Source organism: Rhodovulum sp. ES.010, from assembly GCF_900142935.1.
Lineage (GTDB): Bacteria > Pseudomonadota > Alphaproteobacteria > Rhodobacterales > Rhodobacteraceae > Rhodovulum.
Map to the genome: position 1 here is coordinate 1,002,882 of NZ_FSRS01000001.1, position 56,436 is coordinate 1,059,317.

51 protein-coding genes, 1 tRNA gene, 2 pseudogenes and 1 riboswitch (2 of these 55 running past the window's edge) are annotated in these 56,436 nt (G+C 65.9%); of the genes and pseudogenes, 28 read left to right on the forward strand and 26 right to left on the reverse strand.

All coding sequences use genetic code 11. The features are described from left to right. On the forward strand, positions 1-628 hold the 3' end of the coding sequence (glnA, locus tag BUR28_RS05020) for a type I glutamate--ammonia ligase (RefSeq protein ID WP_074219131.1). 779 nt of this gene lie to the left of the window's left edge; only the last 628 of its 1,407 coding nucleotides appear in the window; its start codon lies beyond the left edge, outside the window; the stop codon is at positions 626-628. Positions 629-694: 66 nt separating this feature from the next. On the opposite strand, the gene BUR28_RS18920 is transcribed toward glnA, so the two are convergent. After that, on the reverse strand, positions 695-1,204 hold the full coding sequence (locus BUR28_RS18920; protein ID WP_074219132.1) for a heme-dependent oxidative N-demethylase family protein: 510 nt from the start codon (positions 1,202-1,204) through the stop codon (positions 695-697). Positions 1,205-1,328: 124 nt separating this feature from the next. After that, a pseudogene (locus BUR28_RS20770) lies at positions 1,329-1,643 on the reverse strand (hypothetical protein); the annotation flags it as partial. Between BUR28_RS20770 and BUR28_RS05035 the strand changes: the two are divergent. Continuing rightward, positions 1,630-2,826, forward strand: a complete 1,197-nt coding sequence (locus BUR28_RS05035; protein ID WP_074219133.1) for a bifunctional alpha/beta hydrolase/OsmC family protein — start codon at positions 1,630-1,632, stop codon at positions 2,824-2,826. The pseudogene BUR28_RS20770 and the gene BUR28_RS05035 overlap by 14 nt on opposite strands. A 136-nt stretch (positions 2,827-2,962) precedes the next feature. Here the strand turns inward: BUR28_RS05035 and BUR28_RS05040 are convergent, their stop codons facing one another. Both BUR28_RS05040 and BUR28_RS05045 read right to left on the reverse strand, forming a co-directional pair. Further along, positions 2,963-3,562 carry a biotin transporter BioY gene (locus BUR28_RS05040; protein WP_074221516.1) on the reverse strand — a complete coding sequence of 200 codons (600 nt, stop codon included), beginning with the start codon at positions 3,560-3,562 and terminating at the stop codon, positions 2,963-2,965. A 15-nt stretch (positions 3,563-3,577) separates the two neighbouring features. Then, on the reverse strand, positions 3,578-4,036 hold the full coding sequence (locus BUR28_RS05045; protein WP_074219134.1) for a DUF6314 family protein: 459 nt from the start codon (positions 4,034-4,036) through the stop codon (positions 3,578-3,580). A 76-nt stretch (positions 4,037-4,112) separates the two neighbouring features. Here BUR28_RS05045 and purB point away from each other — a divergent pair, with 76 nt between their 5' ends. The 6 genes from purB (at position 4,113) to BUR28_RS05070 (ending at position 10,529) form a co-directional block, all read left to right on the forward strand. Next, positions 4,113-5,423, forward strand: a complete 1,311-nt coding sequence (gene purB / locus BUR28_RS05050) for an adenylosuccinate lyase (RefSeq protein WP_074219135.1) — start codon at positions 4,113-4,115, stop codon at positions 5,421-5,423. 82 nt (positions 5,424-5,505) lie between these two features. Continuing rightward, positions 5,506-5,664 carry a hypothetical protein gene (locus BUR28_RS19915; protein WP_175566901.1) on the forward strand — a complete coding sequence of 53 codons (159 nt, stop codon included), beginning with the start codon at positions 5,506-5,508 and terminating at the stop codon, positions 5,662-5,664. A gap of 145 nt (positions 5,665-5,809) precedes the next feature. Further along, the gene (locus BUR28_RS05055) at positions 5,810-6,850 is read left to right on the forward strand and encodes a flagellar motor switch protein FliG (RefSeq protein ID WP_074219136.1); all 1,041 of its coding nucleotides are present in this window, start codon (positions 5,810-5,812) and stop codon (positions 6,848-6,850) included. 88 nt (positions 6,851-6,938) lie between these two features. Further along, entirely contained in the window at positions 6,939-7,841 is a 903-nt protein-coding gene (locus tag BUR28_RS05060; RefSeq protein WP_074219137.1) for a lysophospholipid acyltransferase family protein, read from the forward strand. A 62-nt stretch (positions 7,842-7,903) separates the two neighbouring features. After that, positions 7,904-9,301 carry a radical SAM/SPASM domain-containing protein gene (locus BUR28_RS05065; RefSeq protein ID WP_074219138.1) on the forward strand — a complete coding sequence of 466 codons (1,398 nt, stop codon included), beginning with the start codon at positions 7,904-7,906 and terminating at the stop codon, positions 9,299-9,301. Positions 9,302-9,485: 184 nt separating this feature from the next. Beyond that, the gene (locus BUR28_RS05070) at positions 9,486-10,529 is read left to right on the forward strand and encodes a cytochrome-c peroxidase (RefSeq protein ID WP_074219139.1); all 1,044 of its coding nucleotides are present in this window, start codon (positions 9,486-9,488) and stop codon (positions 10,527-10,529) included. A gap of 75 nt (positions 10,530-10,604) precedes the next feature. Here BUR28_RS05070 and gdhA read toward each other — a convergent pair whose 3' ends face one another. The 3 genes from gdhA to BUR28_RS05085 all read right to left on the reverse strand — a co-directional run bounded on the left by gdhA (position 10,605) and on the right by BUR28_RS05085 (position 15,110). Then, positions 10,605-11,951, reverse strand: coding sequence for an NADP-specific glutamate dehydrogenase (gene gdhA / locus BUR28_RS05075; RefSeq protein WP_074219140.1), 1,347 nt, complete (start codon positions 11,949-11,951; stop codon positions 10,605-10,607). A 91-nt stretch (positions 11,952-12,042) separates the two neighbouring features. After that, the gene (locus tag BUR28_RS05080) at positions 12,043-13,344 is read right to left on the reverse strand and encodes an HlyD family type I secretion periplasmic adaptor subunit (protein ID WP_074219141.1); all 1,302 of its coding nucleotides are present in this window, start codon (positions 13,342-13,344) and stop codon (positions 12,043-12,045) included. Then, complete coding sequence (locus tag BUR28_RS05085; RefSeq protein WP_074219142.1) at positions 13,341-15,110, reverse strand: type I secretion system permease/ATPase; 1,770 nt, start codon at positions 15,108-15,110, stop codon at positions 13,341-13,343. Before BUR28_RS05085 ends, BUR28_RS05080 begins: the two co-directional genes overlap by 4 nt. A gap of 283 nt (positions 15,111-15,393) precedes the next feature. Between BUR28_RS05085 and BUR28_RS05090 the strand changes: the two genes are divergently transcribed. The 6 genes from BUR28_RS05090 (at position 15,394) to BUR28_RS05115 (ending at position 22,249) form a co-directional block, all read left to right on the forward strand. Beyond that, positions 15,394-16,278 (forward strand): LysR family transcriptional regulator, encoded by an 885-nt coding sequence (locus BUR28_RS05090; protein ID WP_074221517.1) that lies wholly within the window; start codon positions 15,394-15,396, stop codon positions 16,276-16,278. A 66-nt stretch (positions 16,279-16,344) separates the two neighbouring features. After that, positions 16,345-16,842 carry a formate dehydrogenase subunit gamma gene (locus BUR28_RS05095; protein WP_254813688.1) on the forward strand — a complete coding sequence of 166 codons (498 nt, stop codon included), beginning with the start codon at positions 16,345-16,347 and terminating at the stop codon, positions 16,840-16,842. 2 nt (positions 16,843-16,844) lie between these two features. Continuing rightward, positions 16,845-18,353: an NADH-ubiquinone oxidoreductase-F iron-sulfur binding region domain-containing protein gene (locus tag BUR28_RS05100; RefSeq protein WP_074221518.1), complete on the forward strand. Its 1,509-nt coding sequence runs from the start codon at positions 16,845-16,847 to the stop codon at positions 18,351-18,353. Next, positions 18,350-21,220 (forward strand): formate dehydrogenase subunit alpha, encoded by a 2,871-nt coding sequence (gene fdhF / locus BUR28_RS05105; RefSeq protein WP_074219144.1) that lies wholly within the window; start codon positions 18,350-18,352, stop codon positions 21,218-21,220. The genes BUR28_RS05100 and fdhF overlap by 4 nt, the downstream gene beginning before the upstream one ends. Further along, positions 21,217-22,038, forward strand: coding sequence for a formate dehydrogenase accessory sulfurtransferase FdhD (fdhD, locus tag BUR28_RS05110; RefSeq protein ID WP_074219145.1), 822 nt, complete (start codon positions 21,217-21,219; stop codon positions 22,036-22,038). Before fdhF ends, fdhD begins: the two co-directional genes overlap by 4 nt. Then, positions 22,028-22,249 carry a formate dehydrogenase subunit delta gene (locus BUR28_RS05115; RefSeq protein WP_074219146.1) on the forward strand — a complete coding sequence of 74 codons (222 nt, stop codon included), beginning with the start codon at positions 22,028-22,030 and terminating at the stop codon, positions 22,247-22,249. Before fdhD ends, BUR28_RS05115 begins: the two co-directional genes overlap by 11 nt. A 13-nt stretch (positions 22,250-22,262) precedes the next feature. Here BUR28_RS05115 and BUR28_RS05120 read toward each other — a convergent pair whose 3' ends face one another. The 7 genes from BUR28_RS05120 to BUR28_RS05150 are packed head-to-tail and all read right to left on the reverse strand — an operon-like array spanning position 22,263 to position 27,093. Continuing rightward, positions 22,263-23,180, reverse strand: a complete 918-nt coding sequence (locus BUR28_RS05120; RefSeq protein WP_074219147.1) for an energy transducer TonB family protein — start codon at positions 23,178-23,180, stop codon at positions 22,263-22,265. After that, positions 23,177-23,557, reverse strand: coding sequence for an ExbD/TolR family protein (locus BUR28_RS05125; RefSeq protein WP_074219148.1), 381 nt, complete (start codon positions 23,555-23,557; stop codon positions 23,177-23,179). The genes BUR28_RS05120 and BUR28_RS05125 overlap by 4 nt, the downstream gene beginning before the upstream one ends. Positions 23,558-23,560: 3 nt before the next feature. Further along, positions 23,561-23,941, reverse strand: a complete 381-nt coding sequence (locus tag BUR28_RS05130; RefSeq protein WP_074219149.1) for an ExbD/TolR family protein — start codon at positions 23,939-23,941, stop codon at positions 23,561-23,563. Continuing rightward, the gene (locus BUR28_RS05135; protein WP_074219150.1) at positions 23,941-24,561 is read right to left on the reverse strand and encodes a MotA/TolQ/ExbB proton channel family protein; all 621 of its coding nucleotides are present in this window, start codon (positions 24,559-24,561) and stop codon (positions 23,941-23,943) included. The genes BUR28_RS05130 and BUR28_RS05135 overlap by 1 nt, the downstream gene beginning before the upstream one ends. After that, positions 24,561-25,349 (reverse strand): cobalamin-binding protein, encoded by a 789-nt coding sequence (locus BUR28_RS05140; RefSeq protein ID WP_074219151.1) that lies wholly within the window; start codon positions 25,347-25,349, stop codon positions 24,561-24,563. Before BUR28_RS05140 ends, BUR28_RS05135 begins: the two co-directional genes overlap by 1 nt. Beyond that, positions 25,346-26,104 (reverse strand): ABC transporter ATP-binding protein, encoded by a 759-nt coding sequence (locus tag BUR28_RS05145; RefSeq protein ID WP_074219152.1) that lies wholly within the window; start codon positions 26,102-26,104, stop codon positions 25,346-25,348. Before BUR28_RS05145 ends, BUR28_RS05140 begins: the two co-directional genes overlap by 4 nt. Then, complete coding sequence (locus tag BUR28_RS05150; protein WP_074219153.1) at positions 26,101-27,093, reverse strand: FecCD family ABC transporter permease; 993 nt, start codon at positions 27,091-27,093, stop codon at positions 26,101-26,103. Before BUR28_RS05150 ends, BUR28_RS05145 begins: the two co-directional genes overlap by 4 nt. Positions 27,094-27,261: 168 nt before the next feature. After that, a riboswitch (cobalamin riboswitch) is annotated at positions 27,262-27,469 on the reverse strand. Positions 27,470-27,687: 218 nt separating this feature from the next. Here BUR28_RS05150 and ggt point away from each other — a divergent pair. The 8 genes from ggt (at position 27,688) to BUR28_RS05190 (ending at position 38,152) form a co-directional block, all read left to right on the forward strand. Further along, positions 27,688-29,481, forward strand: a complete 1,794-nt coding sequence (gene ggt, locus BUR28_RS05155; protein ID WP_074219154.1) for a gamma-glutamyltransferase — start codon at positions 27,688-27,690, stop codon at positions 29,479-29,481. A gap of 109 nt (positions 29,482-29,590) precedes the next feature. Next, the gene (locus BUR28_RS05160; protein WP_254813689.1) at positions 29,591-30,712 is read left to right on the forward strand and encodes a DUF8173 domain-containing protein; all 1,122 of its coding nucleotides are present in this window, start codon (positions 29,591-29,593) and stop codon (positions 30,710-30,712) included. An 88-nt stretch (positions 30,713-30,800) separates the two neighbouring features. Next, positions 30,801-31,595: a DUF1194 domain-containing protein gene (locus BUR28_RS05165; protein ID WP_074219155.1), complete on the forward strand. Its 795-nt coding sequence runs from the start codon at positions 30,801-30,803 to the stop codon at positions 31,593-31,595. Between the two features lie 199 nt (positions 31,596-31,794). After that, positions 31,795-33,786 (forward strand): FAD-dependent oxidoreductase, encoded by a 1,992-nt coding sequence (locus BUR28_RS05170; protein WP_074221520.1) that lies wholly within the window; start codon positions 31,795-31,797, stop codon positions 33,784-33,786. Positions 33,787-33,789: 3 nt separating this feature from the next. After that, complete coding sequence (locus BUR28_RS05175) at positions 33,790-35,640, forward strand: [FeFe] hydrogenase, group A (protein WP_074219156.1); 1,851 nt, start codon at positions 33,790-33,792, stop codon at positions 35,638-35,640. Between the two features lie 34 nt (positions 35,641-35,674). Then, positions 35,675-36,682, forward strand: a complete 1,008-nt coding sequence (locus tag BUR28_RS05180) for an ABC transporter substrate-binding protein (protein WP_074219157.1) — start codon at positions 35,675-35,677, stop codon at positions 36,680-36,682. Positions 36,683-36,740: 58 nt separating this feature from the next. Continuing rightward, on the forward strand, positions 36,741-37,466 hold the full coding sequence (locus BUR28_RS05185; RefSeq protein ID WP_217693506.1) for an ABC transporter permease: 726 nt from the start codon (positions 36,741-36,743) through the stop codon (positions 37,464-37,466). After that, on the forward strand, positions 37,463-38,152 hold the full coding sequence (locus BUR28_RS05190) for an ABC transporter ATP-binding protein (RefSeq protein ID WP_074219159.1): 690 nt from the start codon (positions 37,463-37,465) through the stop codon (positions 38,150-38,152). Before BUR28_RS05185 ends, BUR28_RS05190 begins: the two co-directional genes overlap by 4 nt. Positions 38,153-38,241: 89 nt before the next feature. Here the strand turns inward: BUR28_RS05190 and BUR28_RS05195 are convergent. Beyond that, positions 38,242-39,431 (reverse strand): IS3 family transposase gene (locus tag BUR28_RS05195; protein WP_139307446.1). Its coding sequence is split into 2 segments (ribosomal slippage): positions 38,242-39,179 and positions 39,179-39,431, totalling 1,191 coding nucleotides; the frame shifts between segments, so codons are not numbered across the junction. Between the two features lie 383 nt (positions 39,432-39,814). Between BUR28_RS05195 and BUR28_RS19265 the strand changes: the two genes are divergently transcribed. Together BUR28_RS19265 and alr are read left to right on the forward strand one after the other, a co-directional pair. Further along, positions 39,815-39,988: a transposase gene (locus BUR28_RS19265; RefSeq protein ID WP_139307488.1), complete on the forward strand. Its 174-nt coding sequence runs from the start codon at positions 39,815-39,817 to the stop codon at positions 39,986-39,988. 159 nt (positions 39,989-40,147) lie between these two features. After that, a complete protein-coding gene (alr, locus tag BUR28_RS05215) occupies positions 40,148-41,206 on the forward strand; it encodes an alanine racemase (RefSeq protein ID WP_074219161.1) in 1,059 nt (352 codons plus the stop codon). Positions 41,207-41,220: 14 nt separating this feature from the next. Here the strand turns inward: alr and BUR28_RS19270 are convergent, their stop codons facing one another. The 4 genes from BUR28_RS19270 to BUR28_RS05235 all read right to left on the reverse strand — a co-directional run bounded on the left by BUR28_RS19270 (position 41,221) and on the right by BUR28_RS05235 (position 45,133). Beyond that, positions 41,221-41,553 (reverse strand): hypothetical protein, encoded by a 333-nt coding sequence (locus BUR28_RS19270; protein WP_139307489.1) that lies wholly within the window; start codon positions 41,551-41,553, stop codon positions 41,221-41,223. Positions 41,554-41,602: 49 nt separating this feature from the next. Further along, positions 41,603-42,792 (reverse strand): IS3 family transposase gene (locus BUR28_RS05225; RefSeq protein WP_139307446.1). Its coding sequence is split into 2 segments (ribosomal slippage): positions 41,603-42,540 and positions 42,540-42,792, totalling 1,191 coding nucleotides; the frame shifts between segments, so codons are not numbered across the junction. A gap of 60 nt (positions 42,793-42,852) precedes the next feature. Then, complete coding sequence (locus BUR28_RS19275) at positions 42,853-43,941, reverse strand: hypothetical protein (RefSeq protein WP_139307490.1); 1,089 nt, start codon at positions 43,939-43,941, stop codon at positions 42,853-42,855. A 40-nt stretch (positions 43,942-43,981) separates the two neighbouring features. Continuing rightward, positions 43,982-45,133: a D-alanine--D-alanine ligase gene (locus BUR28_RS05235; RefSeq protein WP_074219163.1), complete on the reverse strand. Its 1,152-nt coding sequence runs from the start codon at positions 45,131-45,133 to the stop codon at positions 43,982-43,984. A 104-nt stretch (positions 45,134-45,237) separates the two neighbouring features. On the opposite strand from BUR28_RS05235, the gene BUR28_RS05240 reads away from it, so the two are divergent. Both BUR28_RS05240 and BUR28_RS05245 read left to right on the forward strand, forming a co-directional pair. Continuing rightward, complete coding sequence (locus BUR28_RS05240) at positions 45,238-45,996, forward strand: alpha/beta fold hydrolase (RefSeq protein WP_074219164.1); 759 nt, start codon at positions 45,238-45,240, stop codon at positions 45,994-45,996. A 229-nt stretch (positions 45,997-46,225) separates the two neighbouring features. Beyond that, entirely contained in the window at positions 46,226-47,593 is a 1,368-nt protein-coding gene (locus BUR28_RS05245) for a Mur ligase family protein (RefSeq protein ID WP_175566902.1), read from the forward strand. Positions 47,594-47,620: 27 nt separating this feature from the next. On the opposite strand, the pseudogene BUR28_RS19920 reads toward BUR28_RS05245, so the two are convergent. Then, positions 47,621-47,734 (reverse strand): annotated as a pseudogene (locus BUR28_RS19920) (glycoside hydrolase TIM-barrel-like domain-containing protein); the annotation flags it as partial. A 61-nt stretch (positions 47,735-47,795) separates the two neighbouring features. On the opposite strand from BUR28_RS19920, the gene BUR28_RS05260 reads away from it, so the two are divergent. Together BUR28_RS05260 and BUR28_RS05265 are read left to right on the forward strand one after the other, a co-directional pair. Beyond that, a protein-coding gene (locus BUR28_RS05260; RefSeq protein WP_139307446.1) for an IS3 family transposase occupies positions 47,796-48,985 on the forward strand; the annotation gives its coding sequence in 2 pieces (ribosomal slippage) (positions 47,796-48,048 and positions 48,048-48,985; 1,191 coding nt in all). A gap of 232 nt (positions 48,986-49,217) precedes the next feature. Next, positions 49,218-49,946, forward strand: a complete 729-nt coding sequence (locus BUR28_RS05265) for a hypothetical protein (RefSeq protein WP_139307491.1) — start codon at positions 49,218-49,220, stop codon at positions 49,944-49,946. A 28-nt stretch (positions 49,947-49,974) separates the two neighbouring features. Here BUR28_RS05265 and BUR28_RS05270 read toward each other — a convergent pair whose 3' ends face one another. The 6 genes from BUR28_RS05270 to BUR28_RS05295 form a co-directional block, all read right to left on the reverse strand. Continuing rightward, positions 49,975-51,546, reverse strand: a complete 1,572-nt coding sequence (locus BUR28_RS05270; protein ID WP_074219167.1) for a site-specific integrase — start codon at positions 51,544-51,546, stop codon at positions 49,975-49,977. A 67-nt stretch (positions 51,547-51,613) separates the two neighbouring features. After that, a tRNA-Ser gene (locus tag BUR28_RS05275) sits at positions 51,614-51,703 on the reverse strand. Positions 51,704-51,767: 64 nt separating this feature from the next. Continuing rightward, a complete protein-coding gene (locus BUR28_RS05280; protein WP_074219168.1) occupies positions 51,768-52,487 on the reverse strand; it encodes an alanyl-tRNA editing protein in 720 nt (239 codons plus the stop codon). Continuing rightward, the gene (locus BUR28_RS05285) at positions 52,484-54,961 is read right to left on the reverse strand and encodes a DUF3772 domain-containing protein (protein WP_074219169.1); all 2,478 of its coding nucleotides are present in this window, start codon (positions 54,959-54,961) and stop codon (positions 52,484-52,486) included. Before BUR28_RS05285 ends, BUR28_RS05280 begins: the two co-directional genes overlap by 4 nt. After that, on the reverse strand, positions 54,958-55,986 hold the full coding sequence (locus BUR28_RS05290) for a cysteine synthase A (protein ID WP_074219170.1): 1,029 nt from the start codon (positions 55,984-55,986) through the stop codon (positions 54,958-54,960). Before BUR28_RS05290 ends, BUR28_RS05285 begins: the two co-directional genes overlap by 4 nt. 50 nt (positions 55,987-56,036) lie before the next feature. Beyond that, a protein-coding gene (locus BUR28_RS05295) for an NUDIX domain-containing protein (protein ID WP_139307492.1) crosses the window boundary here: on the reverse strand, positions 56,037-56,436 show its 3' portion. The gene runs 731 nt beyond the window's last position; the window shows 400 of its 1,131 coding nt (coding positions 732-1,131); its start codon lies off the right edge, out of view; its stop codon occupies positions 56,037-56,039.

Here is a 56,436-nt window from a genome sequence, read left to right on the forward strand (position 1 = left end):
CGCCGGCGACAACGGCACCGGCATGCATGTCAACATGTCGATCTGGAAGGACGGCAAGCCGCTGTTCGCTGGCGACAAATACGCCGATCTCAGCCAGGAAGCGCTCTACTACATCGGCGGCATCCTCAAGCACGCCAAGACGCTGAACGCCTTCACCAACCCAGCGACGAACTCCTACAAGCGCCTGATCCCGGGCTTCGAGGCGCCGGTGCTGCGCGCCTATTCGGCGCGGAACCGCTCGGGCTGCGTGCGGATCCCGTGGACCGAAAGCCCGAAGGCCAAGCGCGTCGAGGCCCGCTTCCCCGACCCCTCGGCCAACCCCTACCTGTGCTTCGCGGCGCTGCTGATGGCCGGTATCGACGGGATCAAGAACAAGATCGATCCCGGCGAGGCGATGGACAAGAACCTCTACGATCTGCCGCCCGAGGAACTGGAAGGCATCCCCACGGTCTGCGCGTCGCTGCGCGAAGCTCTGGAAAGCCTCGAGAAGGATCACGAGTTTCTTCTGGCCGGCGACGTGTTCACCAAGGACCAGATCGAAGGCTACATGGAGCTCAAGTGGGAGGAGGTCTACGCCTTCGAACACACGCCGCACCCGGTGGAGTTCAAGCTGTACTACAGCTGCTGACGCGAGGCGGACGGTAGGACCTGAAGGGGCGCCATTTGGCGCCCCTTTTTCGTTTCGCTGCAGCGCTCAGTCGGAAGCCGCCGGGCGCGCCGGGTCGAACCCGATGGGATGGGCCGCGAGCGCGGCCCGCTGCGCGGCGTCCAAGCTTTCTCGCGCGACCACGTAGGTGTGGATCGAGAACACCACCGCTTGCGTGCGCGGCAGGCGCGCCAGAACCTGTCGCTCGCTGCGCAGCCACGGCGCGGGTCCCTGCACCTTGGCGCGCGGCGCGGACTCCGGACGGGGCTGGAACAACGCCGGATCCGCGTAGAAATGCGCGTTCGCCCGCCACAGCAGGCGCCCCGGCCGCAGGCCCGCGAAAAGCCGGTTCACCCGCGCGGCGAGCGCCGCATCGTAGTGCGGCACCGGCCCATGGATCGCGTCGAGCAGCCGGCCCATCTTTTCGGCAAGCATCCAGCTTGCGGGAAAGCACAGGATCGCCCCGGTCAGCACATGGGCGCCGCCCCGCCTCTCCATCAGGCAGAAATCCTCCTGCACGAGGCGCCCCAACGTCAGCAGCGGCGCGTCCCCGGTCAAGGGTCACCCGGACCCCGTCCGGGCGCGTTACGGCGCTGTCGGACAGCTCGAACCCGCCGAGTCCCGGCAACAGGGCCAGCACCGCCTCCAGCACTTCTGCCGCGGCGTCTGTCGCGCACGGCTCCAGCGCGTGCACGCGACCGCAGGCCGTCTCGATCAGCCGGTCACGCTCGGCCATCTGGGCGGCATAGGCGTCATCCACGACCAGCCAGTCGGCCATGTCGAGCGGCTGGATGCCCGGAAGCCGCCGCATCTGCGGCACAGCCCAGGGCGTGTAGGGCAAACGTCGTTGCAGGATCGGGCGCGGTGCGGCCATGCCCAAGATCAAGGCCGATCCCGACCGTCCACGCAAGACCCGAGATGCACGCCCCTTGCCGCGCGGACCCGGCGGCCCCAAGGTGACGCCACATCCGAAAGGAGGCTCCATGGAGAAAATCATCTTCGCAGGGCATGACGGCCACTCCCTCGCCGCCCGCCTCGACCGGCCCGCGGGCGCGGTGCGGGCGGCCGCGCTCTTTGCCCACTGCTTCACCTGCGGCAAGGACATCCACGCCGCGCGCCGCATCGCCGGGCGGCTGAACGCGCTGGGATTCGCGGTGCTGCGGTTCGACTTCACCGGGCTCGGCCAATCCGACGGCGCGTTCGAGGACACGACCTTCACCTCGAACGTTACCGATATCGTGGCCGCCGCGCGCCACATGGACAGCATGGGGCTCGCGCCGGGCCTGCTGATCGGGCATTCGCTGGGCGGCGCGGCGGTGCTGAAGGCGGCGCGACAGATCGACTCGGTGCGGGCAGTGGCGACACTCGGCGCGCCGGCCCATCCCGAACACGTCACGAAGCACCTGCAAAGCGCGGAAGCGGGTCCGGACGGCGTGCGCGAGATCACGCTGGGCGGGCGGCGACTGCGGGTCGGGCCGGACTTCCTCGACGACGTCGCGACAGAAAGCCTGGAGGGCGCGATTCGCGATCTCAAGCGCGCGATCCTGGTGATGCACGCGCCGCGCGACGAGATCGTCGGAATCGACAACGCAACCGAGATATTCACCCGCGCGAAACATCCCAAGAGCTTCGTCACGCTGGACAGCTCCGACCACCTGATTTCAAGCGCCGAAGACGCCGAGTACGCGGCGGGCGTCATCGCCGCCTGGGCACAGCGCTATCTCGACCTGCCCGCACCCGCCGCGCCGGCGGACGCCCCCGAAGGCGTGGTCCGCGTCACGGAGGCAGACCCGGAGGGCTTTCAGCAGGATGTGGTGTCTGGCCGCCACCACCTGACCGCAGACGAGCCCGCCGCCTTCGGCGGCACCGACCGCGGCCTTTCGCCCTATGGGCTTCTAGCCGCCGCGCTCGGGGCCTGCACCGCGATGACGGTTCGGATGTATGCCCGGCGCAAGCGCTGGCCACTAACCGATATCCGCGTGGACGTCGCCCATGACAAGCTGCATGCGCGGGACGCGGAGGCTGGCGCCGGGCAGAAGGTGGACCGGTTCCACAGGGCGGTCTGCCTGGCGGGGGAGCTCGATCAGGACCAGCGCGCGCGGTTGATGCAGGTCGCAGATCGCTGCCCGGTGCACCAGACGCTGGAACGGGCCTCCGAGATCGTGACCGAACGCGCCTGAGCGGCACTCTCGGCCCGCGGCGCGGGCCGGGCGTCCGGCGGGGATATTTCGGGCCAGAAGAAGGCCCCGCTTCGCGACACAAACGATACGGGCGCGCCCGTTGCGGGCGCGCCCGGAGGCCGCATTCGGAGCCGGATCAGCCGCGGGCCCGGCCGACGAGTTTCCAGAGCGCGGGGATCAGCAGGGCGGCGAGGCCGAGCTTGAGCGCGTCGCCGATCAGGAACGGCGTCAGGCCCCAGGCCAGGATCGGCTGGTCCCAGCCGTAGAGCTGGCCGAGCCACAGCAGGCCGGGCACGTAGATCAGTACGTTGCCTGCCAGCATCGCCAGCGCCATCCGCCCGGTCGAGCGGTCCCATCCGGCGCGGGCGGCGAGGCCGAGCGCGGCGACCGCCAGCACGTAGCCAAACAGGTAGCCGCCGGTGGATCCCATCATGTAGGTCAGCCCCGACGCCTCGGCGCTCGTGCCCACGAAGACGTCGTAGCCGAGCGCGCCGATCCCGAGATAACCGAGAATCGTCGCCAGCCCGAGCCGCGGCCCGTAGGCAGCGCCGATGGCGAGCACGGCGAAGGTGCCCATCGTGATCGGCACAGGCCACATCGGCACGCGAATCTTCGCCGCCACGGCGAGCACCGTGATACCCGCGACAACGAGGAGCGCCTGCTTTACACGCAGGGCCGCGCCGGAGCCGGGCAGCAGGGTTTCGGCAAGAACCTTGTCGGTCAGGGCCAGGGCCATCTCCATCTCTCCCGTTCAATCCAGTGACGCAACTTGTGCCCCAGGACCCGCCCCTTCGCAAGCCCCGTCCGGCGCGTAGCGCGAGACCATCACGTAATCCTTGCGCGGGCCGGTCACGCGCCAGCGGCTCGACCAAAGGGGCCAATGGGCGAAGTCGTAAGCGACGGCGTAGCGGTCCGGGGGGCAGTCGTGGCTGGCTTTGGGGGCGGTGCCGGGCCGGATCGCGTGGAAGAAGCGGCCGTCCTCGAAGAAGATGTCGATTCCGGCGGCGCCCGCGCGCCACAGGTAGCGCCGCGTGGCGGTGAACGCGGGCTGGCCCGGCAGGCGCAGCGCGCCGGTTTCGGCGTAGACCAGCCCGCCCGCGCCCTCGGACAGGCGCGCCTGGCCCTCGAACCGCGCCAAGTGGCCAGCCCGCGCATCCTCGATGATCCGCGAGAGCCGCCACAGCCCGATGAAGTCCGCCAGTTCCGGCATCCGCCGCCCGCCTTGCCGCGCCCTGCCCCAAGGGGTATCAGGCCGCCAAACCCCAGTCCAAGCCGAAGGCCCGCCAATGATCCCGCGCTATGCCCGCCCCGAGATGACCGAAATCTGGGAGCCTGCCACCAAGTTTCGCATCTGGTATGAGATCGAGGCCCATGCCTGCGACGCCCAGGCCGCGCTTGGGGTGATCCCGAAGGAAAACGCCGAAGCCGTGTGGAAGGCAAAGGACGTCGAGTTCGACGTCGGCCGCATCGACGAGATCGAGGCGGTGACGAAGCATGACGTGATTGCCTTTCTCACCCATCTGGCCGAGCATGTCGGGTCGGACCAGGCGCGGTTCGTGCACCAGGGGATGACGTCCTCGGACGTGCTCGACACCTGCCTGAACGTGCAGCTGGCGCGCGCCGCCGACATCCTGCTGGCCGATCTCGACAAGGTGCTGGCCGCGCTGAAAAAACGTGCCTACGAACAAAAGGACACGGTGCGGATCGGCCGCAGCCACGGCATCCACGCCGAGCCAACCACGATGGGCCTGACCTTTGCGCGGTTCTACGCAGAGATGGACCGCAACAAGGCACGCCTGCAGGCGGCGCGGGCTGAAATTGCCACGGGCGCGATCTCGGGCGCCGTCGGCACCTTCGCCAATATCGACCCGCACGTGGAAGAGCATGTCTGCGCGCAGATGGGGCTGACGCCCGAGCCGATCTCGACCCAGGTGATTCCCCGCGATCGTCACGCGATGTTCTTCGCGACCCTCGGCGTTATCGCCAGCAGCATCGAGAATGTCGCGATCGAGATTCGCCACATGCAGCGGACCGAGGTGCTGGAGGGCGAGGAATTCTTCTCGGCCGGACAGAAGGGGTCGAGCGCAATGCCGCACAAGCGCAACCCTGTGCTGACCGAGAACCTGACCGGGCTCGCCCGCCTCGTGCGTGCCTGCGTCATCCCGGCGCTGGAGAACGTGGCGCTCTGGCACGAGCGCGACATAAGCCATTCGTCGGTCGAACGCGGCATCGCGCCGGACGCCACGGTGACCCTCGACTTCGCGCTCAACCGGCTGGCGGGCGTGATCGACAAGATGGTGATCTACCCCGAGACCATGCTGAAGAACATGCACAAGTTCAAAGGCTTGGTCATGTCGCAGCGGGTTCTTCTGGCGCTTACCCAGGCCGGCGTGTCCCGGGAGGACGCCTATCGCCTGGTGCAGCGTAACGCGATGAAGGTCTGGGAAGAGCGCAAGGACTTCAAGGAAGAACTGCTGGCCGACCCGGAAGTGACCGCGGCGCTCAGCCCGGCGGAGATCGAGGAGAAGTTCGACCTCGGCTATCACACCAAACATGTCGACACGATCTTTGCCCGGGTTTTCGGCGAAACCGGCTGAGTCGTGTTCTGACATCGCCGTGAGTTTGGAAAATACGCGGAGTGTGCTACTTTCTGTCTCACCTCATTAGGGAGATGCACCCATGACCAAGACCATCCTCTCGGCGGCCGTGCTTGCACTCGCCCCCACGCTGGCGGCCGCCGAGTGCGGCTGGAGCAAGAAGATGAACGCCAATCAGTGCGCCGACGGCCAGATCTTCGACGCGGCGTCGGGCACCTGCGTGGACCAGGCGACCAGCTGAGGCACTTAACGCCGGACACGAAAATTTACGGCGCGGGCCCTGCCCGCGCCGTTTTTCTCGCACGATTGCGGGATATTGCGCCGACGCTAACCTCGCCTTAAGGGGCCGGCGGCCATTCTCGCGCGGTTACAGTCGGAGTACCCGCTTGAACAGCCTCGCCCCCACCGCCCCGCAGGGCTACATCCGCGCGCCCGCGACTCTCAGCCAACGCCGCAAGGCGGCGATCATCGTGCGCCTAATGCTGAGCGAGGGGGTGACCCTGCCGCTGTCGGACCTGCCGCCCGCGCTTCAGGCCAACCTCGCCGACGAGCTTGCCAATCTCCGCTATATCGACGCGCCCACCCTCCAGGCGGTCGTGACGGAGTTTCTGGCCGAGCTCGAACAGGCGGGGCTGGCTTTCCCGGGCGGCGTGGACGGAGCGTTGGAGCTTTTGGGCGAACACCTCAGCCCCGAGGCGACCGCCGCCATCCAGGCCAAGACCACGGGCGACGTGCTGCCCGAGTCGTGGGTACTGCTGGCCGACCAGGAGCCCGGCAAGCTTGCGGGCCTTCTGCAGGCGGAGGCCCCCGAGGTCGCCGCCGTGGTTCTGGCCAAGCTGCCAAGCTTGGTCGCCGCCCAGACGCTTGGCAAGATGGCCGGGCCGCAGGCCCGCCGCATCGCCTTCGCGATCACGCGGACGTCGCAGGTGCCGCCGGCGGCCGTCAACCGAATCGGCGACGCACTGGCCCGCCGTATCCTCGACACGCCCGCACCGGCCTTCGAGGCACCCCCGGAAAAGCGCGTGGGCGCGATCCTCGACGCAGCCCCGGCCACCACGCGCGACGACGTTCTCGAAGGGCTGGCGGAAACCGATGCCGAACTCGCCGAACGGGTGCGCCGCGCAGTGTTCACCTTCGCCGACATCCCAGAGCGGCTGGAACCGCTCGATATCCAGGCGCTGACCCGCACGATCGAGCAGGATGTTCTGGTCACCGCGCTGGCCGGGGCGGACGACAAGAACCAGGCCGCGGCGGACTTCATCCTGTCGAACATGTCGCAACGGCTCGCCGGGCAGTTGCGCGACGAAATCTCCGAGCGCGAGACGCCCGAGCCCGAGGCCGTGGAAACCGCGATGGCCGAGATCACCGCAGCGCTGCGCGGGCTGGAAGCGGCGGGCGAGATCAAGCTCAAGGCCGGCAAGAAATAGGCGCTGTGGCGGCGGCCTGGGCATGCTTGTGATCCGGCCGGACGCGGCGTATTCCTGCGCGCCGAGAGCGGCAAGAGGCGACCGGCCGATGGGCAAGCGACAGTCACGCGGAAGCGGGCCGGCCGACTGGCTGACCGACCGGGCAGTCCGGGGCCTAATTGCGCTCGCGCTTGCCCTGCCCTACGAAACGCGTGTGCGCTTTGCCGGCTGGGTCACGCGGCGCCTGGTGGCGCGGCCCGCGGGCTACCTTGCCCGCGCCGAGGCCAATCTCGCGCAGGTCTGGCCTGCCATGGACCGCAAGACATGCCGCCGCATTGCCCGAGCAGTGGCCGACAATGCCGGGCGCACCCTGATCGAAAACTACTCGACCGGCGATTTCCTGCCACGGATGGCCGGAATCGAACCTCGGGGTCCCGGCCTCGCCGCACTGGAAGAGGCCCGGACCGCGGGTCGATCGGCGATCCTCGTGACCGGGCATTTCGGCAATTACGAGGCCGCGCGCGCGTGCCTGGTTGCCCGCGGCTTCGAGATCGGCGGGCTCTACCGGCCGATGGCCAACCGGTTCTTCAACGCGCATTACGTCCGCACGATGGAAGCTTTCGGCGGCCCGGTCTTCCCACAGGGCCGGCGCGGCACCGCCGGATTCGTACGTCACCTGAAATCGGGCGGATTGCTGGTGCTTCTGATTGATCAGCACAATCGCCACGGCCCGGCGCTGGATTTCATGGGCCTTCCCGCGCGCACTGCCCTGTCTGCCGCAGAGCTTGCGCTGCGCTATGACGCGGCCCTGATCCCGTTCTACGCCACGCGGCAGCCCGATGGGCTGAGTTTCAAGGTGGACATCGAGGCGCCGGTTCCCCGGGACACGCCCGAGGCGATGACCCAGGCGCTGAACGACAGCCTCGCCGCGCGCGTGCGAACCCATCCCGAGCAGTGGTTCTGGGTCCATCGACGCTGGAAGACCGGCAAGGTCCCGCACGCCGCGAATTGAAGCGCGCCGCAGGGGTTGTTACCCTTGCGGAACGCACCCGGCCCTGCGCGAGGATCCCGCAATTGACCGCCTCCCCGGATCTGCTTGACCGGCTCAACGCCCTCGACCGCGCGTTCGACGCCGCCAATCGCCAGGCCGACGAGCCTGACGCGGCGGTTCGTCTGCTGGAGCGAGCGGCGGAGAACGTTCTGGGCAACCGGGTCGGGGCCGAGGACCATGAGGCGCTCGAACGGGCCTGCACCGACCGGCGTGCCGGCCCCGTGGCGCTGGCCCTCGCCGCGCGCGCTGCGCTCGCGGCGGGCGCGCGCGAGACCGCCGTCGCGTTGCTGCGCCGTGCCCAGGCGCGGGCGGCCAATCACCTGACGCTCCAGCGCATGCTGGCCGAGGCCGAGGAGCGGCCCGAGCGCGACGACGCCTTCGCCGACCGGTTCTGCGCCGCGCCCTTCGAGAACATCGAAACCCAGCCCGGAGGCGACGTGCATTTCTGTTGCCCGGCCTGGCTGCCCGTGCCGATCGGCAATCTCGGTGCGCAAAGCGCGGGGGAAATCTGGAACTCCCCCGCCGCCCAGACGATCCGCGCCTCGATCCATGACGGCTCCTATCGGTTCTGCAGCCGCACCCATTGCCCCAAGCTCTCGGGCGATACGCTGCCCCGTAACGAGGAATTGACCAAGGCCAGCCAGCGCCGTGTCGCGCAGGCGCGCGCGACCGCGATGGAGGACGGACCGCGCAAGATCGTGCTCTCGCATGACCGGTCCTGCAACCTGTCCTGCCCGTCCTGCCGGAAGGACCTGATCCTCGCCCGCCGGCCCGAGCAGGCGGCGATGAACAAGATGGCCGACGAGGTACTGTTTCCGCTGATGCGGGGCGCGGACCGGCTGCGCGTCACGGCAAGCGGCGACCCGTTCGGAAGCGCGCATTTCCAGTATGTGCTGCGCCATCTCGACCGGGCACACGCGCCGCACTTGAAGCTCGACCTGCAGACCAACGGCGTGCTGCTGACGCCCGCGCTCTGGGAGCGGCTAAAGCTGGAGGGCAAGGTCGGGATGCTACTGGTCTCGGCCGATGCCGCGCGCGCCGAAACCTATGCGGTGCTGCGCCGGGGTGGTCGCTGGGACGACCTGCGGCGCAATCTCGATTTCTTCGCCGAGTTGCGTGGTGCGGGCCGGATCGATCTCTTCCGGCTCGATTTCGTGGTCCAGTCCGCGAATTTCCGCGAGATGCCCGACTTCGTGCAACTCGCCCGCGCGGTGGGCTGCGACGGGGTCAAGTTCCAGATGATCCGGAGTTGGGGCACCTATTCGCCCGAGGAGTTTGCAACGGTCGACATTTCCAACCCGGCCCACCCTGACCATGACGCGTTCCTCGGCGTTCTGCGCGACCCCGTCCTGCGCCCGCCCTTCGCCGAGTTTTGGGGCATGCAGCGGGCGCTGGCCGATGCGCGGTGCAACGCCGCATGAACGGTCGGCCCGCCGGCCCTTCGCGGCGCCCCCCTGTTTTCGAACATGCGTTTCTACGCGAAACAATAACTCGTATCTTCGTCGCTGGATTTAGCATCGAAGCTTGATCCAGATCATGTGACGACCTTGGACCTATTCTAATGTGAGCCCGACGCGTGAACCCCAGCGATGAAACGGTGCACCCATGAAAGATCTTCTCACCACCGGCCTGCTGACAACGGCGATGAGTCTTCCTGCCGCGGCCCAGGATCTTCGGCAGATCGCGCTCGACTATTTCGAGCCGCTGCCCTCGACCATTCCGCAGATGGAAGACAACCGGGTGACGCCTGAAAAGATCGAGCTCGGCAAGGCACTGTTCTTCGACCCGCGCCTGTCGGCGTCGGGCGTCTTTTCCTGCTATTCCTGCCACAACCTGACCACCGGCGGCGATGACAACCTGGAAACATCCATCGGCCATGGCTGGCAAAAAGGGCCGCGCAACGCGCCCACGGTGCTGAACGCCGTTCTCAACATCGCGCAGTTCTGGGACGGCCGCGCCGAGGACCTGAAGGCCCAGGCCAAGGGGCCGGTGCAGGCCGGCGTCGAGATGGCCAACACGCCCGAGAACGTCGTCGCGACGCTGAATTCGATGCAGCAATACAGGGACTGGTTCGCCGAGGCCTTCCCGGGCGAGGCCGACGCCGTCACTTTCGACAACATGGCCCGCGCGATCGAGGCGTTCGAGGCCACGCTGATCACCCCCGCCCCGTTTGACGCCTTCCTGAACGGCGACGACATGGCGCTGGACGACACCCAGAAGGAGGGGCTTCAGCTCTTCGTCGACAAGGGCTGCGTGAGCTGCCACAGCGGGGTCAACCTCGGCGGCAACGGCTACTACCCGTTCGGTCTGGTCGAGAAGCCCGGCGCCGACATCCTGCCCGAGGGTGACAAGGGCCGCTATGCGGTGACCGAGACGGCGATCGACGAGTACGTTTTCCGCGCCGCGCCACTGCGCAACATCGCGGTGACGGCACCCTATTTCCACTCTGGCCAGGTCTGGGATCTGAAGACAGCAGTGCAGGTGATGGGCGTCGCGCAGTTGGGCCAGGAGGTCAGCGACGAGGAGGCCGACAAGATCGTGGCCTTCATGCACAGCCTGACCGGCGAGATGCCCGAGATCACCACGCCGGTCTTGCCGGCAGAAACGGCCTCGACGCCGCGGCCGACCGCCGAGCTGTTGCCGCAATAGCGGACCGTCGCGCCTCACGGTCGCAGGCTGTGCGGGCCGGCCGTCGTGGCCGGCCCTCTTGCGTTGGTCCTGTGCTCAGAGCACGCCGTAGGCCGCGATCGCCGTTGCCACCTTACGATAGGCCGCGACGTTGGCGCCGCGGCGATAGTCGATCCGGTTGCCGTCGCGCCCCTCTTCGGCCGCGCGGTTGTGGATCTCGCCCATGATGCGGCGAAGCGCGCGATCGACGTCTTCGGGGTCGAGCGGCCGGATGCTCGAATTCTGGCTCATCTCCAGCCCCGAGATGGCGACGCCGCCCGCATTGGTGGCCTTTCCGGGAGCGTAGCCCACGCCCGCCTCGCGCAGCGCCTCCATCGCATCGCGGGTGAGCGGCATGTTCGCCCCCTCGGCCAGCACCCGGAGCCCCGCGTCCATCGCCGACTTGGCCGCTTTCGCGTCGATCTCGTTCTGGGTCGCGCAGGGAAGGCCGATCTCGGCTTCGACCAGCCCCCATGGTGCGACGCCCTCACGAAAGGCGAGTCCAAGACCGCGGGGCGGGTCGGCAACATCCTGGCCTGCCTGCTTCCGCTCGCGTACCCAGTCGAGCGCATCCTGGCCCATGCCGTCCTCAGCCACCAGCGTGCCAGACCGGTCCGACAGCGTGACGACCTTTGCGCCCTCGCAGATCGCCTTTTCCGCGGCATGGGCCGCCACATTGCCCTTGCCGGAGATCGCCACGCGGCGCCTGGCCAGTTCGCGCCCTTCTTCGGCCAGCATCGCCTCGACGAAATAGACGAGCCCGTAGCCCGTGGCTTCGACCCTCAGCGCGCTGCCGCCGAACGCCTCGCCCTTGCCGGTAAGTGCACCGTGAAACTGGCCCCTGAGGCGTTTGTAGGCGCCGAACAGATAGCCGATCTCGCGCGGGCCCACGTTTATGTCGCCCGCGGGAACATCCTCGTCGGGGCCGATATAGCGGGCGAGTTCGGTCATGAAGGCCTGGCAGAAGCGCATGATCTCGGCCTCGCTGCGGCCGCGCGGGTCGAAATCCGCCCCGCCCTTGCCACCGCCGAGCGGCAGGCCTGTCAGCGCGTTCTTGAACACCTGCTCGAAGCCCAGAAACTTCAGTACCGATGGGCAGACCCCCGGTGAGAACCGAAGCCCGCCTTTGTAAGGCCCAATCGCGTTCGAGGTCTGAACGCGCCAGCCGGAATTGATCTCGACCTCGCCATCGTCGTTCTCCCAGACCACGCGAAAGCCGATGATCCGGTCCGGCTCGGTCAGCCGTTCCAGCACGCGCGCACGCGCCCAGGCGGCGTGGGCCTTCTCGACGGTCAGAACGTCAAAGGCCACCTCCCCGACGGCTTGCAGGAATTCGTCCTGACCTGCATTGCGGGCGGCCACGCGGCCCATGAAAGATTGCAGTAGCTTCGCGCGATCGGTCATATCGCCTCCTGCATAGTGGATTAGGGCCGACGCCGGCCGCGCACAGCACTGTCACGCGGGCGTGTCGCATGCAGTTCGCGCGGTGCCCGGCCTACTCCTCGCGGAAGGCGCGTTCGAAATATACCGCGATGGGGCGAAGGAGGTAAGAGAGCGGGGTGCGGTCGCGGGTGCGCAGGAACGCCTCCGCCGGCATGCCGGGCAACAGTTCAACTCCGGGCATGTCCTCCAGCACCGAGGTGTCGGGCAGGATCACGGCCTCGTAATAGGTCTGCTTGGTCGCCTCGTCGGTGAGCGCGTCGGCCGAGATGCGCAGCACCTCGCCCGGCACTTCCGGGGTCGTGCGCGCGTCGAACGTTGTCAGCCGCAGGAAGACCGGCTGCCCCGGGAAGACCTGGTCGATATCGGTCGTCTCAATGCGCGCCGAGACCAGCAGCGCCTGCCCGCCGGGGACCACGTACATCATCGGCTCGGCCGGTTGGACCACCGCGCGCACCGCGAAAATCGACGAGCCGAACACCACGCCATCGCTAGGGCTGCGCACGTCCAGCCGCGACAGCTGCTCGATCAGGCTGAGGCGGCGCTCCTCCAATTCGATCTCGCTGTATTGAAGGTCGCGCAGCTGGGTGATCGCCTCTTCGCGCCGGCTTTCCGCCAGGCGCAGCGCCTGCACGGACAGTTCCGAAATGCGCGCCCGGCTCTCGGCCACCTGCGAGGTCAGCCGCCCGATATCGCCCTCGAGCCCCGCCTCGTCGCGCTGCAGCGCGAGAACCTGGCCCACGGGTACGAGGTTCTGGGCGAAGAGCGTCTCCTTGTCGGTCAGTTCGCGTTCGACAAGGCCGAGCTGTTTTTCCAGCGCCGCGATCTGGGCCTTGGACCCCTCGATCTGGTTCTCGATCTGGGTCTTCTGCTCGTCGATTTGCTCCAGTTCCTGGGCAAGCGCGGCGCGGCGCGCGACGAACAGGCTTTTCTGCCCCTCGATCTGGCCGCGTATCCAGTCCGGGTCGAGATTGTCGAAGCCCGACACCTCGCCGATATCCAGCGTCTCGACCCCGTCGCGCTCGGCCATCAGCCGCGCCTTGCGCACCTCAATCTCGAAAAGCTGTCTCTCGACGATGGCCAATTCCGAGCGCAGGAAGGTACCGTCGAGGCGCAGCAGCACGTCGCCCGCCTTCACCTCGTCGCCATCCTTGGCCAGGATCTCGCCCACCACGCCGCCGTCGGGATGCTGCACCACCTGACGCTCGCTCTCGACCTTGACAGTCCCGGTTGCGACGACGGCGCCGGCGATGTTGGTCGCGATGCTCCAGACGCCGAGCCCGCCGACCAGCAGCAGGATCGCGACCGCGCCGACAACGAGCGGCAGGCGCGCTGAAGGAAGCGTCGGACGGCTCATTCGCCAACCTCCTGTCGCGCTGCGGCCGGAGCCGCGGCCCCAGCCCCCCGAGCGCCGTCCATCGCGCGCTGCACGTTGCCGGCGTTCTTCATCAGCGAGCGCACGATCTCGTCGCGCGGGCCAAGGGCCTTCTGCATGCCGCCATCGATCACGAGCAGCCGGTCGCAGACCGCGATGGCCGAGGGCCGATGTGTCATGATGAGCACCGATTTCCCGGCCTTCTTCATGTCGCTGACCACGGCATTGAGGGCCTCGGAGCCTTCGGCGTCGAGGGCCGAGTTCGGCTCGTCCAGCACCAGAAGCACGGGGTCGTGATAGAGCGCACGCGCAAGGGCCAGGCGCTGGCGTTGGCCGCCCGACAACAGCACACTGCCCTCCACAACGGGCGTATCGTACCCATTGGGAAGGCGCAGCACGATCTCGTGCACTCGGGCCAGCTTGGCGGCTTCGACAACGCGCCCGGCATCGGGCTCCAGCGCCATGTGGGCGATGTTCTCGGCGACCGTGCCATCGAAAAAGCGCACGTCCTGCGGCAGGCAGCCGATGTGACGGCCCAGCCGCTCGGGCCCGTACTGGTCGAGCGTGGCGCCCGCGAGCCGGACCTCGCCCGCGGTGGGCGTTACCAGCCCCTGTATAACGCGCGCAAGACTGGTCTTGCCCGCCCCGCTCTTGCCGATCACGCCAAGCGCCTCGCCCGGCTCGAGTTCGAAACTGATGCCGTAGAGGATCGGCGGCGTGCTGGCGGAGCTTCTCAGCGCCACATTGCTCAGCGACAGGCGCGCCTCCGGCGGGGGCAGCTCGGTCGGGGCGCGGCGCGCGGGAATGCCCTTAAGGAAGTCCGCGAGGCTGGTCCAGCCGCTGCGCGCCCGCTGGATCGCCGGCCACTGGCCGAGCACCTGATCGACTGGCGCCAGCGCGCGCCCCAGGAGGATCGAGGCCGCGATCATCGCACCCGGCGTCAACTGCTGCTCCAGCACGAGCCACGCGCCAAGCGCCAGCATTGCCGACTGCAGGAAGAAGCGGAAGGCGCGCGAAAAGGACGAGAACGTGCCGGTGAGGTCGTTGGCACCCAGCCCCTTGGTACCGGCCTCGTCCAGCAGCCGCGCCCAGCGTTCCGCCATCACCGGCGCCATTCCCTGCGACCAGATCAGCGCGCCGCCCTCTTCCGACTGGCGGGCGATCCGCTGTGCCTGGTGGGATATGCCCTGCGACTTCTCAAGCGCCTTGCGGGTGACCAGGCGGTTGATCAGCGTCACGGCGATCAGTAACCCCCCGCCGGCAATGGCGAGCCAGCCGAGCAACGGATGAAAGATGAAGATCGCGGCCAAGAAGATCGGCGTCCAAGGCAGGTCGAACAGCGCCATAAGCACGGGCGAGCCAAAGATGTTACGCACCGCGTCGAGGTCGTAAAGGGCTGTCGCGCCTGGCCCCTGCCCGCCGCGGATCGCCGCCCGCTCGATCACCGCCGCGAACACGCGCCGCCCGAATACCGCCTGAAGCCGCGCACCGATCCGCGCCATCACCCGGCCGCGCGCGAAATCGAGCAGCCAGTAAAAGAAGTAGAGCGCCGCGACCAGGATGAAGAGCGCGACCAGCGTCTCCTCGGACCGCGATCCCAGAACCCGATCGTAGACTTGCAGCATGAAAAGCGGGCCGGTCAGCATCAGCAGGTTGGTGAACACGCTGAACACCAGCACCGCAAGGAAAAGGCCGCGGCTTCGGGCGCGGGCCAGACTGAACGCATCGCCGTCCTCGGGCCGGCTCATGAACGCGGGCTCCGGGCGGGGTGCGGCGCGCGGGCGACGGCCGATCGCGGCAGCGGGAAACGGGTGCTGGGCCTCATCGGTCTTCCTTGTGTCCGGACACGGGACGAGCGCAGGATGCCGGCGCGCACGGGCCTCGCGAGTCACGAAGCGACACAAAGCGCGTTCGGCGCGAAATTTCAAGCACGGGCTTGGTCAAGACCGCGAGAACGTCGGCGATCGGCAAGAAACGGCGTTGCCCGCCTCCGGCGCCGGTGCGATCCTCCGCCGCGAGGGAGACCGGGCCATGATCGACAAGCTGGAGATGTTCATCGCGCTGGCGCGCGAGCAGCATTTCGGCCGCGCGGCCGAGGCCTGCGGGGTGACCCAGCCGACCCTTTCGGCCGCGATCAAGCAGCTCGAAGAGCAGCTCGGCGTGATGCTGGTCTGGCGCGGCTCGCGCTATGGCGGGCTAACGCCCGAGGGCGCGCGGGTTCTGGAACGTGCGCGCACCATCGTCGCCGATACCCGCGCGCTGCGCGAGGAGATGCGGGCGGTCAAGAAGGGGCTTTCGGGCGATCTCAGGATCGCGGCGATTCCCACCGCGCTCGCCGCGGTCAGCGCGCTGACCGACCCGCTCACCGCGCGCCATCCCAACATCCGCATCACGGTGCTGTCGCGCACGTCCATGGAGATTCTCAAGATGCTGGACGATCTGCAGATCGATGCCGGGATCACCTATCTCGACAACGAGCCGCTCGGCCGGGTCACCACGCTGCCGCTGTATGCCGAGCACTACAATCTGGTGGTCTCCGGCAGCAGCCCTCTGGCCGAGCGTGCCTCGATGACCTGGGCCGAGGCGGCGGAGTCGCCGCTCTGCCTGCTGACGCCAGACATGCAGAACCGCCGCATCGTCGACCGCCACATGGCCGAGGGTGGCGCGTCGGCGCAGCCGCGGCTCGAATCGAACTCGGTGATCACGCTGATCGCCCATGTGCAGTCGGGCGGCTGGGCGACGATCCTGCCCCGGCGCAGCGCGGCGCCCTTCCTCGATGGCGGCACGCTGGTCGCGATCCCGCTGACCGACCCCGAGGCCGAACACGAGGTGGGCCTCGTCGCGCCCCATCGCGAGCCCCACACGCCGGTGCTGGCTGCGCTAATCGACGCGGCGCGGCGAGCCGCCAGTCGATAGAGAACTTCTATCGACCCACGAATCGCCGGCATTGATCGGGTCGGGCGCGTTTTGGCACACTGTGGCATGCAAAGCAGGGAGCGCGCGATGACCGAGGCCGGCAGGTCGACACTCGAATTGCGGGTGCGAGAGATCGCGGCCGCGCATACTCGGATCGACGGACCGCTCCTGCCCGTCCTGCACGAGGTGCAGCACGCGCTGGGATACATCCCGCGCGAGGCGTTCGCCCCGATCGCCGAGGAACTCGACCTCAGCCTGGCCGAGATCCACGGCGTGGTCTCCTTCTACCCCGATTTCCGCACCGAACCGGCCGGGCGCCGCACGGTCAGGGTCTGCCGCGCCGAGGCCTGCCAGGCGGTGGGCGCAGCGCGACTGGGCGCCGATCTGCGCGCGCGGCTCGGCGTCGACTGGCACGAAACCACCGCCGACGGCGCGGTGACGCTGGAGCCCGTCTATTGCCTCGGTCTCTGCGCCTGCGGCCCCGCGGCGCTGGTGGACGACACGCCGGTGGCGCGCGCGACAGCCGAGGACCTGGAACGCCGCGCCCGCGAGGTGGTGGGATGAGCCTGACTCTCTATCTGCCGAAGGATGCCGCCGCCCTGGCGCTCGGCGCGGACGACGTGGCCGCGGCGCTGAAGGACGAGGCCGCGGCGCGCGGGATCGATCTGACGCTGGTGCGCTCGGGCTCGCGCGGGATGGTCTGGCTGGAACCGCTGCTGGAGATCGAACGCGACCGTGTCCGCTACGGCTTCGGGCCGCTGGAAGTTTCCGACGTAACCTCTATTTTCGACAGCGATTTCTCCGATCACGCCAAGGCGCTTGGCCCGGTCGAGGAGATCCCGTTCTTCGCTCGCCAGACGCGGCTGACCTTCGCCCGCTGCGGCGTGATCGACCCGCTGGATCTCGACGCCTACCGCGCCAATGGCGGGCTGAAGGGGCTCGACCGCGCGCGCGAAATGGCGCCAGACCAGATCGTGGCCGAGGTGACCGCCTCGGGCCTGCGCGGCCGGGGCGGCGCTGGCTTCCCGACCGGCATCAAATGGAAGACCGTGCTCGAGGCCGAGGGCACGCAGAAATACATCGTCTGCAATGCCGATGAGGGCGACAGCGGCACCTTCGCCGACCGGATGCTGATGGAGGGCGATCCGTTCTGCCTGATCGAGGGCATGGCGATTGCCGGGCGCGCAGTGGGCGCGAGTCGCGGCTATGTCTACCTTCGCTCGGAATATCCCCACGCGATCAAGACCTTCGGCGCCGCTCTGGATGTAGCACGCCGGGCCGACCTGCTGGGTGCCGTATTCGATATCGAGCTGCGCATCGGCGCGGGGTCCTATGTGTGCGGCGAAGAAACCGCGCTGCTGAACTCGATGGAGGGCAAGCGCGGCGTGGTGCGCGCCAAGCCGCCGCTGCCGGCGCACAAGGGCTTCATGGCGCGGCCGACGGTCGTCAACAACGTGATCAGCCTCGCCTCGGTGCCGGTGATACTGGCCGAGGGGGCGGAGAACTACAAATCCTACGGCCTCGGCCGCTCGCTCGGCACCGTGCCGTTGCAGGTGGCGGGCAACGTGCGCCGCGGCGGGCTGTTCGAGGCCGCCTTCGGCATGACGATTCGCGAGCTGGTCGAGGAGGTCTGCGGCGGCACCGCTTCCGGTCGCCCGGTCAAGGCAGTGCAGATCGGCGGCCCGCTCGGCGCCTATTTCCCGGCGCATCTGTTCGACACGCCGCTCGGCTACGAGGAATGCGACGCCGCCGGCGGGCTGATCGGCCATGCCGGGATCGTGGTCTTCGACGATACCGCCGACATGGGAAAGATGGCGCGCTTCGCGATGGAGTTCTGCGCCGTCGAAAGCTGCGGCACCTGCACGCCCTGCCGGATCGGCGCGGTCCGCGGCATGGAGACCATCGACCGCATCCTCGCCGGCGACCCCGAGGCGCCCGCGATCCTTGCGGACCTGTGCGAGACGATGCGCGACGGCTCGCTCTGCGCGCTGGGGGGCTTTACCCCCTACCCCGTCGAGAGCGCGCTGAAATACTTCCCCGAGGACTTCACGCGCCACAAGGAGGCCGCGGAATGAAAGACTTCATCCTCCCCGACCCCGATTTCGGCACGCCTGCCCATGCGTCCGACACCATCGTGACGCTGACCATCGACGGGTTCGAGGTGACGGTGCCCGAGGGCACGTCGGTTATGCGCGCCGCCGCCGAGCTCGGCATCGAGATCCCCAAGCTCTGCGCCACCGACAGCGTGGAGCCCATCGGCTCCTGCCGGCTGTGCCTCGTGGAAATCGAGGGCCGCCGGGGGACGCCCGCTTCCTGCACCACGCCGGTGGCGGACGGCATGCAGGTCCACACCCAGACGCCCAAGGTCGCCAAGCTGCGCCGGGGCGTGATGGAGCTTTACATATCGGATCACCCGCTCGACTGCCTGACCTGTGCCGCCAACGGCGATTGCCAGTTGCAGGACATGGCCGGCGCCGTGGGCCTGCGCGACGTGCGCTACGAATCCGGCGCCAACCATTTCGAGACCCGCCAGAACGGTGAGGCGAACCCGCGTTACGAGGCCAAGGACACATCCAACCCCTATTTCGACTACGACCCGTCGAAATGCATCGCCTGCTATCGCTGCGTGCGGGCCTGCGAAGAGGTGCAGGGGACCTTTGCGCTGACCGCTGAGGGCCGCGGCTTCGAGGCGCGGATCTCCACCGGCCATGACGACTTCCTGGGCTCCGACTGCGTGAGCTGCGGCGCCTGCGTGCAGGCCTGCCCGACCGCCACGCTGCAGGAGAAATCCGTGGTCGAGATGGGCACGCCCGACCGCGCCGTGGTCACCACCTGTGCCTATTGCGGCGTGGGCTGCTCCTTCCGCGCCGAGATGAAGGGCGACCAGCTCGTGCGCATGGTCCCCTCCAAGGACGGCAAGGCGAACCGAGGGCATAGCTGCGTCAAGGGCCGCTTCGCCTATGGCTATGCGACCCATCCCGACCGCATCCTGAACCCTATGATCCGCGACTCGATCGATGAGCCGTGGCGCGAGGTGACGTGGGACGAGGCGTTCGAATTCACCGCGAAGAAGTTCCGCGGCATCCAGGAAAAGCACGGGGTCGCCGCCATCGGCGGCATCACCTCGTCGCGCTGCACCAACGAGGAAACCTTCCTGGTGCAGAAGCTGATCCGCCAGGTCTTCGGCAACAACAACGTCGATACCTGTGCGCGGGTCTGCCATTCGCCCACCGGCTACGGCCTGAAAACCACCTTCGGCACCTCGGCTGGCACCCAGGATTTCGATAGTGTCGAACATGCCGATGTGGTGCTGATCATCGGCGCCAACCCCACCGACGGGCACCCGGTGTTCGCTAGCCGCCTGAAGAAGCGGCTCCGGCAGGGTGCCAAGCTGATCGTCGCCGACCCGCGCCGGATCGACCTGGTGCGCGGCCCCCATGTGCGCGCCGCCCATCACCTGCCGCTGCGCCCCGGCACGAATGTCGCGCTCCTCACCGCCATGGCGCATGTGATCGTCACCGAGGGGCTGGTGGACGAAGCCTATGTGCAAGAGCGTTGCGAGGTCGAGGCCTTCCGCGACTGGGCTGCATTCGTGTCGGAGGAGCGCCACAGTCCTGAGGCCACCGAGCCGCTCACCGGCGTGCCTGCAGACGACTTGCGCGCCGCCGCCCGGCTCTATGCCACCGGCGGTAACGCGGCGATCTACTACGGACTCGGCGTGACCGAGCATTCCCAGGGCTCGACCACCGTCATGGCGATCGCCAACCTCGCCATGGCGACCGGCAACGTCGGCCGTCCTGGCGTGGGCGTGAACCCGCTGCGCGGCCAGAACAACGTGCAGGGCGCCTGCGACATGGGCAGCTTCCCGCACGAGTTGCCGGGCTATCGCCACGTCCATGACGACACCACGCGCAAGACCTTCGAAAAGCTCTGGAACGTCGCGATCTCGGACGAGCCGGGGCTGCGCATCCCGAACATGCTGGATGCTGCCGTCCACGGCACATTCAAGGGCATCTACATCCAGGGCGAGGACATCCTGCAATCGGACCCCGACACGAAACACGTGGCGGCCGGCCTCGCGGCGATGGACTGCGTCGTGGTCCATGACCTGTTCCTGAACGAAACCGCGAACTACGCGCACGTCTTCCTGCCGGGTTCGACCTTCCTGGAAAAGGACGGGACGTTCACCAATGCCGAACGCCGGATAAACCGCGTCCGCCGCGTGATGACGCCGCTGAATGGGCTGGCCGACTGGGAGGTAACGCATCGCCTGGCGAACGCCATGGGCGCCGGCTGGACCTATGCCCACCCCTCCGAAATCATGGCCGAGATCGCCGCAACAACGCCCAGCTTTGCCGGCGTCAGCTACGATCTGTTGGAGCGCGAGGGGTCCGTCCAGTGGCCCTGCAACGAGAGCGCACCGAAGGGCACCCCGGTCATGCACATGGAGGGCTTTGTCCGAGGCCGGGGCCTGTTCTTGATTACCGACTACGTGCCCACCGACGAACGCACCGGCCCGCGCTTCCCGCTCTTGCTGACCACGGGGCGCATTCTGTCGCAATACAACGTCGGCGCCCAAACGCGGCGGACCGGCAACGCGGTCTGGCACGAAGAGGATGTGCTGGAAATCCATCCCCACGATGCGGAAACCCGCGGCATCGCCGAGGGCGACTGGGTGCGGCTGGCCTCGCGGTCAGGCGAAACGACACTGAAGGCGACGCTGAGCGACCGGGTCAGCCCGGGCGTGGTCTACACCACCTTCCACCATCCCGAGACCCAGGCCAATGTCGTGACCTCTGACTTTTCCGACTGGGCGACGAACTGCCCCGAATACAAGGTCACGGCGGTACAGGTGGCGCTGACCAACGGCCCGTCGGACTGGCAACGCACCTATGCCGAACGCGCCCGCGCCGCGCGCCGTATCCTGCCGGCGGCGGAATGAACCCCGGCATCGCCCGATCCTCTGCGCTGGCCGTCGGGCATGACGGGCCCCGGCGCGTGCCGCGGCAACTGCCCGAAGAGGTTCCGGCGGCGCTGTCCTACGATGGCACGACCCATGCGGTGATGCTGGCCAGCCCCACCGACCTCGAGGATTTCGCGCTAGGCTTCTCGCTGAGCGAGGAGATCGTCGAGTCCCCCGGGCAGATCGCCCGGATCGAGCGGATCGACCACGCCGATGGCATCGAGATGCGCATGTGGCTGGACGCAGGCCTCGGCGCGCGGCTGGTCGAACGGCGCCGCGCCTTTGCCGGGCCAGTGGGTTGCGGGCTATGCGGCATCGACAGCCTGAAGGCGGCGACCCGTCCCCTGCCCCGTCTGCCCGAGGGCGGGCTGCGCCTTGCCGCCCGCGACGTGGGCCAAGCGATGGCAGCACTCTCAGAGGCGCAACGCCTGCACAACGCCACCCGCGCCGTCCATGCCGCGGGGTTCTGGACCGAGGCCGAAGGGCTGGTAATCGCGCGCGAAGACGTGGGCCGGCACAACGCCCTCGACAAGCTGATCGGCGCGCTGGCCCGCCGGGGGCGCGACGCTTCGGGCGGGCTCATCGCGATAACCTCGCGCGTGTCCATTGAGCTTGTCGAGAAGGCCGTTCTGGCCCGCGCGCCTGTGCTCGTCGCCGTCTCCGCCCCCACCGACCGCGCCGTCGCCGCGGCCGACGCGGCCGGTCTTACGCTCATCGCGCGCGCACGCGGCGCAAGCTTCGACATTCACACCCATCCCGACCGGATCGCTTTCAAGGAGGTTCCCCATGGCGCCTGAGAAACTCGTCTACATGGCCAACCAGATCGCGCGGGCCTTCGCCCACCTGCCCAACGATCAGGCCGCCAAGTCCGTCGCCGCCCATATCGACGCGTTCTGGGACCCCAGGATGCGCGCGATGCTGCTGGAGCGGGTGGAAGCCCGCGACCCCGAGATCGACCCCCGCGTGCGCCGCGCCGCCGAGCAGGTGCGCCCGCCCCAGACCGCCTAAGACGGGCAGGCGCCTAACGCCGCCCCGCGAAGGTCAGCGGCAGCGTGAAACTGTAACGCGCCTTCTGAAGTCCCCCGGGCGCGGACGGAAAACGGCCTGCCCCGCGGACTGTAGCCAACGCAGCGCGGTCGAGCACGGGGTCGCCAGCGCTTTGCCTCAGCCGCACCGAGACCAACCGTCCGTCGCGGCCCACCACGAGGTCAACCATCGCCCGCCCTGTCGCGCGCGTGCCCCGCGGATAGCGATGAACGCGCGCGAGCCGCGCGAGGATCTGCGCGCCCCATTCCGCGCGCAGCGCCCGTGTGCGTGCCGGCGACACCGCCGGGGCGGCACGCGTTAGCTCCGCCTGCCCGGCCGCGCCCTTGCGCTCGGCCCCGCGGGCCGTCTGGGCCGCTGAGGGCGGCGGCACCGACGGGCGCGGGGCGGCCGCGGTCACCTCGGGCGGCCGGTCGCGGGCCGCGCGCTCGGGGGCTCGGGGGCCGGGCCTCGGCCGCGGGCGGGTCAACTCGGCCGGGACATCGACGCGACCGGGTGCGGGCGGCTCGAAAAGTCGCCGTACCTCGGCCAACGCGGGGCGCACCGGGCCCGGCGGCGCCAGCTTATGGGTCGGCATATCGGCCTTCGGCTTACCGAGCGGCGGCACCGCCGGCGCCCGGGCAAGTCTATCGGCCTCAGGCGACGGCCCGCGGGACACGGTAGCTTTCGGCGGGTCGACACGCGGCGCGTCCACTTGAGCCTGCGGCGCGGCTTGCCAGTCCTCGGCGAGACGCGACAGCAACGGCGGCGCCGCGGCCAGCGTAACGGTCGCCTCACCGCCATCGCCCGCGCCCCCGGCCGCGCCGCCTTGCGGCCCCGACGCAAGGCCGAAGGCCGCAACGTGCAGCCCCGCCGCCAGCGGCAGGAACAGCGATATCTCGGCAAGCCGCCTCATCGCGCCAACGTCTGCAAGCGCAACCGGGTCTGCCCCGCCGTTGCAAGGCGCTGCGCAAGGCGGGCCAGGTCAGTCGCCTCGGCCCCAGCATCGGCGCGGATCACCAGCGGCGCGGCGGCATCGCGCCCGGCCAGCGCCGCGAACACCGCCTCGCCCCGTGCCGCACCATAGGCAAGCCGGCCATCGGCGCCGAGATACAGTACATCGCCCGCCACCGGCGTGCCGCCTTGCGCCTTGGGCGGCTCCGTCTTGAAGGGTTCGGGCGGGGCGAGCCGTGCGCTTATCACGAAGAAGATCAGCAGCAGGAAGACGACATTTATCATCGGGACGACACTCTCGCCCCGTGTCCGCCGCGTCTGGGTGCCGAAATCGAACATCGCCTACTCCACCAGCACGAGCCCCGAGAACCCGGCCGCGCCAAGCCTCTCCATCGCGTCGACCAGCGCCTGCAGGTCGGCACCCGCGCGAGGGCGAACCAGGATCGGGTCGGCGAGGCTATCGGTCAGCCCGCCGAGGTCGTCGATCAGCGCAGCCGGTGCCGTCGGCACGCCGTTCAGCCGCAGTCCGTCCGGCCCGACCTCGACAAGCCGCGGCGGCCCCTGCCAGTCGGCCGCGCCTCCCTGCGCAGGCGCGATCTCGATGCCCGCTTGCGGCCCGAAGCGGGCGGCGATCATGAAGAACACCAGCAACAGGAAGACCACGTCGATCATCGGGGTGAGGCTCGGTCGGCGCGCGGGGCGCGGAGCATCGAAGGCGAACATCACCCGCCCTCCCCGGCCAGGAACAACCGCGTCGCCAGATCCTCCATGTCGGCGCGCGCACTGTCGGCCACCGCCTCGAACCAGGTCAGCGCCATCGCGGCCGGAATCGCCACACTCATGCCGGCCGCCGTGGTCAGCAACGCCTCCCAGATGCCGCCCGCAAGGTCCGAGGGATCGGCCGCCGCCCCCGACGCCTCGAGCGCCTGGAACGCGTCGATCATGCCCAGCACGGTGCCGAGCAGCCCCAACAGCGGCGCGATCACCGCGATCAGTTCCAGCGCGCGCAGCCCCTCGCGCGCCTCGGACAGCAGGCGCCGGGCGATACGGGTGGTCTCCTCGCGCGCCATGGCCTCGGGCCAGCCGGCGCCCAACGCCTCGATCGCCGCGCGCACCAGGCGCGCGCGCAAACCAACCCGGCCCGCGACGGCCGCCGCGGCCTCGTCGCGTGCACCGCCCTGCCAGAGCGTGACCGCGCGCTCGGCGCGGCGCCCCGCGAAGGCGCCGAGCGCGACCAGCCGCCAGAGCTTCCACAGGATCAGCGCGAGCGTCGCCACAGACAGCGCCGCGATTGCCCAGATCGCCGGGCCGCCCCGCAACAGGAATACCGTCAACGCCTCCATCACGCCCCCCCGTTCCACAGCGCCGCCGCGATCGCGTCCAGCCCCTCGGTCAGCGCGGCGGGGCCCGGCGACAGGATCAGCGGCGACTTGATCTCGTGTATCCGGCCCGCGGCGACCGCCGGCACCGCGTCCCAGCCGGGCCGGGCCGCGATCCGCTCGGGCCGCACCTTCTTGCCGCACCAGGACGCGAGGATCACCTCGGGCGCGGCGGCGATCACGTCGGCATCGGCCACCACGCGGTCCTCCGCGGCCTGCCGGGCGGCCAGGTGGCGGAACACGTCGCGCCCGCCCGCCGCCTCGATGAGGTCCGACACCCAGCCGATGCTCGACAGGCGCGGCTCGTCCCATTCCTCGAAATAGACGGCCGGGCGGTATGCGCGGGGGGTGGCGCGCAATGCCGACAGCCGCGCCTCGTAGCCAGCCGCCAGCGCCTCGGCCAGCTCCGGCACGCCGGTCAGCACGCCGAGGAAGCGGATCATCGCGAGGATTCCGCCGACATCGCGCTGATTGAAGGCATGGACAGCCACGCCCGCGCGGATCAGTTCGGCCGCAATCTGATGCTGGATGTCGGAGAACGTCAGAACCAGATCCGGGTCGAGGGCGAGGATTTTCGGCACATCCGCGGAACTGAAAGCCCCCACCCGCGGCTTTTCGCGCCGTACGCGGGCGGGCCGCACCGCATAGCCGGTGACGCCGACGATCCGGTGCTCCTGGCCAAGGAGGTAGAGCGTCTCGACCGCCTCTTCGGTCAGGCAGACGATGCGGTCGGGCGGGAAACGTCGAGTCATGCCACGACCTCCACCGGCTGAACGACCGGCCCGTCCGCCGTATCGGAGATATAGGCGCGCAGGCCGAAGACACGGGCCAACAAGTCTTCGGTCAGCACCTCCCGCGGCGGGCCATCGGCCTCCAGCCGGCCACGGTGCAGCACCAGAAGGCGTGTGCAGTAGCGCGCCGCAAGGCCGAGATCGTGGAGCGCGGCGAGCACCAGCCGTCCCTCGGCCGCGAGCCGGGCGAAAAGCCGCATCGTGGTGATCTGGTGGGCGGGGTCGAGCCCGGCGATGGGTTCGTCGGCCATCAGGATCGGCGCCTCCTGCGCCAGTGCGCGAGCGATGAGAACCCGCGCTTGCTCGCCGCCCGACAGCGCGGTGGCACGGCGGTCGGCGAAGGCCGCGAGGTCCATCCGCGCGAGCGCCGCGGCGATGGCGCGGCGGTCGGCGTGGCCGACCCGACCGCCGCGGCCCAAATGCGGCGTTCGGCCAAGACCCACAAGCGTTTGAACGCTGACCGGCCATGCGATCTCGCGCATCTGCGGCAGCCAGGCCGCGGTACGGGCGCGTTCACCGGCCGAAAGCCGCGCCAGGCTTGATTGCCCCGCATGCGCCGACAGGCCGAGCGCCGCGCGCATCAGCGTTGTCTTGCCCGCGCCGTTCGGTCCCAGCAGCCCGACGAACGCGCCCGAACGCAACTCGGCGCTGACATCGTCCACCACCGGGCAGGGACCGCGCCGGACGGTCAGGTGCGACAGCGTCAGGCCGGTCATGCGCCCACCTCCCGCCGGGTCTTGTAGATCAGGTGGAAGAAGAGCGGCGCCCCCACGATGGCTGTCAGCACCCCGAGCTTGAGATCACGCTCGGGCACCAGCAGCCGCACGGCCAGGTCCGAGGCCAGTAGCAACGCCGCGCCCCCCAGCGCCGAGGCGAAGAGCAGACGGCCGGGCCGCGCCCCGACCAGCGGGCGCAACAGGTGCGGCACCACCAGGCCGACGAAGCCAATGGCACCCGCCACCGCCACGCCCGCCCCCACGCAGGCCGCCACTCCAAGCACCAGCGCGAGGCGCAACCGCGCCAGCCGCACGCCAAGCGCCTCGGCCGCGTCCTCGCCCAGCGTCAGCGCGTCGAGCCCGCGCCCCAGCCCCGCCAGCAGCGCCCACCCGGCGAGCGTCAGCGGCAGTGCGAGCCAGACATGCGTGAAAGACCGGTCGGCGAGCGAGCCCATCATCCAGAACACGATATCGGCAGCGGCATACGGGTTGGGCGACAGGTTCAGCACCAGCGACGTGAGCGCCGCGGCCAGCGCCGACAGGGCGATCCCCGCCAGGATCAGGGTGAACGCGCCGCCGCGCGGCCCCGCGAGCAGCAGCAAGAGCCCCACCGCGATCAGCGCGCCCAGCAGCGCCGCGCCCGGCAGCGCCAGTGCATGGGCCGCCGCAAGCCCGGTCTGCAAGGCGAGCACCGCGCCTAGCGCTGCACTCGAAGACACGCCGATAAGTCCCGGCTCTGCCAAGGGGTTTCGAAGATACCCCTGGAGCGCGGCACCCGACAGACCGAGGCTTGCCCCGACCAGCACCGCGAGGATCGCCCGCGGCAGCCGGATCTCGCGCATCACCAAGGCGGCCGCGTCACCCCGGCCGGTGACGAGCGCGGCAAGACTTTCACCTGGCGCAAGTCCTGCAGGGCCAACCAGAAGAGAGCCGACGAACAGCGCCGCAACCAGTGCTGCAAGCGCGCCTATCAGCAGCCGATACCTCACCGGCCGCCTCCGGGGGCTGGCACGATCGCGCAGGGCTGGCGCAGTGGTGTCATCGGTTCGGTCCCCTCGCCCATCCTGTCCCAGTCCGGGCGGGCGCTGGGGCCTGCCGCAGACGGTGCCTCGTCACCTCTGCGGTCTGGCCGCCTCCGGTTCGCGCCCCGCGCCCGGAAAGGGTGATCTCGCCTCGGCAGGTCTCCTGGCTTGCGGGTCGTCGCTTGGCTGGCCTTCCCGGGGCATTGCGCCCAGTGGCACCTCTCAGCCGCGCTCTCCGCCTACAGTTGCGGGGGCAGCCGCGGACTTGCCCCGTTGCCGGGGCGCACCGCGTTCCCTTTTCATCCGTCCCTTTCGGAGCGGAACCGAAGTGGCCTTTTGCCTAGCGTATCGGGCGCGCATGTCAAATCCGAATCGATCTGTCCGCAGGCAATCGCGCATACCGCTGGGCGCGGTTGAAACAGCGGCGTGCCTGACACCTTCCTGCATGGCGCCCTGGCCCGCCCCCTGGTCCCGCGGCCGTGATCTGCGCCCGCTCGCGACCGCCTTCGCAAGGTCCGCCGCATGGCGTAGGCTTGCGTTGGCCAAGCACAGGAGGTTGCCATGCACAAATGCGTTCTCGCGCTGCTCGTCGCCCTGATGCTGGGCTTGCCCGCCGTGGCCCAGCAGGCGGCCGACACCGTCGCGCCGGAGGCCGCCGCCGAGACGCCGGCGGCATTCGCCGGTCTGTCGCCCGACGCCGCGTCGGCATGGGAGGCGAAGCAGTCAGGCCGCCCCACGCAGGCACGGGACTGGATGGTCGCGGCGGCCAACCCCCTTGCCGTCGAGGCCGGGGCACGCGTCCTGCGCGCCGGCGGCAGCGCGGCCGATGCCATGGTGGCGGTGCAGGCCGTCCTGGGGCTTGTGGAGCCGCAATCCTCGGGTCTGGGCGGCGGGGCATTTCTCGTCTGGTACGACGCCCAAACCGGCACCGTCACCACGCTGGACGGCCGCGAAACCGCCCCGCTCGCGGCGACCCCGCGCCTGTTCCAGACCGCGGACGGGGAGCCGCTGGCCTTCTTCGACGCCGTGGTAGGCGGGCGCTCGGTCGGCACCCCGGGCACGCCGATGCTGCTGGAGGAGGCGCATCGCCGCTGGGGGCGGGCCAACTGGGCGGGGCTTTTCGACGACGCCATCCGACTGGCCGAGGCCGGGTTCAAGGTCTCGCCCAGGCTGGCCGATCTCGTCGCCGCCGACGCCGACCGGCTGCGCCTGTTCCCGGCGACCGAGTCATATTTCTTTCCAGACGGCGGGCCCCCCACCGCGGGCGAAACACTGACCAACCCCGCCTATGCAGACACCCTGCGCCGCCTCGCTCAAGATGGCAGCCGGGCCGTCTATACCGGTGCCGTGGCCGAAGACATCGTCGCCGCCGTGCGCGGGGCAGAGGGCAATCCCGGCGTGCTGTCGACCATCGACCTCGCACTCTATCGGGTGAAGGAGCGCCCCGCGGTCTGCGTGGAATATCGCGCCCATGACGTCTGCGGAATGGGCCCGCCCTCCTCCGGCGGGCTGACGGTCGGTCAGATCCTAGGCTTGCTGGAACAATACGACCTTTCCGCGCTGGGGCCGGATAACCCTGAAAGCTGGCGTCTGGTCGGCGATGCGGCGCGGCTCGCCTTCGCAGACCGGGGTCGCTACATGGCCGACAGCGATTTCGTGCCGGTCCCGGTCGAGGGACTCGTGGACCCGGCCTACCTTGCCTCGCGCGCCCGGCTTCTGGCCGGCGACGACGCCCTGCCCGAGGTCGCGCCGGGCACACCGGAGTGGGACCATGCGCGGGCTTGGGCCGACGACGCCTCGATCGAGTTTCCGTCCACCTCGCATATCTCGATCGTCGATGCGGACGGCAACGCGCTTTCGATGACCACGACCATCGAGAACGGTTTCGGGTCGCGACTGTTCGTACGAGGCTTCCTGCTGAACAACGAACTGACGGATTTCTCCTTCCGGTCCCATGCCGACGGCCTGCCCATCGCCAACCGGGTCGCGCCAGGCAAGCGGCCGCGCTCGTCGATGGCACCGACCATCGTGCTGCGCGACGGCGCGCCGGTGCTGGTGATCGGCAGCCCTGGCGGCAGCCGGATCATCGGTTACGTGGCCCAGGCGATCATCGCCCATCTCGACTGGGACATGAACTTGCAAGAGGCCGTGGCGATGCCGCATCTCGTGAACCGCTTCGGCACTTACGACCTTGAGGCGGGCACCACCGCTTCCAACCTTGCACCCGCGCTAGCGCGGCTGGGCTACGAAACCCACCTGCGCGACCTGAACTCGGGCCTCCACGCGATCGCCGTCGGGTCAATCCTGCAGGGTGGCGCCGATCCTAGGCGGGAGGGGATCGCCCTCGGCGATTGACCGGAGCCCTCCGCTAGGTGCCTGTTGCATTGATCTGCAACAATGCGGCATCGCAGCAAACCGCTAGGCTGCGAGGCAACGTCAACCGGGCATCGGTATGGAGGGTGGCATGCGAAGCTTTGGACCGGCTGCGATCATCTTATTTCTGGCTGCGACGCCGCTTGCGGCGCAGGAGGAGCAGGAGGCCCTCGATTTCGGGGACGACAGCTTCCGCGCCGGGGGCACCGTCGTCTTCGAAGCCACCGGCACCGACGATCTGTTCATGGCGGGCGAAACACTGCGCGCGCAGGCTGACATCTCTGGCTCGGCCCATCTTGCCGGTCGCCGGGTGACGATGGCGGGCGACGTGGGCCAGGACGCCTACCTCGCCGGCATGGATGTCGTGCTGGAGGGCGAGGTCGCGGGCGACGCCACGCTGGCGGGCTACGATGTCCGCGTCGGCCCCGTGGGGGGCGATCTGCGGGTGTCGGGCTCCAAGCTGTCGCTGGAGGGGGCGGTTGCGGGCTACGCGCTGGTGGCCGGCGAAAAGGTGCGCATCGACTCGGTCCTGAACGGCGATGTGGGGCTCTCGGCGCGGGAGCTGGAGTTCGGTGAGGGCGCACGGATCGAGGGAAGGTTGATCCTCTACGAGGAAAGCCAAGGAACCCTCGAGATACCCGAAACCGTGGTGCCGGCGGAGCGGGTCGAGCGGCGCGACATGTCGGCGTGGCATGACGCGGCGGGCGAACGCAGGGGAATCGGGTGGGCCGCCGCAATCGGCAGCTTCGTGACCGGCGTGCTGGTGGTTTCGGCATTGGCCGCGCTGATCGCGGCGATCATTCCCCAGACGCTGGCCGACATGCGCCGCGACCTGCTCGCGCGTCCGTTCCGCAATCTCGGCATCGGGTTCGTCACGCAATCGGCGCTGGTCGGCTCGGCGGTCCTCTTCGCCTTGACCATCATCGGCATCTTTCTCAGCCCGGCGGCCGTGCTGGTCGCGTTGCTCGCCGGGTTCGCAGGTTATGTCGTCGGGGTCTATGCGTTCGGTGTCGGGCTCCTACTAGCGTTCGGGCGGCCCGAACCCGGCAGCATCGGCCAGCGCGCGGTCGCCGGCGGGATCGGCGCGCTGGTCGCCGGGCTGATCGCGCTCATCCCGCTGCTGGGATGGCTCTTCGTGCTCGCGCTTGTGCTGGCCGGGATCGGCGCGATCATGACCCGACTCCTGCATCGCGAAAATGCCCCGGCGGCCTGAGCCCGGGCGCCATCACCCCGACCGGAGCGCGCGGGCCATGCACGCGATGTGATTGGACGCGGCGCGGTTACGCGTGCATCCTTTCGCCATGCAGCGCGTCCTTGCCTGGATCACCGCCGCGGCCCTGGCCGCGCCGGCGGCCGCCGACGGCATCGAGGTAGACCTCGAACTGGTCCTAATGGTCGATGTCTCGCGGTCGATGACGCCGCGCGAGCTCGACATCCAGCGTCGCGGCTATGCCGCCGCATTGCGCTCGGACGCGGTCCATGCCGCGGTCCGGTCGGGACTGCTGCAACGCATCGCCGTCAGTTACGTGGAATGGTCGGGCACGCAGGAGGTGATCGTGCCTTGGCGCCTGCTCGAAACCCGCGCGGATCTCGACGCCTTCGCCGGCGCGCTTGCGACCGAGTTCCACTCGGCCCTCCGCAGGACATCGATTTCAGAGGCACTTATCTTCGGCGCGGCCTGGATAGAAGCGAACGGCTATAGCGGTCTTCGACGCGTGATCGACGTGTCCGGCGACGGGCCGAACAATCAGGGCCGGCCGGTGACGGAAGCCCGCGACAGGGTGCTGGCCGAAGGGATCGTTATCAACGGCCTGCCGCTGATGACGCGCGACGGCATGGGCAGCCGCTGGCACCTGGATGATCTCGACATCTATTACGAAACCTGCGTGATCGGTGGCCCCGGCGCATTCGCTGTGCCGGTGCGGCAGTGGGAGGATTTTCCAGAGGCGGTGCGGCGCAAGCTGGTTCTCGAGATCGCCGGGACCGCTGCACGACCCGACATGGTACCGGCGCAGGGCGTCCCCCGCGCCCCGCGCGACTGCATGATCGGCGAAAAGCTCTGGCGCGACCGGCGCGGCGATTGGGACATGCCGTAGACCCGGCCCCGACCATGGCAGACCCGTGCGCCGGGCCATGCCGGGCGAGGCCTCCCGAACTTGCGCTGGATCATTGCCCGGCCCGGCCCCGGGGGGCGAAGGTTGCACCAGCTAGGACTCGGGGCGCGGCGAGAAGCGCCGGACCGGCCGGGACTGATCTGGTGCCCCCGCTCTGCGCCCCGGAATGAACGAGGCCGGGATGACGCATGTGGCATACGGGGTCTGGGACGGGGTTGTCTATAACGGGCGCACGCCCGGCATGCAGGCTCCCGATGACCTGCTGCGAAACTTCCACGAGTTCGACGACGGCAACAGGATCCGCGCCTTTTTCGGGGACCGGGGTTTTTTCGTGTTCGACGAGTCCGTGAGCCTCGTGGACGCGCTCTACCGCTACATGGCCAAGGCGGCCGCGCAATCGTGCGGCGTCTGCACGCCGTGCCGGATGGGCACGGTGCTGGTGCGCGACGCGCTGGACGACATGCGGCGCGGGCTGGACCCCACGCTTGGCTTGGACGAGATAGAGACGCTGGCCACGCAGATGCGCGAGACCTCGCTATGCGGCCTGGGGCAGACCTGCGCCGTAGCGCTTCTGGACGCGGTGCGAAGCTTTGGTCCCCGGCTAAAGGAGGAAACCGCGCCGCACCGGCCGATCAAGGCCCAACATGGCATGACCTATGTCACGGCGCCCTGCATCGAGGCCTGCCCGTCGAAGATCAACGTGCCGCGCTACATCGATTACGTGCGCGACGGCAAGCCGGAGAACTCGCTGGGCGTTCTGCTTCAGAAATACCCGATGGCGGCCACCTGTGGCCGGGTCTGCGTGCGCTATTGCGAACAGGCCTGCCGGCGCAAGTTCGTGGACGAGGCGGTCGGCATCAAGACGCTGAAACGCTACGTCGCCGACCAGCAATCGGGCCCGCACGCGCTGAAATTCACCCGCGACATGATCCGCAAGCCGTTGGACCCCGACATGCGCGTGGCGGTGGTCGGCGCGGGGCCTGCGGGCATTTCCTGCGCCTATCACCTGCTCTTGCGCGGCTACCATGTCGACGTGTTCGAGAAATCCGACCAGGCCGGCGGCATGGCGCAGATCGGCATCCCCAGCTACCGGCTGCCCAAGGACACGCTGGCGATGGAAACCGATATCATTGTCGATCTCGGAGGGCGGTTCCTGTTCGGCCAGCAGCTGGGCCGGGACTTCTCGATCGCCGAGTTGTTCACGCGCGGCTACAAGGCGGTGTTCCTCGGGCTCGGCTGCCAGGCGGGCTCGCAGCTGGGCGTCGCGGGCGAGGACGTCGCGCGAGCGGGCTATTTCAGCGGCATCGACTTCCTGCTGAAGGTGCACGACCATGTCGACGGCACCCAGCCGCTCGCGCTCTCGGGCGAGGTGGTGGTGGTCGGCGGCGGCAATGTCGCGATGGATTGCGTCCGCTCCGCGATCCGGCTGGGGGCCGAGAAGGTGCATGTCGTCTACCGCCGCACGCTCGAGGACATGCCCGCCGACCCGAAGGAAATCGAGGATGCCGAGGAAGAGGGCGTGGTGTTCCACACCCTGACCAACCCGACCCGCATCCTGACCGAGAACGGCCGCGTTACCGGCGTCGTGGTCGCGCGCATGGAACAGACCGAGCCCGACGAAAGCGGCCGGCGCAAGGTGCGCCCCGTCCCGGGCAGCGAGGTCATGATGCCCTGCGAGGCGATCATCGCCGCGATCGGCCAGCAGGTCGAGGACGGCTCGGTGATCGAGGAGGACGGCGTCGCGCTCGACCGCTGGCGCTGCGTGGCCGCCGACACCGCGCTGGCGACCTCGCGGCTCGGCGTCTTTGCCGGCGGCGACTGCGTGACCGGGCCCTCGACGCTGATCTGGGCGATGGCCGACGGGCTGAAGGCCGCGCGAAATATCGACGACTGGGTGCAGCGCGGCTCGGTCCGGTTCTACAAGCGCGCGCGGATGCGCAGGCTGATCGCCGACAACGAGTTCCTCGCCAACGACGTGGTCGAGACGCCGGTCCGGAACGCCTATCGTGTGCACAACCCCGAGCTCGACCCAGACCTGCGCAAGCACATGTTCGAGGAGGTCGAACAGACGATCAGCGCCAAGGCGGCCTACGCCGAGGCGCAGCGCTGCATGCGCTGCTACCGCGTCTATACGGTCGTCACCCGGCACCCGATCCCGGAAGGAGCAATCTGAACCATGTGTCCGTCCGACCACCCGATCCGCGACCCTGCCGAGGCGACCGTGTCGCTCTCGATCAACGGCACCGCCTGCATGGGCTTCCCGAACGAGACGATCCTGGCCTGTGCGCGGCGTCACGACATCTACGTGCCGACGCTGTGCGAACTCGACGACATCGACCACATTCCGGGCACCTGCCGGGTCTGCGTGGTGGAGATCCTGCAAGAGGGCCGCGACGCCCCGCAGATCGTCACCGCCTGCAACACCCCCGTGCGCGAGGGGCTGGAGGTGCAGACGCGCTCGAAGCGCGCGCGCGACATGCAGCGGCTGCAGGTGGAACTGCTGATGGCCGACCACCTGCAGGACTGTGCCACCTGCATCCGCCACGGCGATTGCGAGTTGCAGGACCTGGCGCAATTCGTCGGGCTCAGGGAGAACCGCTTCTTCGACCGCGCCCGGACCGAGGCCCGGCCCATCGACCTGTCGTCGCCCGCGATGGTCCGCGACATGACCCGCTGCGTGCGCTGCCAGCGCTGCGTCGCGATCTGCCGTCACCACCAGGAGGTCGACGCGCTGGTGATGGAGGGTACCGGGCTCGACCGGGTGGTGGCGCTGCGCGATGCCGACGATTACGCCGATTCGATCTGCGTCTCCTGCGGGCAATGCGTGCTGGTCTGCCCCACCGGCGCGCTGGGCGAGCGGGACGAGACCGACCGCGCGCTCGACATGATCTGCGACCCGGACCTCGTGACCGTGGTCCAGTTCGCCCCCGCCGTCCGCGTTGCCTTCGGCGAGGAATTCGGCATGGCGCCCGGCACCAATGTCGAGGGGCAGATCGTCGCCGCCTGCCGCAAGATCGGCATCGACGTGGTGCTGGACACGAATTTCGCCGCAGATGTCGTCATCATGGAGGAAGGCACCGAGCTTCTGACACGGCTCAAGGAGGGGCGGCGGCCGATCTTCACCTCCTGCTGCCCGGGCTGGATCAACTTCGCGGAAATCCACTTCCCCGAAATCCTGCCGCTGTTGTCCTCGACCAAGTCGCCGCAGCAGGTGCTCTCGACCGTGGCCAAGACCTGGCTGCCCGAAAAGCTGCGGGTCGACCCCGAGCGCCTTCGCGTGATCTCGATCATGCCCTGCGTCGCCAAGAAGGACGAGGCGGTGCGCCCGCAACTGACCCATGACGGGGTGCCCGAGACCGATGTCGTGCTGACCACACGCGAATTCGCGCGGCTGTTGCGCCGCGAGGGGATCGACCTGAAGGACCTGGAACCCTCCGGCTTCGACAGCCCCTGGATGAGCGAGTATTCCGGCGCGGGGGCAATCTTCGGCACCACCGGCGGCGTGATGGAGGCGGCGGTGCGCACCATCTACGCCATCGTCAACGGCCGCGAGCTGGACCGGATCGAGCTGACGCAGCTTCGCGGGTTCGAGGGCATCCGCGAGGCGCGCGTCGATCTGGGCGGCGCGGTCGGCGAGGTGAAGGTGGCGATGGTCCACGGGCTCGGCGACACGCGCAAGCTGGTCGAGAAGGTGCTGGCGGGTGAGGCCGATTACGATTTCATCGAGGTCATGGCCTGCCCCGGCGGCTGCGTCGACGGGGGCGGCTCGCTGCGCTCGAAGAAAGCCTACCTACCGCTCGCGCAGAAGCGGCGCGAGACGATCTACGCCGTCGACCGCAACGCCAGGGTCCGCCAGTCGCACAACAACCCACAGGTCCAGGCGCTCTACCGCGAGTTCCTGGGCGCGCCGAATTCCGAACTGGCGCACCGCCTGCTGCACACCAGCTACGAGGACCGGCGGCGCGAACTGACGCATACCGTAAAGAAAATCTGGGACGACATCACCATGAGCACGATGGTGTACTAGGGCACCGAACCGCCGCGATGCCAAGGACGCACCGATGAGCCTGCCTTACGCCCCCCTGCCCCACCGGCGCGAAGTTCTGCACGGTCTCGCGGCGCTGTCGGTCTGCGGTCTCGCCCCGGCCCTGGCCCGGACCGCAGCGCAGGCGAAATCGCTGACGCTATGGGGGATCCCGGCCTCGCCCTCTGCGGTCTTCGCCCGCGCCGCCGCGTCGGACAGGCTGCAGGCCGTCTCTCCCGGAGCACGGTTCGACATCTGGACAAGCACCGACCAGATGCGCGCCGGCGTGGCCTCCGGCGACTTCGCGCTGTTCGCCGCGTCGACCTACGCGGCAGCGAACTTTTACAACCGCGGCGCGGGCACGCGCATGATCAATGTCGTCACGTGGGGCCTGCTCTACGTGATGGCGCGGGACGACAACGTCCGCACCATCGGCGACCTCGCCGGCAAAACGGTCCTGCTGTCGAACCGGCACGAGGCGCCCGACCTGGTGTTCCGGATGGTCCTGATCTGGGCGGGGCTGGACCCCGACCGGGACGTCAGGCTCGACTATGTCGGCTCTCCAGGGGAGGCCGCGCCGCTTTTCCTGGCCGGGCGCGGCGACGTCGCGCTTCTGCACGAGCCGGCGGCCACCGCTGCGTTGATGCGGGCCGAGGCAGAGGGCGTGCCCATCGTCCGCGCCATCGATCTGGCCGAGGTCTATGGCCGCCATACTGGCCGCGGACCGCGAATTCCGCAGGTGGGGCTCGCGGCGAGCGCGCGCCTCTGCGCGGAGGCGCCCGAACTGGTGAACGCGGCGCATGCGGCCTGCGTCGAGGCCGGCGCCTGGGTGCGCGCCCATCCCGAAGCGGCGGCGGCGGCGACCGCTCCGCTGCTGGGCCTACCCGCCGCCGCCGTCGCGAACTCGCTGCGCTTCGTTCGGCTCGAGGTCACGGCGGCCCGCGCGGTGCGCGACGATATCGACGTGTATTTCGGCAATCTCCTCGCGCTCGTGCCTGGCATCTTAGGCCACCGCCTGCCCGACGCGCGTTTCTACTGGGGGTGAGCGCGTGATGGCCGGCAAACCATCACGAACATCGCGCCTTTGGGGCTTGGCGGGGCTAATGGTTCTTCTGGCGCTATGGGAGTGGGGTCACCGAGCCTACGGGCCGCTGGTGCTGCCCGGTCTTGACGACACGGCACTGGCGCTCCTGCGTCTGGTCGAGGACGGACGCGTCGGCCCGGCCTTGGCCGAAACCGCCGGGAATGCCGGCGTGGGCTGGGCCGCCGGCGCCCTCGCGGGTCTGGCGGCGGGCACGCTTGCCGGCCTGCGTGACGCGGTCCAGCGCGCGTTGCAGCCGGTGGCGGTCGTCTTCCTCGGCATCCCCGCGATCGCCTGGGTGGTTATGGCGCTGTTGTGGTTCGGCGGGCGCTGGGCGGTAGTCTTCACCGTCGCTGTCGCGACCGGGCCGCTGGTCTTCGCCGCCGCAGTCGAGGGCGTGCGCAGCCTCGACGGCGCGCTTTTGCGCATGGCGCGCGCGTTCCGCGTGCCCGTGACGGCCCAACTGGTCCACCTTCATGCGCCCCACATGCTGAGCCACCTGTTCCCCGCCTTCGCGACCACGCTCGCAATGTCGTGGAAGGTCTCGGTCATGGCCGAACTTCTCGCCGGGGCGGGCGGCATCGGCGACGGCCTGGCGCGGGCGCGGGCGCATGTCGACACCGCCGAGATCATGGCCTGGGTCGTCGTCGTGGTGGGCGTTCTGGTGGTTGTCGATCTCGCCCTGCTCCAACCCTTGCAGCGGCGGATGTGGTTCTGGCGTGACGACGGGCGGAGCGTCGGGCGATGACTGGCATCCTGCTGCGTCTCGAAGGCGTGGAGTTCGCCTATGATGGCGCGCCGGTGCTCTCGGGAATCGATCTGGCTCTGCCTGCGGGGCAGTTCACAGGGGTCATCGGGCCGTCCGGGTGTGGCAAGAGCACGCTGGTCGCGCTCGCTGCGGGTCTCATTGCGCCCGACGCGGGACGGGTGCTGCGCCACGACCGGCGGCTTGGGATCGTGTTCCAGGACCCCGCGCTTTTGCCCTGGCGGACGGCGCTCGGCAATGTCGCCTTCCCTCTGCTCGGCCAGGGACTGACGCGGTCCGCGCACCACGCCCGGGCCGTGCGCGCGCTGGACCAGGTGGGTCTGGCGCCGGAGGATGCCCGGAAGTACCCGCGCCAGCTTTCGGGCGGCATGCGGCAGCGCGTGGCGCTTGCCCGTGCCCTGGCGGTCGCGCCCGACCTGCTGCTCTGCGACGAACCCTTCGGCGCGCTCGACAACCGCGTGCGGCGCGAGTTGAGAGCCCGGTTGCGCGCAATCCACGACCGGACGGGCCTGACAACCCTATTCGTGACCCACGACCAAGACGAGGCGATGGAGATTGCCGATCTCGTCGTCGTAATGTCGACGGGCCAGATCGAACAGGTGGCGCCACCCGCCGAGCTTCGCGCTCACCCCGCCAACGCCTTCGTCTGCGCCTTTACCGCTGCCTGAGCCGTTCGATGGCTGCGGCCACAGGCGGTTCGGCAGTGCTTTCTCCTCCCGGCCGCTAACCGGAGGCGGTATGACCTGCCACTGATCTTTCATCCAGCCGCGACCGGAGCCCGGTTGGTGTTTACGCCAAATGGCGCGGGTTGAGCAATCGCCCGACGCGCGGAGCTCTCATCTCGCGCAGCGGGTCGGGCGATTGCGGTGGTCAGGGTCTGCGCGTAGTCAGCCGGGGTCTGATAGCCCAAGGCCGAATGGGGGCGCTCGGTGTTGTAGTCGGCGACCCAGGCGGCGATCAGGTCGCGGGCATGGGCGAGGTTACGAAACAGCGTCTCGTTCAAGAACTCGTCCCGCATCCGGCCGTTGAAGCTCTCGACAAAGCCATTCTGCATCGGCTTGCCCGGCGCGATGTAGTGCCATTCGATCCGGTTCTCGGCGCACCACTTCAGGATCGCGTTCGAGGTCAGTTCCGTCCCGTTGTCCGACACGATCATTCCCGGCTTGCCGCGACGTTCGATCAGCGCCGTCAGCTCCCGCGCGACGCGCCGGCCGGAGATCGACGTGTCCGGGATCGCGGCGAGGCATTCGCGCGTGACGTCATCGACGATGTTCAGCACCCGGAACCGCCGCCCGCACGCGAACTGGTCATGGACGAAATCCAGTGACCAACGGGCATTTGCGCGCGCCTCGACCAGGATCGGGGCGCGGGTGCCGATGGCCTTGCGCCGCGCGCGCCGCTTGCGGACGGTCAGCCCTTCCTCGCGGTAAAGCCGGTAGATACGGTTGATCCCCGAGGGCTCGCCCTCCCGCCGGAGCAGGACGAAGAGCCGCCGGTAGCCGAACCGCCGACGCTCGTTGGCAAGCTCCCGCAATCGGCCGCGCAGTTCCGTGTCGGGTGCGCGTTGCGACCGGTAGCGGATCGTCTTCCGATCCGCGCCGGCAATCTGGCACGCCCGTCGTTCCGACAGCCCGAACCGGGCCTTCAGATGCGCGACCGCCTCGCGCTTCACGACGGGCGTCACCACTTTTTTGAAACCAGCTCGCGCATCGCGGCCAGATCCAGCATCTGCTCCGCCAGCAGCTTCTTCAACTTGGCGTTCTCGTCCTCGAGCGCCTTCAGCCGTTTGGCCTCTGACACCGTCATGCCGCCGTATTTGGCTTTCCAGTTGTAGAACGTCCCCTCCGACATGCCGTGCTTGCGGCACAGATCGGCACACTTCGCCCCGGCCTCATGCTCGGCCAGGATGCCGATAATCTGCTCTTCGCTGTATCTCGTTCGCTTCATTGTCCGTCCCCTCCTTGGGTCGGACTCTAATCGCAGGTGGAGGAAAAATCCCGTGGCAGGTCATTGCCTGTCCAACTCTTAAGTCTTTGATATAGAGAGAAATGGCGGACGGGATGGGACTTGGATCGAACGTTCTCCAGTTGGACGCCTCCGGAAACCTATCGCTTTGCGTCTCACGTCATGATTCACTCCTGCCGAGGCGGCGGGAGATGATCGATGGCGAAGCAGGCTGGGTTTTGGAGCGTTGAGGATCGGCTGGTGGAGATCTCGGACCGGGGCGATCCGCTGGAGACGCTGGACGCGACCGTGGACCTTGAGATGTTCCGGCCGATCCTGGAGCGGGCTGCCAGGAAAAGCGCTCGCCGAAGGGAGGGCGGCCTGCGATGGACGTGGTGCTCAAGTTCCGGATGCTGGTCTTGCAGAGTCTGCACGGGCTGAGCCTCAAGGCGACGGAACGCATGGTCCGGGACCGGCTCAGCTGGATGCGGTTCTGCAGGCTCGGCATCGCCGACCCGGTGCCGGACGCGAACACGCTCTGGAATTCGGGGAGGCGCTGATCCGCGCTGAGGTGCTGCCCCGAAACCGCACCAGCCTGCGCACCTGTCCGCCAAAACCCCCACCGCCAGGCGAAATTGACAGGTTCTCGGAGGTGTCCGGTTGATCACCCACGAAAATCAAGTACCCACTAAGTTATCCTTATGCGTAAGAGGTCATTGATGCGCCCAATTCTCAGAGTAGACACGTCAATCGTTGTCAACAATTGGAAAACGCTAAATCGGCTAGTAGGCTCGACAGTTTCATGCGTTCCCGTCGTAAAGGCAAACGCGTACGGCCTTGGAGTCGAGCAAGTTTCCTTAGCCTTGACTAAGGCTGGCGTGGCTTCTTTCTTCGTAGCGGATGCGACCGAGGGAAGTGAGCTTCGCAAGATAGTCGGCGGCGCTCCTGAAATCTATATTCTGGGAGGATACATTGAATTCTATTCAAAGAATTATGCCCAAGATATTCTCGTCCCCCTGCTGAATTCGAGCGAAAGCGCCATAAAATTTCTCAGAGATTTCCCCCACCTCGACTATGGGGTCCAGATAGAAACTGGACTCAATAGATTGGGACTGAGCGCCTCAGAGCTCGATCGTCTCCACACCAAGTTAACACCTCGCCCACCCAAGCTGATAATCAGTCACTTGGCTTGCGCCGATGACCCCAAAGCCAACATGAACACCAGACAACTATTAAAAACGATTGAAATCGCCTCGACCCTCCCCAGAACTCCCAACACAAAAGTCTCCATAGCTGGATCAGACGCTTTACTAATTGACGATCGCTTCCACATGGACATGGTTCGCCCCGGCGTTTCTCTTTACTGCGGTGGTTTTCTCCCAAAACTGCAAGATCCCATTAGCATTACCGCGAGGGCAATAAAGAGCCAAATAATTCAGAGGGGCGAAACGGTTGGTTATGGAGCCACATGGACTGCGTCGAAACCTACGCGTATAACAACATTGTCAGCAGGCTACGCAGATGGGATACCCCGAAATTTTAATGGCGACCTCAGCTTCTTTGCCGACGGAGTTAGTTGCCCCACCGTGGGGAGGATATCAATGGATCTTGTGACCATCGATACCACTCATCTTGATGATGTGCCAACCCATTTTGAGTTGATTGGCGATCATCAAACTTTGAAAGAATTTGCGAACTCTATTGGAGAAATTCCGAATAGTCTATTGACCAGCTTTGGCGCCTGCATGAGACATCATTATACAACAGAGACAAGTTGACGGGTCGTATGACATCAAGCTTTGAATATTTCGAAACCCTCCCGCCGCAAGGCGTCCTTGACCATCTCGATGAATTCTGAAGGGCTCGAGGCTGCGGGTCCAAATTCTTGTTCCACCCGCTGCATGATAGCGTCCAGCTCCTCCTTTCCCGTGCCCTCACCCTTCCAATTGGCATAGATCCGAAACATCGCTCCGGAGTGAGTGAAGTTGAGAATGTGCCGTTCCATCTTTTCCTCCTCGCTTTCCGCTTGACGGTTTTTCCAAGTGAATGTTACGCCACTTGTTGGAAACAACCATCCGTCTAATGACACTTTTACCATCCGGTTGGGTCTGTCTTCATTGATCATCTCAGGGTTGCTTGGAGTTATATAGTAAATCTGACCTGCCACTGATCTTTCATCCAGCCGCGACCGGAGCCCGGTTGGTGTTTACGCCAAATGGCGCGGGTTGAGCAATCGCCCGACGCGCGGAGCTCTCATCTCGCGCAGCGGGTCGGGCGATTGCGGTGGTCAGGGTCTGCGCGTAGTCAGCCGGGGTCTGATAGCCCAAGGCCGAATGGGGGCGCTCGGTGTTGTAGTCGGCGACCCAGGCGGCGATCAGGTCGCGGGCATGGGCGAGGTTACGAAACAGCGTCTCGTTCAAGAACTCGTCCCGCATCCGGCCGTTGAAGCTCTCGACAAAGCCATTCTGCATCGGCTTGCCCGGCGCGATGTAGTGCCATTCGATCCGGTTCTCGGCGCACCACTTCAGGATCGCGTTCGAGGTCAGTTCCGTCCCGTTGTCCGACACGATCATTCCCGGCTTGCCGCGACGTTCGATCAGCGCCGTCAGCTCCCGCGCGACGCGCCGGCCGGAGATCGACGTGTCCGGGATCGCGGCGAGGCATTCGCGCGTGACGTCATCGACGATGTTCAGCACCCGGAACCGCCGCCCGCACGCGAACTGGTCATGGACGAAATCCAGTGACCAACGGGCATTTGCGCGCGCCTCGACCAGGATCGGGGCGCGGGTGCCGATGGCCTTGCGCCGCGCGCGCCGCTTGCGGACGGTCAGCCCTTCCTCGCGGTAAAGCCGGTAGATACGGTTGATCCCCGAGGGCTCGCCCTCCCGCCGGAGCAGGACGAAGAGCCGCCGGTAGCCGAACCGCCGACGCTCGTTGGCAAGCTCCCGCAATCGGCCGCGCAGTTCCGTGTCGGGTGCGCGTTGCGACCGGTAGCGGATCGTCTTCCGATCCGCGCCGGCAATCTGGCACGCCCGTCGTTCCGACAGCCCGAACCGGGCCTTCAGATGCGCGACCGCCTCGCGCTTCACGACGGGCGTCACCACTTTTTTGAAACCAGCTCGCGCATCGCGGCCAGATCCAGCATCTGCTCCGCCAGCAGCTTCTTCAACTTGGCGTTCTCGTCCTCGAGCGCCTTCAGCCGTTTGGCCTCTGACACCGTCATGCCGCCGTATTTGGCTTTCCAGTTGTAGAACGTCCCCTCCGACATGCCGTGCTTGCGGCACAGATCGGCACACTTCGCCCCGGCCTCATGCTCGGCCAGGATGCCGATAATCTGCTCTTCGCTGTATCTCGTTCGCTTCATTGTCCGTCCCCTCCTTGGGTCGGACTCTAATCGCAGGTGGAGGAAAAATCCCGTGGCAGGTCAAATCGGCTCCAGCCTCCTAACGTCTGATGAGCCCAGAACGCTGAAACTTGCACCTTGGCTAGGCTGTGGTAGTGTTATCGTCACGTCTGTTACCTCACGGTGGTGCGGATACCGATGCTTGACTACAAGCTTGTTCTTAGCTACATCTTTGATTCGATCCACGGTTAGGGCTATGACTGGGTGCTTGCGGCCAGACGTGTCGACCGCTCCTTCCCGCTCAATCTCGATAGAAACGGGCAGTTCGGTGCGCCCAATGCTCTCAAGAGCTCGGAAGTTCATCACGTCCAATACAAACTGTTTGATCGCCTCATCCCCCTTTGTAAAAAACCTTTCACGCGTGTCTGCATCAAGCTCGACCATGGACCGAAAATAGATGTCGTGTCTTTCAAAGGCCGCAGGCAACGTGCCCTTGTCAAATAGCATTAATATCGTGAAGGGGCCCCGATGCACATACTCCGACCTTGGATCAAAGCTCTCGTAGCCAATATTTTCTTCTACCCAGCGGTATTTTCTGATATCAAAAATATCTGCGAATTCACCCAATGCACGCTGACTGGGAAACTCCGTCTCATCGAGTAATACGATGTCGTAATTGTAGTTACGGCGAAAACGGTTTCCCGTTTCCATAAGAGGATGCACAACAGAACTGAAGACTGCACTGCCTGTTTCATCACCCAAAGTCGAACGCAGTGAATTTCGCACGAAAAGTTCTTTGACGATATCACTGAAGCTGTCGAGTAGCCGCTTGTTCCCAAGTATTATCCGCGTTAACCCCGCCTCAATCTGGCTTGTTGTATTTGAGCGGAGTGCGACATCCAAGATAACTCCGAGAAGTACAAACGTGGCGAGCGCGCCGGCCACGGCTGTCCTGGCTTCAACGAGCACGCCCTTTATCGTAGTGTTCGTAAAGAATGCGAGCCAATCGGGTTCTGGGACGTTTGGGTCTGAAGAAGAAAGCGGCAGGAAAAAAGTCAGCGCCAAGTAGAGCACAATGCACGCAAGCCAGGTCCAAGTAACCTTTAGAGCATTCGTAAGCCGCTCGTTGCGGTCCTCTATCTCACTTAGCTTTTCGTTAATGTCATTCACTTGCCTACCTCGGCCCACTTGGATCGTCGCCGACACTACCTTATCTCGGCAGCAATCGGGTACCCTCGGGAACGGAATCGTCGAAGTACTTCACTGAAAGCTGAAGAGCCTCGTCTACCAAATGCGAAACTAACTCTGGGAAAAGCAAAGGTTCGTCTGCTGCTTCCCACAAGAAAAATCCATACGATCCAGGAATCGGATTAATTTCATTGAACCATAGTTCTCCTGTATTGGTATTATAAAGAAAATCAATTCTTGGAGCACCGCGACAGCCAAGCGCAACGAACGATTTGCAAGCGAAATCCCGAATTTGATTATGTAGATCTTCAGAGATTTCCGGGTTAATGTCTCTCGTCAAGGAGAGCATACCCTCACTCGGGAGAAAGTCGCCCTTTCTTCCCCCGCCAGAAGACAAATACTTCTCTTTAAAATCTAGTAACTCTGCGGAAGTCTTGGGACGTTCAATGGCGGAAAGCTTCGCGCTCCCATTTCTCCAAATAATTGCGACGTTGAACTCGATAAGATTCTGAACCTGGGGCTCTATGAGGACCATGGTGTCTTCTCGCAAGACCTTCTCGACAGTAGACGTTAGCTGCTCGCGATCCTTTACTAGGCCAACGCCAATACTTGACCCAAGATGTACTGGCTTCACTATAAGTGGAAGTCCGAGCCTCTCGATAATATCCAGGGGGTCGAAGTCGCCGCTCCGGAGTTGCCTTCTCGAAACAACGCTTCCGTCGACAACAGCTACTCCTGCATCTTTCACTATTGACTTAGTTACATCCTTCCGCATCGCCATCGCTGAGCTGGCAGCATCGAACCCTGTGACCGGAAAACCTAAAAGTTCAAAAAAGGCTTGGATCCGACCATCTTCGCCGAACGGGCCATGGAAAACCGGCAATACACAATCAACAAGCGCAATCCGCGACCCGTCCAGCCTACAAAGTTCGGGCCCTTCATTCGCCCATCGAAAGGTCACCTCCTCAAGGGCAGGCGGGCGTGGGCGATAGTTTCTAAGGTCTCGAAGCTGGCTACCGAAAAAGAACTTGTTCTCAAATCCGACATAGATCGGAATTACATTCAAACTCTCGACATCCGCAGCATCCATCAACTGATGGGCGCTGACAACGCTAACGTCATGCTCCTGGCTTGCCCCACCAAAAAGTACGGCAACATTCAGCTTTTCTTTCATCCTGCAGCCTGTCTTCTCGGTCTCCTGCGCTGAGCACCGGTACACTACCGACCCGAGCGATACCATATCTTGCTTCTAGGCTCGTGGCCTGCCACAAGAGAGCCATGACATCAATATGCTACACCAGAATCGGTGCTCTGGGCGCGCCGCCGGTAGTCTTCTTGCATGGATGGGGGAGAACCGGAAGGGATTTCATACCTGTAGCCGAGGCGCTTTCGAGGGTTGCTGACTGCTACCTGTTGGACCTGCCCGGCTTCGGCAGAAGCCCACGGCCGGAGGCGGCATGGTCGACCGTCGACTATGCCCATAACGTCGTGTCATTCTGCAGTTCAGAGCTTGGCATTCGCTCAGCTATCTGGGTTGGACACTCCTTCGGCGCACGGATCGGTCTAAGAGCCGCTGCCAACACTCCCGAAAACGTTAGCTCTCTAGTTGTTGTTGCGGGGGCCGGCATCAAAAGAAAGGTGTCCTTTTATCAAAAAGTTCGAAGTGGATTTCGCTCCCGCCAATTCAAATTCCTTAGAAACCGAGCTGGCACTGAGGAGGAACTTTTGGCCCTCGAAGGGCGTTATGGTAGCCCCGATTATGTTGCCAGTCGAACCTTGGGGCTTCGGGATATCTTTTTAAAGACAATCTCGGAGGACCAAACACCACACCTCGCAAAGATAAAATGCCCAACAGTTCTATTATACGGAGGAAGGGACACTGAGACTCCACCTGAAATTGGCAAGCGTATCTCGGCGGCCGTACCCAAATCCAGGTACGTTGAATGCCCAGAGTACGATCACATATCAATTTTAGACCGAGGGAGGCACCAGATTGCACTCACAATCAAACGCAAACTGAAGAATTTGGAGTGCTGATGCCATGTTGAGTCCATCTCTTTTAGTCCTAGTCGCGTCTGTCGCGGTCCTCTGCTTCGTCCGCCTCAGGACTTTGCTGACATATTTTCAGCAAGAAGAATATGACTCGTTTCGGTTTATCAACTCTGTTGTGAAAATTCGACTCTTCGACGTTAGAGCCACTATCGCGCTCGTTACAGCCTTTTTGATCGCGCAAACAGAACATTCGTATATTTCATTAATTGCGAACTTGGCTTCAGCAGCGTCAATAGCCTTTATCGCAATTAGCGAGTATAGGTATAAGTTTAAGAAGCCGCTTGTATTGACAGAAAGAGCTAGGAGAATCTTTTTCCTGTCTCTGGTCGTTTCAGCGGCCTCTCTATTGGGGGCACTCTGGGGACATCTCGGCTTAATTTTGGCGATCCATAGCTGGCCCGTGACGCTTGTACTTGCAAACGCGTTGCTGGGGCCACTTCAGCGCTCAATTAACGAGGCATTTATCCGAAGCGCCAAGGAAAAACTCCAAAGAATGGATCCGGTTAGAATCGGTATAACGGGATCGTTTGGTAAGACGACCACAAAATATTTTCTCGCAGACATACTTGAATCTATCGATCCGGTCTTCGTCAGTCGAGGCAGCGTAAATACAAAGCTTGGATTGACTCGGCATATTCGCGAACGACTTCAGTGGTCACATCGCTTCTTTATCGCTGAGATGGGCGCCTATGGAGTTGGGTCCATCAAATCTCTTTGCCGTTTTGTTGAGCCTTCCTTTGGTATCGTAACTGCGATTGGGGATGCTCATATTGAACGATTTGGGAGCGTTGAGAACATTGCGAAAGCGAAAGCGGAGCTTCCGGATTATATATGCGCTCGTGGCGGTGTCGTCGTGGCAAGCGCGGAAGTCTTGAAGTATGAGCCATTTCGAGCCCTTAAGGCGCGATATCCGGAAAAATTTCTAACGGTAGGTGAGGATGAGGTATCAGACGTTAAGATCGAAGAGGCTCATCTGAGTGGCCTTGTTTGGCAAATTCGACTGAGGTCGGATGTCGGTGGAGCACCATTCAATATTGAGTTTGAAAACCCCGTTCTCGGCAAACACAATATTTTTAACTCGGCGCTTGCGGTGACTCTTTCTGCAGTCATTAACACTGAATCTCTAGACAGAGTTCCTTTCGTCACAAGGGATTTTGAGCAGATACCACATCGTCTTCAGAGACGCGAAACGGAGGGTCAATCCCTTATTTTGGATGACTCCTTTAACTCCAACGAGTCTGGCTTCCGAAATGCGGTCTCCATACTTGTCGAACTCGCAAGAAGCCGAGGCGGGAAGGCTATACTGGTTACCCCTGGAATCGCAGAACTTGGGGTGGAGCACGCTCGCGTGCACAGCAGACTTGGAGAGTACTGTGCCAAGAATTGCGACCTTGTACTCGTTATAAACCCTGAGAGAATTCCTTCATTTGTTGAGGAGCTGAACTCGTCGAATGCTGCCTGGGAAGGTTTTGAAACACTTTCTAGGGCTAGAGATAAATTGGCCAGAATCTCCGCTCCTGAAGATGTTATACTTTACGAGAACGACCTCCCCGATCTGCTCGAGGTGAAGAGACTTCTTTGATTTTCACCAGTCGATCAAATCGAGCGGGTAGGCCCGGTCATAGATCGCGGGCCAGCCCTCCTGCGCATCGAGATGCTCGAACCCGTCGCGCCAGTCGGAGAGCGGCATGTAGTTGTCGATCCCGACGAAATCGACGTTGTGACCTGCCACGGGATTTTTCCTCCACCTGCGATTAGAGTCCGACCCAAGGAGGGGACGGACAATGAAGCGAACGAGATACAGCGAAGAGCAGATTATCGGCATCCTGGCCGAGCATGAGGCCGGGGCGAAGTGTGCCGATCTGTGCCGCAAGCACGGCATGTCGGAGGGGACGTTCTACAACTGGAAAGCCAAATACGGCGGCATGACGGTGTCAGAGGCCAAACGGCTGAAGGCGCTCGAGGACGAGAACGCCAAGTTGAAGAAGCTGCTGGCGGAGCAGATGCTGGATCTGGCCGCGATGCGCGAGCTGGTTTCAAAAAAGTGGTGACGCCCGTCGTGAAGCGCGAGGCGGTCGCGCATCTGAAGGCCCGGTTCGGGCTGTCGGAACGACGGGCGTGCCAGATTGCCGGCGCGGATCGGAAGACGATCCGCTACCGGTCGCAACGCGCACCCGACACGGAACTGCGCGGCCGATTGCGGGAGCTTGCCAACGAGCGTCGGCGGTTCGGCTACCGGCGGCTCTTCGTCCTGCTCCGGCGGGAGGGCGAGCCCTCGGGGATCAACCGTATCTACCGGCTTTACCGCGAGGAAGGGCTGACCGTCCGCAAGCGGCGCGCGCGGCGCAAGGCCATCGGCACCCGCGCCCCGATCCTGGTCGAGGCGCGCGCAAATGCCCGTTGGTCACTGGATTTCGTCCATGACCAGTTCGCGTGCGGGCGGCGGTTCCGGGTGCTGAACATCGTCGATGACGTCACGCGCGAATGCCTCGCCGCGATCCCGGACACGTCGATCTCCGGCCGGCGCGTCGCGCGGGAGCTGACGGCGCTGATCGAACGTCGCGGCAAGCCGGGAATGATCGTGTCGGACAACGGGACGGAACTGACCTCGAACGCGATCCTGAAGTGGTGCGCCGAGAACCGGATCGAATGGCACTACATCGCGCCGGGCAAGCCGATGCAGAATGGCTTTGTCGAGAGCTTCAACGGCCGGATGCGGGACGAGTTCTTGAACGAGACGCTGTTTCGTAACCTCGCCCATGCCCGCGACCTGATCGCCGCCTGGGTCGCCGACTACAACACCGAGCGCCCCCATTCGGCCTTGGGCTATCAGACCCCGGCTGACTACGCGCAGACCCTGACCACCGCAATCGCCCGACCCGCTGCGCGAGATGAGAGCTCCGCGCGTCGGGCGATTGCTCAACCCGCGCCATTTGGCGTAAACACCAACCGGGCTCCGGTCGCGGCTGGATGAAAGATCAGTGGCAGGTCAAAGCCTGCCTCGCCCCGCTTCTCGATGAGGTAGCGGACAAGAGCATCATGCCTATGATCTCCAAGAGTTTTAGGCATGGACGCCCTATGCTGCTGCACTGGGCGCGTTGACTATATCTCAAAACTAGGTATCTAAAATCTGGATATTGAGCGTCTTTGCTGTCCAGTTCAGCGCTGTGCCGGGGCGCATGTCAGTCTCACCATCGGAGCGCCCCATGACCCTCAACAACAAGTCACCAGACCACCACATCGCCTACGGTGCTGCGACCGAAGGTGTGGCGGCTGCAAGTGCCAGCCTTGGTGTGATCGGGCGATATTGGTGGAACCTGCAAATGCAACTCTTGGTCGCCACCGGCACCATGCGGTTATTCCGGGCTTATTGGTGGCTGTTTCTCGTTGCCGGTTTCTTGCTCTTGGCTTTTGTCATGCCCCTGGGCGTTGCTTTCGTGGTGAGCGCCTTTTGCGCGGGCGCAATGAACCCGAAAGCGGAAGACAACTTCATTGTGCCGCTCAGGCGCGAAGATAACGAGCCTATGGGTGAGCCTGCCGCAAATGAACCCGATGTAGCGTCTCAGTCTGACGATTTGGGGCATGTTCAAGATGCGGCGGCTATTCACCACCTTGGGTATCTCAATGCAATAAAGCGCGAAGTGGACGACAGAGAGTTTGCAGCCTCCGCGCTTGGTGCATTCGACGGAACGCTGCAAGCATGTCGCCTTCGGCTATCTGACCTTGATATGCACACCAACGGCGCTGCGTTCATCCTCGCCCAACTGACCAATCTTGAGCGCATTGACATTGACAGTGTTGATCCTGACTGGATTGCAGAAGTTACTGACGAAGCGATGACTTCCAGTGCACTTGAAGCGATCCGCGACGAAGCTGGCCGTTTTGCCTACAAGGCGGAAGGGGCCATGCGGTTTGGCCCCACTCCTTCATCCTGATCCTTTGCATGTGATTTATGCTGTACGGCTACCGTGCGGTGATTCTCTCAATCGCGTCCTTCTTCTGGGCCAGCGTGTAGCCCTCGCCAAAGTACCCATCGGTCACGGTGTCACGTTCATGCCCAACGATCTCTTGCACAAGTGACAACTCGACACTGGCTTGCCGCATCCGGGTAATGGCTGTGTGGCGCAGGCTGTGGAAGACAAGGCCGTCTTCCTTCATTTTCAGTCCGGGCAGAAAGGTGTTATTGAACCAGCGGCCCAGATTGCGGCCATAGCCTTCCTTGTCGTTGTGCGAAAACGACATGAACAGGCGCGGTTGCTTTGCGGAGCCTTCGACCCATTCGAGGAAGCCAAGCCGGATCAACTCCGAATGGACGGGCACCCGGCGTTTGGCGGCAGGCGATTTCAGGCTTTTCTTCTCACCGTCTGCGTTGATGTCGATGTACCAGATGCCGCCTTCATTCCGAATGTCAGACGGTACCAGTTGCGCGACTTCCCGCAACCGTGCCCCGGTGAACATCGCCAGAAGTGTTCCCCACTTGTGATCGTCTTTCTTGACCAGTCCGAAGCGGTTTTCCGTCAACTCGACATAGAGGCGTGAAAGCTGTTCCTTGCGGTACGCCTTGCGCTTCTCTGCGGCTTGCTTGGCCTTCGCAACCTTCATGCCGTCGAACAGCTTGTGGGGCGCGCGCCCGTGGCGTTCTGCCCAGTCCCAGAAGCGGCGGAACATGTCGATGTAACTGTTGACGGTCTTCACGCCCATCTTGGGCAAGCCGGGAACGGCGATGGCGTCCTGCAAACTCAGGTCGCGGGTTTCGGGCTTGGTCTTGCGGTTGGCGGGCAGGGCTTGCACCAGCTTCTTCATGTCAGCGGCGTCTTGGCGGCTGATCTGGTCCATCGGGCGGTCAGGTCCGAAATGCCCCACCAGCAGGGCAAGATAGGCATCCGCCTTGTTCCGCATCTCCTGCGACCATTGCGGCCCATGCTCGGCTTTGAAATCCGCGATGGCCGCGCTCAGAGACGCGGAGCGGGCCTGTGACGGCTTCGGCAGGGTCTGGGCATGTTCGGTGAAGGAATAGCCCTCAAGGCTCTCGGCGCGGCTCAGAAGCTCTCTGATCTGGTCACGTCGGGCCTTGCGCATCTCGTGGCGCAAGGACGGGGCATTCTCGGCCCATTGCGCGTCTGTGAGGCCCGCTGAGGCTCGGAAGGCGTCCGGGTCAAGGAACATGTCCGACAGATCGTCATGGCCCTCTGCGGCGTCCTCATGGGCAGCGAGTTCTTGACGCAGAGCGTCAAGGGACCGATCCGGCAGGCCGGTATCGTTCAGCTTCTCAACATACGCATCCAGCGAAGCCGCGAAGTAGCTTCGCACCATCTCGCGCATCTCGTCTTGCCTGAGCCTCGCCAATGCCTTGTTATCCCGAACCAATCTCCCGCATGATGCAAGATGGCGGGCCAGATCGCCAGCCCGATCTGGGCACTTGGTGCGAAGGGAAATCCTGACGGTGCGGCGGCTTTGGCGGTCTGGGGAAGGCAAGGGCCAGCGGAAATAGTAGACCCCGTGGCGCGATGGCGAAAGGAAGGCGGACAGTTTCATGGGCGTGGTGCTCCACTTTGTGTCGCACTTGCCTGTCCAACTCTTAAGTCATTGATCTATATAGAAATGGCGGAGAGACAGGGATTCGAACCCTGGAGACGGTTTCCCGCCTACACGCGTTCCAAGCGTGCGCCTTCGACCACTCGGCCACCTCTCCGTGCACGGTTTCCTACCCTCGGCCGGTGTCCCGATGCAAGAGCGGTTTTTTCTAACGCGCCGGCCTAGCCCCCGACGAGCAACGAGACGCGCCGGTTCTGTTTGCCCTTCTTCTCAATCTTGCCAAGCGTCACCGTGCCGATCTCGCCGATGCGGCGCACATGTGTCCCGCCGCAGGGCTGCAGGTCGACCTGCGTTTCTTCCTCACCGATCCGGATGAGCCGCACCCGTCCGGTTCCCATTGGCGGGGTCACGGACATGGTCTTGACGAGGCCCGGATTGGCTTGGAGTTCCTCGTCCGTGATCCAGTCTTCGGTCACGGGCAGGTCGCGGGCCACGAGATCGTTCAGCGCCGCTTCCAACGCGGCCTTGTCCTCGGGCGCGTCGGGCATATCGAAGTCCAGCCGCCCCTTCCCCGCTCCGATCGCCCCACCCGTGACGGGCAAGGGGATAACGACCGACAGCAGGTGGAGCGCGGTATGCACACGCATGTACCGGTAGCGGCGCTCCCAGTCGAGCACCTGGGTGACCGGTGTTCCAACGTCCGGCCGCGGCGCAGCCTCCGCCGGCAGCAGCACAATTGCCTCGCCGTCGCCCTTGCGGGTGTCCGTCACCTCCATCTCTCCATCGAGCCAGACAAGCCGGCCGGTATCGCCCGGCTGGCCGCCGCCCTGGGGGTAGAACAGCGAGGCCGAGAGCACCACGCCGCCGTCAGGCGTGAGCCCGGTGACGATCCCTGGCGCCTCGCGCAGATAGGGGTCGGATCGGTAGAGCGTTGCCGTCATCGTCCATCTCCTCCTTCGCCGCCGCCATCGCTGTCGCCGTCCCCCTGCCCGAAGTCGTCTTCGGTCAGGTGCGCCGCGCCCGACGCCTGCGCGACCGGAGCAGCATTCCCGCCCCGCCGAAGGGTCTCGGGGTTGCGCAGCCAGATATCGCGCTGCGCGAACGGAATCTCCAACCCCTCCTCGACGAAGCGGCGGGCCATCTCGTGATACAGATCGTTCTGGACACCAAGTATCTGGTTCACATCGCGCAGGATAACGCGCAGCTCGAACTCCAGTGCGTCCGCACCGAACCCCTGGAACACGACCATCGGCGGCGGGTTGATGATGACCAGCGGATGCGCCTCTCCGATCTCCAGCAGAATCTTCTCCACCAACCGGGTATCCGTGCCGTAGGCGACGCCGACCTTCACGATCAGTCGCCCCGTCAGGTTCTGCTTGGTCCAGTTGGTCACCGTGCCCGAAATCAGGTCGGCATTGGGCACGATGACATCGGTGCGGTCGAAGGTCTGGATGCGGGTCGAGCGCACCGAGATGTCCTGCACGGTGCCCATCGTGCCGCCGACCTCGATCCAGTCGCCCTGGCTGATCGGGCGTTCGATCAGAAGGATGATGCCCGAGATGAAATTCGACACGATGTTCTGCAGGCCGAAGCCGATCCCGACCGAGAGGGCGCCGGCGACGATGGCCAGCGACGAGAGGTCGATGCCGGCGGTGGTCACCGCGATTACAAGCGCAAGGAAGATGCCGACATAGCCCAGCATCGACACCAGTGCCGTCTGCCCACCGGGGGCGATCCTGGTCTTGGGCAGGACGGTGGAGCGAAGGGTGCCCTGCACCAGCCGGGTCAGCGCATAACCGATCGCGAAAATCACAACGAATGTGAGGAAATCGCTGGGCGAGATCCGCTTGCTGCCCAGCATGAAGCCTTCGGTGAAACGCGCCCAGATCTCGGTGAGGTCGGCAACCCGGGCACCCCAGATCAGTGCCAGGAACGGCAGCGCGACCACCGCGAGCGCCATGCCGATCAGCACCGGGAGCAGTGCATCTGCGGAGGCCTCGTCGTCGCCTTGGCCGGCGAGGAAGTTGTAGACATCTCCAACGAAGCGCTGCAGCACCAGCAACAGGCCAAGCAGCGCCAGCGTGAGGATCGGCGGATAGGTCAAGAAATCGGCCGCATCCTTGTAGCCAATCGCGCCCAGCACCGGCCCGAGCACGCCGAACACAACCGAGGCGCGCCCGACAAGCCCGACGATGCGACTGCGATAGGGCCGCTCCTGTCCGTCGGGCCGCGGCACCCGGCTTTGCGCGATCAGGAGTTGTCCCACGCGAAGAAGCAGGAGCCCGCCCGCCACGACCAGCGGGAAGCCGAGCACTGCCTGGGCTTCGTCGTCGAACCCGCCGAACTCTCCCAGCGCGGCGAGCGTTCCCGCCAGCACCACGACGACCCCCATGCCGCTGGCGTGAAACCGCGCCTCGGCCATCCGATCGGAGGGCAGGTCGAACAACGGATGGCTGACGCCATGGTCGGCGAAGACGCGGCCACCCAGCCAGCGGGCCGCGAAGAAGGTGAAGCCGAGGACAGGCAGGACGACCAGCACTTGCATGCCACGCTCGCCCGCAAGCCCGGTGCTGGCAAGGGCGGCCGTCAGCAGGAGAATACCCAGAGCGGGCACCGCGATCTGCCCGAGCGAGACCAGCGAGCCGTAGACGGCCCGGCCACGGCCCCGCCCCTTTTCGACCAGGCGCGCGGTGAGCATCATCACCCAACGCCGGCCGCGCGCGAGCAAGACCCCGGCCATGACGAGGAACAGCAACGTCACCGGCAGGTCCTCGCGCAGGCTCGCCCGGCGCGATGGCGTGTTCCAGCCCGTCGCCAGCTCGCCCATGATCTGGGTTCCGGTATCTTGCAACGCGGCCAGTGCGTCGGGCCAATGCGACGGGTTTAGAGGCGACGGCCCGAGTTCCAGCAGACGGCTGGCCTGCCGCTCGCGAATGACCGAGTCGATCTCGCGGATCAACCCGTCGGCACGGCTATGCGCCTCAACCGCCTTCAGCCCCGGCGCCTGCAACTCGGCAAGTTGGGCGTTCAACGCGGCCCGACGCTCGGCGATCTCCGTGGGTTCGGTCTCTCCCTCGGCCGGCGGTGGCCCAAGCGCCGATATCTGGTCGCGTAGGGTCTTGATGCGCGCGCTGTTGATGTCCTGTGCCGAGAGGAACCGGGTGCGCCACTCGACCAATTGGGCGCGTAACGCCTCCAGCGCCTGGTTCGAGGCGCGACCGGCTTCCAGTACCTCCTCCGCCCGGGTCGCGACTTGTTCCCAGACCTGGTAATCGGGCGTGCCCTCGTCCGTCCGCGGCGTCGCCGCCGCGGTCGAACCGTTTTCGGCCTGCGCGGGCAGCGGCTGGGCGAGCGGGCCGAGGCTCGCTGCGGCCAGCAGCAGGATGACGGCAAAGTGGCGCAGGATATGGGTCATTCGAAGACCTCCGGAAGGGCACGTGGCGGGACCGATAGGCGGTCGGGCACCGGCAATCCCTTCTCGCGCAGAAAGTCGGCATTGAAGAGGCGTGACTGGTAGCGCGTGCCGTAGTCGCAAAGCACCGTGACGATGGTGTACCCGGGACCCATCTCGCGCGCCATGCGCATGGCCCCGGCGACGTTGATGCCAGACGACCCGCCAAGGCAGAGTCCTTCACGATCGAGCAGGTCGAAGACGATCGGCAACGCCTCGTCATCCGGCACGCGGCAGCAGAAATCCGGGCTAAGCCCTTCGAGATTTGCGGTGATCCGGCCCTGTCCGATGCCCTCCATGATCGAGGAACCCTCCGCCTTAAGCTCGCCAATGGTGTAATAGCTGTAAAGCGCCGCGCCCTCTGGATCGGCGAGGCCGATCTTCACGCCCTTGGGCTGCAGGGCCATCGCGACGCCCGCGAGCGTGCCGCCCGACCCCACGGCGCAGATGAAGCCGTCCACCCTGCCCCCGGTTTGCTCCCAGATCTCGCGCGCCGTCGTCTCGACATGCGCCTGGCGGTTCGCCGTGTTGTCGAACTGGTTCGCCCAGACCGCGCCCGCGGGGTTGCTCTCGGCCAGCCGCTTGGCGAGGCGTTCGGAGTAGCGCACGAAGTTGTTGGAGTCGCGATAGGGTTTGGCCGGCACCTCGACCAGCTCAGCCCCGGCCAGGCGCAGCATGTCCTTCTTTTCCCGGCTCTGGGTCTCGGGGATCACGATCACGCTGCGGAAGCCCTTAGAGGCCCCCACCAGCGAAAGCCCGATGCCGGTATTGCCTGCGGTGCCCTCGACGATGGTGCCGCCGGGTTTCAGCGCGCCCCTTGCCACAGCGTCGCGGATGATCCAGAGCGCGGCGCGATCCTTGACCGACTGGCCGGGATTCATGAACTCGCACTTGCCGAGGATCTCGCAGCCCGTCGCCTCGGACGGCCCCGCAAGCCGCACGAGCGGCGTGTTGCCAACCAAGGCCGATAGATCGTGCCGGATGTCCATACTGCACTGCCTCCCGTTTGAAATAGTGCTACGGGGGCAGGCGCTGGAACTCAACCCGACGTGCGCAGCCGCTCGCGGTTCCGTGCGAGCCAGAGAAGCGTCAGGATCAGCGGCGCGTTGCCGATCTCGCCGGTCTCGACCAGGTCCATCGCGCGGTCGAACGGCACGACATGGGCGCGGATATCCTCGCCCTCGGCGGCGAGCCCCCCCAGTCCGCCCGCATCGTCGGGCAGGTTCGCTTCGCCGACGAAGGAATAGATGAACTCGGTCTTGGCGCCTGGCGATGGGTAGTAGCCATAGACCGGATGCAGCCGGCCGACCTCGATGCCGGCCTCCTCCACCGCCTCGCGGCGAACGGTGCTCTCGGGTGTCTCGCCCGGGTCGACCAGTCCCGCGATGGCCTCGACAGACCAGCATTCGCTATCGCCGCGCCCGTACGGTCCGGCGCGG

What these genes read in the sequence shown, in the direction of transcription:
- BUR28_RS05035 (WP_074219133.1), top strand. Translation starts at nt 1,630, where the DNA reads ATGGAGAAAATCATCTTCGCAGGGCATGACGGCCACTCCCTCGCCGCC.
- BUR28_RS05040 (WP_074221516.1), bottom strand. Translation starts at nt 3,562, where the DNA reads ATGGCCCTGGCCCTGACCGACAAGGTTCTTGCCGAAACCCTGCTGCCC.
- BUR28_RS05045 (WP_074219134.1), bottom strand. Translation starts at nt 4,036, where the DNA reads ATGCCGGAACTGGCGGACTTCATCGGGCTGTGGCGGCTCTCGCGGATC.
- purB (WP_074219135.1), top strand. Translation starts at nt 4,113, where the DNA reads ATGATCCCGCGCTATGCCCGCCCCGAGATGACCGAAATCTGGGAGCCT.
- BUR28_RS19915 (WP_175566901.1), top strand. Translation starts at nt 5,506, where the DNA reads ATGACCAAGACCATCCTCTCGGCGGCCGTGCTTGCACTCGCCCCCACG.
- BUR28_RS05060 (WP_074219137.1), top strand. Translation starts at nt 6,939, where the DNA reads ATGGGCAAGCGACAGTCACGCGGAAGCGGGCCGGCCGACTGGCTGACC.
- BUR28_RS05070 (WP_074219139.1), top strand. Translation starts at nt 9,486, where the DNA reads ATGAAAGATCTTCTCACCACCGGCCTGCTGACAACGGCGATGAGTCTT.
- gdhA (WP_074219140.1), bottom strand. Translation starts at nt 11,951, where the DNA reads ATGACCGATCGCGCGAAGCTACTGCAATCTTTCATGGGCCGCGTGGCC.
- BUR28_RS05080 (WP_074219141.1), bottom strand. Translation starts at nt 13,344, where the DNA reads ATGAGCCGTCCGACGCTTCCTTCAGCGCGCCTGCCGCTCGTTGTCGGC.
- BUR28_RS05085 (WP_074219142.1), bottom strand. Translation starts at nt 15,110, where the DNA reads ATGAGCCGGCCCGAGGACGGCGATGCGTTCAGTCTGGCCCGCGCCCGA.
- BUR28_RS05090 (WP_074221517.1), top strand. Translation starts at nt 15,394, where the DNA reads ATGATCGACAAGCTGGAGATGTTCATCGCGCTGGCGCGCGAGCAGCAT.
- BUR28_RS05095 (WP_254813688.1), top strand. Translation starts at nt 16,345, where the DNA reads ATGCAAAGCAGGGAGCGCGCGATGACCGAGGCCGGCAGGTCGACACTC.
- fdhF (WP_074219144.1), top strand. Translation starts at nt 18,350, where the DNA reads ATGAAAGACTTCATCCTCCCCGACCCCGATTTCGGCACGCCTGCCCAT.
- fdhD (WP_074219145.1), top strand. Translation starts at nt 21,217, where the DNA reads ATGAACCCCGGCATCGCCCGATCCTCTGCGCTGGCCGTCGGGCATGAC.
- BUR28_RS05115 (WP_074219146.1), top strand. Translation starts at nt 22,028, where the DNA reads ATGGCGCCTGAGAAACTCGTCTACATGGCCAACCAGATCGCGCGGGCC.
- BUR28_RS05120 (WP_074219147.1), bottom strand. Translation starts at nt 23,180, where the DNA reads ATGAGGCGGCTTGCCGAGATATCGCTGTTCCTGCCGCTGGCGGCGGGG.
- BUR28_RS05125 (WP_074219148.1), bottom strand. Translation starts at nt 23,557, where the DNA reads ATGTTCGATTTCGGCACCCAGACGCGGCGGACACGGGGCGAGAGTGTC.
- BUR28_RS05130 (WP_074219149.1), bottom strand. Translation starts at nt 23,941, where the DNA reads ATGTTCGCCTTCGATGCTCCGCGCCCCGCGCGCCGACCGAGCCTCACC.
- BUR28_RS05135 (WP_074219150.1), bottom strand. Translation starts at nt 24,561, where the DNA reads ATGGAGGCGTTGACGGTATTCCTGTTGCGGGGCGGCCCGGCGATCTGG.
- BUR28_RS05140 (WP_074219151.1), bottom strand. Translation starts at nt 25,349, where the DNA reads ATGACTCGACGTTTCCCGCCCGACCGCATCGTCTGCCTGACCGAAGAG.
- BUR28_RS05145 (WP_074219152.1), bottom strand. Translation starts at nt 26,104, where the DNA reads ATGACCGGCCTGACGCTGTCGCACCTGACCGTCCGGCGCGGTCCCTGC.
- ggt (WP_074219154.1), top strand. Translation starts at nt 27,688, where the DNA reads ATGCACAAATGCGTTCTCGCGCTGCTCGTCGCCCTGATGCTGGGCTTG.
- BUR28_RS05160 (WP_254813689.1), top strand. Translation starts at nt 29,591, where the DNA reads ATGCGAAGCTTTGGACCGGCTGCGATCATCTTATTTCTGGCTGCGACG.
- BUR28_RS05165 (WP_074219155.1), top strand. Translation starts at nt 30,801, where the DNA reads ATGCAGCGCGTCCTTGCCTGGATCACCGCCGCGGCCCTGGCCGCGCCG.
- BUR28_RS05170 (WP_074221520.1), top strand. Translation starts at nt 31,795, where the DNA reads ATGACGCATGTGGCATACGGGGTCTGGGACGGGGTTGTCTATAACGGG.
- BUR28_RS05175 (WP_074219156.1), top strand. Translation starts at nt 33,790, where the DNA reads ATGTGTCCGTCCGACCACCCGATCCGCGACCCTGCCGAGGCGACCGTG.
- BUR28_RS05180 (WP_074219157.1), top strand. Translation starts at nt 35,675, where the DNA reads ATGAGCCTGCCTTACGCCCCCCTGCCCCACCGGCGCGAAGTTCTGCAC.
- BUR28_RS05185 (WP_217693506.1), top strand. Translation starts at nt 36,741, where the DNA reads ATGGTTCTTCTGGCGCTATGGGAGTGGGGTCACCGAGCCTACGGGCCG.
- BUR28_RS05190 (WP_074219159.1), top strand. Translation starts at nt 37,463, where the DNA reads ATGACTGGCATCCTGCTGCGTCTCGAAGGCGTGGAGTTCGCCTATGAT.
- BUR28_RS19265 (WP_139307488.1), top strand. Translation starts at nt 39,815, where the DNA reads ATGGACGTGGTGCTCAAGTTCCGGATGCTGGTCTTGCAGAGTCTGCAC.
- alr (WP_074219161.1), top strand. Translation starts at nt 40,148, where the DNA reads ATGCGCCCAATTCTCAGAGTAGACACGTCAATCGTTGTCAACAATTGG.
- BUR28_RS19270 (WP_139307489.1), bottom strand. Translation starts at nt 41,553, where the DNA reads ATGATCAATGAAGACAGACCCAACCGGATGGTAAAAGTGTCATTAGAC.
- BUR28_RS05235 (WP_074219163.1), bottom strand. Translation starts at nt 45,133, where the DNA reads ATGAAAGAAAAGCTGAATGTTGCCGTACTTTTTGGTGGGGCAAGCCAG.
- BUR28_RS05240 (WP_074219164.1), top strand. Translation starts at nt 45,238, where the DNA reads ATGACATCAATATGCTACACCAGAATCGGTGCTCTGGGCGCGCCGCCG.
- BUR28_RS05265 (WP_139307491.1), top strand. Translation starts at nt 49,218, where the DNA reads ATGACCCTCAACAACAAGTCACCAGACCACCACATCGCCTACGGTGCT.
- BUR28_RS05270 (WP_074219167.1), bottom strand. Translation starts at nt 51,546, where the DNA reads ATGAAACTGTCCGCCTTCCTTTCGCCATCGCGCCACGGGGTCTACTAT.
- BUR28_RS05280 (WP_074219168.1), bottom strand. Translation starts at nt 52,487, where the DNA reads ATGACGGCAACGCTCTACCGATCCGACCCCTATCTGCGCGAGGCGCCA.
- BUR28_RS05285 (WP_074219169.1), bottom strand. Translation starts at nt 54,961, where the DNA reads ATGACCCATATCCTGCGCCACTTTGCCGTCATCCTGCTGCTGGCCGCA.
- BUR28_RS05290 (WP_074219170.1), bottom strand. Translation starts at nt 55,986, where the DNA reads ATGGACATCCGGCACGATCTATCGGCCTTGGTTGGCAACACGCCGCTC.